This window comes from Nostoc sp. C057 (assembly GCF_013393925.1).
GTDB lineage: Bacteria > Cyanobacteriota > Cyanobacteriia > Cyanobacteriales > Nostocaceae > Nostoc > Nostoc muscorum_A.
The window spans coordinates 307,501-365,171 of sequence record NZ_CP040281.1; the positions used below are offsets into that span (position 1 = coordinate 307,501).

Below are 57,671 nucleotides of genomic sequence, written 5' to 3' on the forward strand. Positions count from 1 at the left end.
CAGCAAAGAAACTGTACTTACCCCCCGGTTTTACACTACAGATTTTGAAACTGCCGCCAACCTGGATTTGTCTGCCCAGGAGACGGAGTTAAAGGCAATGCTGGCAGAAATGCGGACAGACTACAACCGTCATCATTTTGTTCGGGATGAGGTGTTTAACCAATCTTGGGAACACATTGAAGGTGAAGCAAGACAGGCATTTATTGAGTATTTGGAACGCTCTTGCATTTCTGAGTTTTCTGGCTTCTTGCTATTCAAAGAACTATCCCGCAAGCTGAAAAATCGCAGTCCACTGCTAGCGGAAATATTTCAACTGATGGCACGTGATGAAGCTCGCCATGCCGGATTTCTCAACAAAGCAATGGGCGATTTTAAACTCTCCCTGGATTTAGGCAATGTTACTAAAACCCGCACCTATACGTTTTTCCCAATTGAGTGGGTACTTTACACCGTTTACTTATCAGAAAAAATCGGGTACTGGCGTTACATCATTATCTACAGACATCTAGAAAAGCACCCAGAAAACGAGTTTTACCCGATCTTTCAATATTTTGAGAGTTGGTGTCAGGACGAAAACCGTCATGGGGATATATTCAAGGCGCTTTTACGTTCTCAACCGCAACTGTGGAACAACTGGAAAGCTAGGTTGTGGAGTCGCTTTTTCTTGTTATCGGTATTTGCTACCCACACTTTGACAGTTCATGAACGGGCTGGTTTTTACACGTCATTGGGACTTGATGCGACGGAATTTGACCGCGAAGTTGTTCGTAACACTAATGAGACTGCGGGCCGAGCTTTCCCTGTAATGTTGAATACCGAACATCCCAAGTTTTTCCCACGCCTGCAACGCTGTGCGGGTTACAACATGAAAATTGCAGAGATTGAGAGCAGTTCTGTACCCAAAGTTGTGAAGCTAATTCGCAAATTACCTTTGATTGCAGCAATTGTTTGGAATCTACTGTTGGTTTACCTGATTAAACCCGTTGATGCTGAAGCTTTACGGGAAACCGTACGTTAATGGCACTTACTGCTGTAAACTACGCATTCTATGATTCTACAAAATGCGTAGTTTACAGCAGTAGGCATCGCCCTTGAATATTCACCAATATATTTCTATTTTGCCTTTGACTTGATTGGCAAAAACCAGTGGTGAGTGTTTTTATTCATAAGGTTCGATCGCTATTGAGTAAACGCTGTTTACTTCCCCAGCTAAAAGAATCTGGTAAATCTGTAGCGGATAGGCTGAATTTTCTAGACTACCAAAGTTTTTATTGACTCTAGCGATCGCGTTTAGCAGATAAAGCACTTCCATATTGGCTAAACAAGGTGTAATAAGATTTCTCAAATAAATATTTGTAGAATTGATGTAAACAACTCAACTTTATAATCTCTCAAATAACTCAATTATGAACCTTGCCGTCAGGCATAATTGCTCCCTGAAGATCGGCATTTAGAAGAATTGCCCCTGTTAAGTCAGCACCTTGCAGATTTGCTTGTCGCAAAATAGTACTATCTAGATTTGCATAGCTCAAGTCAGCACGTTGTAGACTAGCCCCACTCAAATCCGCCGCTAAGTTCCCCCACAGGATTGATTAAATTGGTTTCTTGTAAACGTGTGTTGACTAGTTTTCCACCGGTTAAATCAGCTTCTCGGAGAACAGCACGATATAAGTCTGCTTCACTCAAATCTATACCCCAAAGGATAGATTCACTCAAGTCTGCTTCCCGTAAGCAAGCTTGGCTAAGATTAGTTTTACCAAGTCGCGTTTGACGTAAATCAGCATAGCTAAAATCTGCGCCTATGAGGTTGACATTTGTTAATTCTGCTTCTTGCAGATTCAGTCCTTGGAAGCTTCTTTCTCCAGCAGCATAAGATTTAAGAAGTTCATTTATATCCATGTTAGAAATTTTAAGTTCAGGAGAGGGTTTCTCATGCGATCGCTGTGTAATTCTTCATACGGGGTTTTGGGATATAAGTTAATGGATTTACTGGTGGAAATGTTAAAGCTGAAAAAATCAGACTTGATTCAGATTTTTTCCAACCGTGCGATCGCATTATAATCAGGAACCCCTTCTAGCGATCGCTTACTTTTATCTAGTAGCACATTTCCTTCTGGCCAATGGACTTGCAAGTTTCCTGACTGAATTGGCGCAATATAAACTTGACAGAACAACTCACCTAACTCATTTTTAAGAATTACCTTATCCCCATCTTTTAAATCCAACAGTGCCGCATCAGCAGCATTTATTAGCACTGCCTCTCGCACCGCCCCAGTAATTGCATCCTTACGTTCCTGTACCATACTATTAAATTGCTTGCCTCGGCGCGTTGCTACTAAGAAATAACCTTCTGGTAATTCCCTTTGGCGTGGCAATAATACGCCAAAGTGCGCCTTCCCGTCGGGCGTAGGGAAGTTCCAACCAAAGCACAAATGTGACCCGCCATACTGAAATTGATCGCCAGCCTGCTGTAAGTGTTGAATCCCGGCATATTGGGGGACAATTTGAGCAATTTCTTGACGGATAGCAGCTGTGTCAGCAAAAGCCAGCTTATCTGCCAAATCTGGTTGCACGCGCCTTGCTAATTCTAGAAAAACTTCCCACTCTGGACGCGCTTCTCCAATGCGCGGCCCTGGAATTTCTGGACTGAAAATTACCCGGCGTTCAGTATTAGTTTCTGTTACTCCCCCTGGTATTTCGTAGCGAGTCGTCGCAGGTAAAAGCACCACAGTATCAGCAGGTTCCACCAACATTTGGCTGGAGAGAACAATATCCGTATGTACCCGCAACGGTATTTTCTTCAGTGCCGCTTCCACATAATCCGGTTCTGGCAGCACTTCTAAAAAATTCCCTCCCACGGAAAACAACACATCTAATTCCCCCTGATATGCGGCGTTAATCATTTCTGGAGCAATTAAACCTTTACTTGCTGGCACTTTAAAGCCCCAATGCTGACTCAATTGAGCAGCATTTTCTGGGGTAATGGGTTTACCACCGGGAAACACTGTGGCGTAACAGCCCATCTCTGCACCACCCTGTACCCCAGAGTGGCCGCGAATTGGCATTAAACCGCAGCCTTCCCGACCGACAAAACCTTTGGTAAGAGCCAAGTTGATAATACTTCGCACATTATCTTCGCCGCATTCATGCTGAGTAATGCCCATACTCCAAATAAATACGGCTTTGTTGGCTTCTTTGATCATTTTGGCAAAGGCGTACATTTGCTCACGGGATGTACCAGAAAGCCGCTCTAATTCTTCCCAAGATTGGCTTTCTAAAGATGTTTTGAGTTCGGCAAAGCCAACTGTGTGTAAATCTATAAATGACTGGTCTACCCAGTTGTTAGCAATTATATATTTAATTGTGCCATTCAAAAATGCTATATCCCCGCCCATGTTGATTAAGAAGAAGTCTTCGGCAAATTTTGTACCGAAAACGGCACTTTCCACAATTGAGGGAACCCAGTAGCGCTCCATTCCTGGTTCGCGGTAAGTGTTAATGACTACAATTTTCGTGCCAGCTTTTTTGGCGTAATGGAGATACTTAACGGTGACTGGCTGATTATTGGCAACGTTGGAACCAATGAAGACTAATAAATCAGTACCAATCCAGTCTTTATAAGAACACGTGGTGGCCCCTGCACCCAAAGCAGCTTTCAGTCCCGCCGTACTGGGAGAATGGCAGATGCGGGCAGCATTATCAATATTATTGCTTCCCATTGCCCGTACAGCTTTTTGGGTAGCATAATAAGTTTCGTTGACAGTTCCGCGACTGGTAATATAAAAACTAAGGCGGTCTGGTGTAGTGGTGCGAATGCGATCGCTAATTACCCCTAAAGCTTCATCCCAGCTAATACGGCGAAAGCCTTTTTCCCCTCGTTGACGCATCATCGGGAAAGGAAGTCTTCCCAAGTCGCGTAATTGGACACTTTTTTGCTTTTGTAACTGCGAGACATCCTCCAATAGCACAGGGTCAAAAGCTGGCATAGTATTCATCCGCAACAGCCGCAACCGGACATTGCAGAGATGAATGCCATCTAAAGTCCAATCCTTCATCCCGGTTGTTCCAAGAGCGCAACCATCACAAACACCTTTGTCAAGAATATTCCACGCATAAGGTAGTTTGTCACGAGACAGCCAGATTGCCCGAAATACTTCCCAATAGTTGTTAGGGTACTGTTCGCCGATACCAAAGGGTTTCCAACTAGCCCAGTGCTGGGGTGTCCAATATTTCTTGGGTTTAGGCAACATAGCCAAAATATAGTGTATTTCTTTAAGGCTACCGTTTTGAGTAGCAAATGAGTAGCAAAGTGGCTAAAAGTCTGATCTTTATAGTTCATACAAAAGAAAACTGCTGTATAGGGGACAGTAGTTTTACTTTTTTACCTTCGTCGATAATCTTTAATGTGGAAAAAGTATTTGCCAAAAAGCTAGGGTTTTTGCCTGATCAAGAAAACCTAGTTTTTAATTTTGGGTAAAGTCGAGCTTAGGTCTATATTCCATCCAATTGATAACACCCTAGCAAGGCAAACTAACGCTGACAATAGTTCCTTTCCCAGGAATGCTATCGATTGTAAATTCACCACCATGTAACTTCACTATATGCTGAACAATAGCTAGACCTAAACCAGAGCCTTGTTGCTCCCATGACTTGCGATTAAACTGCACAAAAGCTCCAATTTTAGCAATCTCTTCAATTGTCATCCCTTTGCCATTATCAATTACATATAAATTAAATTTACTACCTTCTATCTTACTCATAACTTGAATTTCGTTGCCTGGAAAAGAAAATTTTAAAGAATTATCAAGTAATTCTTCAATAATGATACTCAATTTTTCTTTTGGTAATTGTACTGTAACTTCGTGAATATCTAACTTTAAATCTTTTTCTCTGGAATTTTCTGTAATTTTTTTAAGAGCAATTTCATCAATAATTCTCTTAGCAAAACATTTATCTGTTTTCTCTGTAATCTGACTAAGTTTTTCATGATTTTTGGCTAGTAACTCTAGATTACTATATAACAAAAATCTTTTAACTAATGTATTCAGTCGATTAGCAGATGTGTAAATGAATTCCGCAATTTCGGCTTCTTCAGAGCTAGGCATGATGTCACAATTTTCAATTAACAACCGTGACATACCAAGAATGCCATTTAAAGGAGTATTCAGTTCGTGAGGTAATGAGTGAGCAATATTCATTCTCAGTTCGTCTAGTTTAGATTTAGTTTGGCGCTCAACCAAAGCTTGCTTTTCAAGACGAGAAGCGATCGCGCTGAGTAGTTCTTCAGGAGTAAATGGTTTGGTTAAATAATCATCAGCCCCATAATCCATGCCCTGACGAAAATCTGAACGCTCTGCTTTAGCAGTGACAAATATTAAAGGTATATTGATAGTTGCTTCGTTTTGACGCAGAGCAGACAGTACGCTAAAACCATCTAACTCTGGCATCATAATGTCGCAAATAATTAAATCAGGTAATTTGTTTTTGGCAATTTCTAATCCAACTTGACCGTTTGGAGCGATCAAAGTTTCAAAATCAGAAAGCTGTAAAATCTCCTGAATATTTTCCCGAACTTGAGGTTCGTCTTCTATGATTAAAATTGTGTTCATTTAACAAGCATAAACATAACAATATGGTCTTCTTAAGTTTGGACAATGATGTTTAATTTAGATAAAATCATCACACTATCGAAAGCTTAACTTTATTTAACAGTAAAAATCTGAGTATAGCGAAATATGAATCTTGTGATAAATTTCATCTTATTTGCTAGATTTGAGAAAATTAAATTTTTGCATAATTTTGATATTTTATGGTGTTTTGTTATGTCTGTAAATGTAGTTGCTAGAACAGATTCTCCAACTTGACAATTTGGTAAACTATATTAGATTCTCAACGATGTCTCATAGTTATTATTCCCTAAAATTATTTACTAATAACACATCAAAGACTTTCAATTGAGGACATGGCTGATAATTAATGGTAGTTCTACCCTAAATGTCGTACCTACTCCGACCTGACTAGCGAGGGTAATTCTTCCTCGATGAAGGTCTATACATTTCTTAACTATTGCCAAACCTAATCCAGTTCCTGGCGTATTACCAACATTACTAGCTCGGTAGAATGGTTCAAATAATTTCTGCTGTTCCTCTGGGAAAATACCGATACCTTCATCTTGAATTAGAAAAACTGCGCTTTGCTCTTGGAGTAATAAATCAATTTGAATATTACTGCCTTGTAGTGAGTATTTGACAGAATTTGATAGCAAATTGCTCAGTATTTGCCGCAAAATTTTCTTGTCTATACAAGCCATAAAGCTATCATCTGTTGATGAATTACCCAAGTTATGGGGACAGAAAGTTAGGATATGGTTGGGAGAACTTAGTTGAATTTCCTCTACCAAAGAGTGACAAAAATTAATCAATTTAATACAAGTTGGTTCAAATGCTAATTTTCCAGCTTCAGCCTTATTAATTAGCAAAATATCATCTAAAAGTTGAGTTGTATGTTGAACATAAGTTTGAATACATTGGAGATGTTTCTGCTTTTTTTGTTCATCCAGTTTATGACTAAAAGTGTTTAATATTCCAGCAGAAGAAGCAATCACAGCTAAAGGAGTTCTGAACTCGTGGGAAGTCATAGAAATGAAACGAGATTTCAACTCATTTAGTTCTTTTTCCTTCTCTAAAGCTTTAAAAATATTTTCTTCAGCTTGTTTTCGCTCGCGTATATCTTTAACTACCCCGATCACATAAATGGGTTTGCCAATCCCATCTCGAATGAGAGAAACCGTTAGATTTACCCAAATTACATCACCATTTTTATGTAAATAGCGCTTCTCGATGGAAAATGTTTCTACTTTTCCTGCTATTAGTTGTTGTAAACTATTGAGATGGGCTTGTATATCCTCTGGATGTGTAATATCTTTAAAATTTTTCTTCAGGACTTCTTCTTGGCTGTAGCCTAAAATTTCACACAAGTTCTGATTAACTTTCAGAAAATGACCATCTAAAGTCTCTAATTTAATTCCCACTGCTGCTTGATTAAAAATAGCTCTAAGTTCTGCCTCACTTTTTTGTAAATCTAAAGTGCGTTGCTTAACCCTGATCTCTAAATCTTGATTGAGTTGTTGTAGAGCTTCTTGTACTCGTTGCCGTTGCAGTTCAGCAGAGGCTCTGGCTGCAAATACTTTGAGAATTCCTTCAAATTTATGCTGGTCAGGTATGGGCTTTTTATCTACTATACATAGTGAGCCAATCGGTTGACCAAAATCATCACTTAAAATAACTCCCATAAAACTTTCGGCTTGCATCACCACCCATCTTTCAGCAGTGGGGAAAAGTTGCTGAATTCCTGAAGGACAGTAGTAAAATCCTTGGTTGAGCAGAATTTCACAAGGCGTTGATTTTGGATTATAGGAAATATTGGATTGTAACTGCCCATCAGACCAAAATCCTAAAGTGTGAACTTGCCCATCAATTAACTCAGTTACTAAGGTGTGAGGGACATCTAAAGTAGAAGAAATATGCTCAACTAATGCTGGGAAAAAATCACGCCCAGTGGTAGAAGCAGTACTTTCGATTAAACTTTGTAAGGCTATTTCAGCTTGTTTGCGTTTTGTAATATCAATTCCTACTGCAACCGCAGCTGTGTTGTACTGATATTTTTGAGCGACGAGCAAGTAATTGCATATTTTGCCGTTAATTTGGGCATCAATAACGCTAGAATCTGCCACATCTTGGCTAGCTAAAAATTTACGCATAAATTCTGTAAATTGCGGGCTATTTTCCATAAAGCCCAATTCTTGACCGACAAAAGCATTGGTAGTCAAGTTAAAACTTTCAGCTAAATGGCGATTAACCCCTAAATAATATCCATCGGAATTTACCCAAGAAACAAACCCAGGTACTGCATCTAAAACCGTTTGTAATTGCTCTTTTGCTTGTTGTAGATTTTTTTCTGCTCGTTTGTATTCTGTAATATCCTCGGAAATACACAATAAGTATTCGGGTTGTTGGTCTTTGTCATACAAAGGAATTTTAGTCGTGTGTAAAATTTTTCTGCCAAAACTGTAGCTGTCAATAGGTTCTTCAGGAATATCTTGAGGTACACCGATAGCAATAGTTTCTAAGTCTTTTTGGCAGAAAAAGTCTGCTTGTTCTTTCGGGAAGAATTCGTAATCTGTTTTGCCAATAGCCTGCTCTGCTGTAATACCAAAAATGTTTTCACAGGTATGATTCCAGAGCTTGAATCTGCCAAAACTTTCTGGTTTGGCATCTTTAACAAAGACTGCCACAGGCAGATTATTAATCATCGACTGTAAAAAGTTGCGAGTCTGTTGGAGTTCCTCTTGTGCTTTTCGACTCTCAGTTATGTCAATACCTGTACAGACGATATACTCAAGTTGATTATCTTTATTAAGTAAAACCTTATTTGACCACGAAATTAAGCGGCGATCGCTATCTTTAGTAACTAAACAAGTTTCGTAACGTTGAGGAAATTCTCTCTTTGGTAAATTTTTAAAAATACCTTTGATACATTCTGTTATTTCATGTAACAGCAGGATATCCCAAACAAATTTTCCCTTCACTTCATCAAATGTATAACCTGTAGCTTGCTCGCAAGTATGATTAAAACGAACAATTCTCCCCTGAAAATCTACTACAATAACCAGAGCATCCGCTAAATTCAAAATTGCAGAAATAAAATTCCGCTCTAATCGCAATTCTGCCTCAATTCTTTGTCGTTCTGCAAGTTTTACTTGTGCATAATTGTAAAGTCTGGCTTGTTGAATCGAAACTGCTAGCAGACTAGCAGGAGTAACTAATCCAATTAATTCTCCTTGCTCTCCGATAATAGGCAAATGGCAAATCTGATGTTTCCTTAGCAAATTTAACGCAGTAAAAATATCTTTAAAATCTGTTAACTTCAGTGTGATTAACTCTTTTGTCATTACTTCCGCAACACTGATTCCCCCTAAATTTTTGCCTTGTGCTGTTAACTTAATTAAATCTCGCTGCGTAATTATCCCTTGCAACTGGGAGTTTTCTATTACTAAAACACAACTAGTAGCTTGAGATGTGATATTATCTATGTTTTTATTTGAGCTTGTCAAAGAATTGGTATCTTTGATTGGCAAGTCATCACAGTTAACTGGCGCTTCATTGATTAGTGCAATCACATCTGAAAGCAAAATCTCAGAGTTAACAATCAGTGGATGACGAATGATCGTCATTTGTAAATTATCAGAGATGATAGAGTTAATAAGCATTATATATAGATGCCTTAAACCAAAAATATCTTTTGTAAAGATATGATTAATATCTTTACTTATAATTTTTTTAAAAACATCAGTATTTTCTATGATAAGAGCATAAAGTCTGCTTAAATTGACGCTCTCTACCGACTACTGACATTAGATTAAAACTCCTTTAATAACTGAAACAGGGAGCGAATATATTAAATAGACTAAACTAGCTAAAAAGGAATATCTTTTGGAAATTATTCAAGATATTGATGAATCATTTCTGTTCGTACTGGGTTTATTATTCATGGGTTAAATCCAAAAGTCATCAAGGAAAAATAGGAATTTTTTATTGATTAAATTCCGAGGATTTACTTGAATTACTATTTGGGATTCGAGAAGAAATACTGAGTAGCTACTCTGAAGTATCTGTAGGAATCAGAAGATTGTATAGAAGGACGGCAATCTGGCTGATGATAAAAATTACTGTTTAGGCGTAGTGAAATCTAGGTGTTGCGCTAAAAAAAAGATTTTGGTGCTACTAATAATCTGTCAAATTCATTTTGATGGTTAGAGAGATGCGATAAATCGCCGTCTCTACTCTTAATTTATCCATCAATTATTTATAGATAGGCTACTAGTCTGGCTATAAGTAAATGAATTTTACAAGCAGCAAATTTACTGAACGTTTTCGGAAGATAACTAGGTATAATTGCGAATTCTATTCATGCTGAACACGGAGGCAAAAAATTTTCAGGGATTTGGAGAAGACATCGTATTGAAGGGCAACTATAGATATATCTCAATTTCCTATCCAGGTATAACTCAATTGATATCAGGCTATTAACATGATGACAATCAAGGTATAATTTTGTTGAAACGCGATCGCGTTTGTATTTTTAACTTATGAGTCATTGCTCTCCCCTTACAATTCTGCTAATTGATGATTGCCTTAGAGATCGGGAAGCATATTGTCGTTTTTTGAAGCAGGACAGGCTGTATACCTATCGTATTTGGGAGTTTGAGACAGCAGCGCAGTCCATGAAATGGTGTCAACAGGAGATGCCAGATATAATTTTGCTGGATTTTAAATTACCTGATGGGGATGGGCTGAAGTTTATTCAGCAATTTCGGGAATGCCATAGCAATACTCAAGCTGCTGTGATTCTGCTGGCAGCAGGACAAGGGGATGAAATCATCGCTGTCCGTGCTATGAAAAGTGGTGTCCAAGATTATTTGCTTAAAGATAAACTCACAGCTGAAGTTCTTCAAGGCGCAATTCATCATGCCGTTGAACGGATACAGCTAACTCGACAGCTTGAACAAAGCCGGGAACAACAACAACTGATTGCCGCGATCGCCATTCAACAGGAGAGTGCATATCAGCAAGCACAGGCAGACCTGGCAAAATGCCAACGGACAGAAGCAGCCCTCAGAAGCGTTTTGGCGATCTGTTCTGGTCGCCTCATTAATTCAGATAAAGACGGTAATCCCATCCACATAGCTGATATCTACGACGAATTTCTCTACGATACGCTACGTGAACGCTTACAAGCTGAACAGAAACTCACTCACAACATAGATTTGCGAGAAGCAATTTTTAACGAATCTGCTGATGCCATCTTTTTGGTTGATCCACAAACGCTGCTCATCCTGGATTGCAATCGGCGGGCAGTAGAACTATTTGAGGCGGCTGACAAAACTGAATTGATCGAGATTAATGGGCAGAAACTCCAGCGCCATCCATTCACCGCCAGCGAAACAGATGCGATCGTGGCAGATATGCAGTCAAAAGGTGTCTGGAGTCGAGAGATTGAATATGTTACTCTCAAAGGTCATATTTTTTGGGGAAACATAGCAGCTAAACCCATTACTGTAGCCGGACGTACTATGAATCTAGTCCGGGTAACTGATATCAGCGAACAGCAAGCTGCGCTACGCGAACGCAAACAAGCCGAGGCACAACTGCGGCAGACGAATGAGCAACTTGCTAACACCAACGTAGAACTTGCCCGTGTCACTCACCTTAAAGACGAATTTCTTGCAAACATGAGCCATGAACTGCGAACACCTCTTAATGCAATTTTGGGGATGTCAGAAGGGTTACAAGAAGGTGTGTTTGGCTCCATCAATGAAAGACAAGTAAAAGCGATCGCCACTATTGAGCGCAGTGGCAGACATTTACTAGAGCTAATCAACGACATTCTAGACCTGTCTAAAATCGAATCTGGCAAATTAGAACTGCAATGGAGTGATGTTTCTGTCAGAAGCCTCTGTGATGCCAGCCTTGTCTTTGTCAAACAGATGGCTTTGAAAAAAAATATTCGTCTTAATATTCATATTGCTGAGAATATTGACAGCATCCAAGTAGACGATCGCCGCCTGCGTCAAGTACTGATAAACCTGTTGAACAACGCTGTCAAGTTCACACCAGAAGGGGGATCTGTAACCCTAGAAGTCCGGCTAGAAGAAATAGGAGAGCATGGGAGTAAAGGAACAGGGGGAGTAAATTTTCCCTTGTCGCCCTCATTTGCCTCATCTTCCCCAAATCTTTGCTTCTATATTAATGACACCGGCATCGGTATTGCTCCTGAAGAAATCGGCAAGCTGTTTCAGCCCTTCATCCAGCTTGACAGCAGCCTCAACCGCCAGTACAGTGGCACTGGTCTGGGTTTGGCGCTAGTACAGCAGATTATTACCCTACATGGAGGAACAGTCTCAGTTAGCAGTGAAGTTGGCCAGGGAAGTTGCTTCACCATCCGTATTCCCTACCGTACTAATTTGCGAACAATACAAGCAACTAATTCATTGCCTAGTTATTGCTTACTTGCTGAGAATGCTCAAGTTTTGATTATCGAAGATTCTGTTGTGGCAGCTGACCAAATTACTCGCTACTTCAGCGAAATGGGAATGGAAACCATCACCTATTCCAAAGGTGAAGGAGCCGTAGAAGAGGTGCTGCGCGTTCAGCCTGGTTTAATTATCCTGGATCTGCAACTACCGAATCTATCGGGTTGGGAGATACTAAATCAACTCAAGACCAACCCAAAAACCAAAAATATTCCAGCAATTATTATTTCAGTTGTGGATGAGCGTAGCAAAGGATTGGCTCAGGGAGCGTTCGAATATCTAGTCAAACCAATTACCCGCGCTCAACTTCAGGTAACTATAGAGAAACTGCAACATTTTACTGGTTCTGAGTCGCCAAATTTAACTGTATTGCCAAAAGCCGCGAAAAAACCACCTTTGATTTTGCTAGCAGAAGATAATCAAACAAATATTGATACCATATCCGATTATCTTGAAAGTCGAGGGTATCATCTCATTTTGGCAAACAATGGACAACAAGCTATTGACCTAGTTAAAGTTCAACGCCCCGACTTAATTGTGATGGACATTCAAATGCCAGAAATGGATGGGTTAGAAGCAATGCGCCGCATCCGTGACGATCGGCAATTTGTAGATATTCCGATTATTGCACTAACAGCGTTAGCTATGCCTGGCGATCGCGAAACTTGTTTAGCCGCTGGAGCCAACGAATATCTTACCAAACCCGTCAAACTCAAGCAGCTTGCACTCACCATTCAACAAGTTTTAGCAAGGTAGCAGAAATTTTTAATGAATACTCAACCTTCTATTTTAGTGATTGATGATGAACCCGATAATTTCGATGTTGTTGAAACCTTGTTGAATAATGAAAACTACGAGCTACACTATGCTTCTAGTGGTCAACAAGCTCTGAATCGCCTCAACAGTCTTCAGCCCGATCTGATTTTGCTGGATGTGATGATGCCCGGCCTAGATGGGATGGAAATATGTCAACGCATCAAAGCTGATCCACAATGGCAGATAGTGCCGATCATTATGGTGACAGCATTAACTGCTAAAGAAGATTTAGCTCGATGTCTAGCAACAGGTGCAGATGACTTCATTAGTAAACCCATCAACGGCGTGGAATTACGAGCCAGGGTTAATTCCATGTTGCGGATTAAGCAGCAGTACGACAGCCTGCAAGTTTTGCTTCAACTGCGAGAAGATATGGCAAACATGATTGTCCACGATCTCCGAAACTCTCTTACCAGTATTGTCCTCGCGGCTGAAATTCTCCGATTTTGCAACTTGTCACCCGAACAGCAACGAGGCAAGGTTGATCAAATTTTATTTGCAGGACAACAGCTACAATCATTGATTAATAGCTTGCTAATCATGGCAAAGCTAGAATCGGGAAAAATGCTTCTCAACTACACAGAAGTAGACCTTTATTTACTCTGTATGTCAGCATTAGCAGATTTTGAAGCGATGGCTACCCAAAAGAACCTGCTTTTGATAGGTGAATTACCTGAACCTGGTGGCATTGTGAAAGTAGATGCAACAATCTTTCGTCGAGTTCTAGATAATTTGCTCTCTAATGCTATTAAGTTCTCCCCATCTAACTCTCAAGTGACCCTACGGGGAGAGTATTTGGCAGCAGGTGGTGCGAAAGTGCAAGTCGCAGATGCAGGCCCCGGAATCCCTGAAGACGTAAGAAAAATCATATTCGATAAATATGAAGTTGCAAGTCGGATACCAGATGTTTGGCAAATTGGTTTAGGATTGGCTTTCTGCAAAATGGCAGTCGAGGCACATTCCGGTAAGATTACCATCGAAGATAATCATCCAAATGGTAGTATCTTTACTGTATTTACTCAAAAATAAATTATTAACTCCAAAATTGCTGCATCTAGTCAGATTTTCAATAGGTACTCCTTTTAACTATTCATCAAGTATTTTGTCAGATTAATGTGTTTTTTTATACTAAAGCAATCCGGCTTGATTTCTGTTCACACAGCGTGACGTAGCTATATTTACTTGCGTGGGCAGGGAACAGGGAATAGGAAAGAAGAGATAGATCGATACTGAGTCTTGTTCAAAAATCAAAGCGGATTGCTATAGCAATAACTCAACTACGCTATTATAAAATTTAATAACTAATTAGCTATTAAAAAATATTATACCGATTATTAAATCTCCCTATGCCAAAAACTAAGCCACACAAGTCCGATCCAGCTGTTCTCGTGGCAGTTGCTGACTACTTCAAGGTTTTATCAGAGGCTAGTCGGTTACAGATTTTAGCCTGTCTAAAATCAGGGCCAATGAATGTAATGGAAATTGCCGAGGTTACTAACTTAGGTCAGGCAAATCTATCTAAGCATCTGAAAGTGTTAACTCAAGCAGGGATTCTATCTCGTCAGCCCAAAGGCACGAGTGCCTATTACGAGATTGCCGAACCAATGATTTTTGAGCTTTGTGAGTTAGCGTGCGATCGCATTAGTGAACGCGTGCAACAGCAGGCTGAAAGCTTGAAAGTCCTTCGAAGCAAAACAGCAGTTTTTTAAAAAATACCTGATGCCTTAATTGGGTAAAAAAATGCCCTCCTAGCTGCTGGTAGTTAGGGGCACAACGATTATGCCCCTACAAATGATTCATATTCCCTTTAATCTTCGTCAAGGGCTGGGAAAGCTTCTTCAATTTGCCACAACTTATCTTTGTTTTCAACAAACCAAATACGAGTTTTGGGAGTTAATTTACTCCAAATAACTTCAACAGGGATGTGGGGAGATGCATATTGGTACTCCTGACCAAGTGACTTGAGATTGTCTGCCACATCGTGGGGAATTCCGAATTGTTCCCAGTCAACTGTTATATGTCTTCCCGAAACTCCGGCTGTGGGGTCGAAAATCAATTGTGCTGATCTGACTAAATCAGCAAAGTGTTTCGGTTTGAGTTTGGTGATCTCTTGAAGTTGGAGTGATTCGTTATGCTCTTGAGACATTATCGCCGCAGTGGTAAAGATTAGTGGTGTTTGAACTTACTGGCAGAGACTTTGATCCCAATATTTTTACTTTAGCGCAGAGCCGCTAACTTGATCTTGATTTAATCAGACACTAATTTTCAGACCATCTAAAAAGAAACAATGCGATAGCTGTGCCAACGTCAAGGAAGAACATACTCATAGCTGTATAATTTGCAGCATTTTTTCATGTCGGGTGGCAATGCAGTGAAATTACCACTGCTTATGTCTCGTTTTTAGGCACGGTATTTAGGTTATAAAGATGGTTATTTTAAAGCTTTTGAAATTTTTCGCTAATCTGTAGAAGCTAGATTCTTTACTGAAATAGCAACGCCAGAATTATCAAGCTGCACTACGCCAGTAAGTCTGGCTGCGCGAACACAAATTAAAGCGGATTCCTTTAAGATACAAAACTATTGCTATATCTATTGCAGTTTAGCTTAGGTCAATGCCAAAATGTAAATACATTTTTCCCAGTCAAACAATAGGATAAAACAATGAGCATGAACGTAAAATTACTAGAATTATCTGGAATTTTAGATGGTATTAGAGGTAATGAACTGCGTCGTGAAGTTAGCGATATTCTGCTAACTGGAGCCGATATATTGTTACTTGATATGAAAGAAGTAAAGTTTATCGATAGCTCTGGTTTAGGTGCTTTAGTCTCAGCAATGCAAATGGCGCGAAATGCTAATACTAAACTTTTTGTTTGTTCAATCAGCGATCAAGTCAGAATGTTATTTGAATTGACTAAAATGGATAGAATTTTTCAAACCTTTGCTGACCAAGATGAATTCAATCGCCAAGTATTGGCAACACAGTAAGCTCCTAGACGATCCTAAATTTGAATCTGCACACTTGACTATACTAACCAAAATTAACTTTTACCAAAGAGAAGTCATCATCAAGATTATCTTGATAATTTAAGGTAATAATGTTCGCCAATAGTTGATTTAGAACACAGGGGTCTTTTAGACTATATTTAGTTAGTAAGTCAATGAAAGCATCAATACCCCAAATTTTACCATCTGACTGATTAATTTCATAAACACCATCACTAAAAATGTATAAAATACTGTTCTCTTCGATCTGAAAAATAGCATCTTCAAACTGGACATCAGGTAAAAAGCCAATTGGGAGATCCAAAGAACTTAGCTGTTTAACTTGGATACTTGTTGTAGAGGTATTCGATAAGAGTAAAGCTGGTGGATGTCCGGCGTTGGCATAAATAAGTTGACGTTTCAGGCGGTGATAAACTCCATACCAGATTGTGAAGTATTTATCACCGTGCTTTGTCATTTGAAAGGCGTGATTGAGCGCTTTTAGGACTTCACTTGGTTGACAAAAGTTGGTGTTTGGTAAAGATTGCGATCGCAAAACATTCAGCACGGATACAGATAGGAGGGCTGAACCCACGCCATGACCTGATACATCCAACAAATAAATTGCCAAATTATCCTCGTCGATCCAATAATGGTCAAAGCAATCACCTCCTAGCTGTGCTGAGGGAATAAACAGATTTTCTGTAGTTACTGCTCCTACGAGCGGTGAGGGTAAGAGCGATCGCACATAATCAGCAGCCTCAGCTAATTCTGCCTCCAAAATTTGCTTTTGGGTTTGTAAATCTTGATTTAGTGTCTCCAAAACTTCTTTTTGACTTTGTAAATCCTGATTTAACTGGTGTAATCTTAGTCCTGCTCTTACCCGCGCTTTCAATTCATTCATCTCTATTGGTTTAGAGATAAACTCATCTGCTCCAGCGTCAAGTCCTCTAACTCGATCTTCCTCCTCTCCTCGAGCTGCTCCCCTAGCCGTTAATAGAATAAAAAAAGTGGTTGCTAACTCTGGATCTGTTCTAATTCGACGACACACTTCTAGCCCATCTACCTCGGACATCATCCAGTCACAGATAATCAGAGCAGGACGTAGTAATTGTGCTTGTCTAATTCCTTCCTCGCCATTTTTGGCGACACTGGTATCATAACCTTGATTTTGGAGTGTTTTTTTCAGTACTGTTCGCACTATAGGGTCATCATCAATAACCAAAATTTTAAACATAAATTAAAGTTTACTAAGTAGATTGAAGAAGAATTTAGAAGTCAGAATGGGCTACGTGTAGCGTAGCGTCCCGCAGGCTTGACGCTCTGCTATCCGCTCTTTCCGTCAGAATTCATTCTGAATTCTGCTTCGCTTAAAAAGAAGTAATTACTCTAATTCAACTTATATGCAATTTAGTTTTAAATGTATAGTGAAAATACTCAAATTAAATAAATTAAATACGAATAGGATCGTCTCGAAATATTTTATTGGTTAAGAAGTGAAAAATAAAATTTATCTAAAAGTCAACACAGACCTTACAGCATCATCTCAAGTATTATTTTGGTTCGATCAGATGAATCAGCCGCCTATTCTTAACAAAGAAGTTTGGTGGCAATGTCAAACACTTTTGATGGAAGGCTTCACTAACATAGTTGAACATGCACACAAAAACTTACCTATTGAAACTCCTATTGAAATAGAAGCTGTACGGGTAAATAAATATATAGAAATTCGCATTTGGTCTCAAGGTGAACCATTTGACTTAGAGCAGCAATTGCGGCAAATATCTGAATTTGATGAGAATGAGCAAGAGCGCGGGCGGGGTTTAAAAATTATGTCTGCCATTGCCGACAAATTGAGTTATGAGCCAACAGAAGACAATCGTTACTGTTTATTTATTAGTAAATATTATTAATCATCTTATCTGAGATTTGCTAGCTTAATTATTAGCTAGAAGCAAAAAAATCTAAAGTGCTTCATGCAGCGAGACTCAATATTTTACCAACTTTTACAAGCATCCCCACCAATGAATGCAGATAGTTATCAATTCGATTTGGTCGCCGTTAAAAAATTAAATATTCAAATTTACGTGGTATTTTTACCACCAAAAACAAGTAACTTGGCACAATCAAATCAACTATATAAATAAGAACTAGCTAGAGTAAAACCCTTATAGCTATTGCCTATTTTCTTATTCCAACAAGAATTATTTACGGCCGCTTCCTTATCTCGTGATTAAAAACTCTTGGATACATTTAACAAACTCTTCTAACTCTGAGATTAAGTGAGTAGTACCTCGACGTTCTTGATTGTGAGCTAATTGTTCTAATTTTTGTGCTGCTAAATGCATGGTTATAGCTCCAATATTGGCACTAGCACCTTTAATTTGATGAGTTTGGAGCGCTAGTTGCTCATAGTCATTATCTGCGATCGCTATTTTAATGATCTCTAAACGAGGTTGCATATCTTCAACAAATATTTCCAGTAGTTCTAATTCAAATTCTGAGTTGTTTTCCGAGAGCTGATGCAAGCGTTCCCAATCAATTGGGAGGTCAACTGAACCTATATCTGTTGTAGAAACTTTCTGCTCTAAAACATATATTTCTTTTGCCTGGAATATCACACTTCCCCAACGCTGTAGCGCCGCCGCTAATTTCTCTTTGATTACTGGCTTGCTGAGATAATCGTCCATTCCTGCATTTATACACATCTGTTGATCTTCTTTCATCGCATTAGCTGTCATCGCAATTACTACAGGGCGACGACTATTGACAAAGCTGCTTTCTTGCCAACGATGAATTTCTTTTGTAGTTTCTAAACCATCGAGAACAGGCATTTGGCAATCCATCAAAATTAAATCGTAGGGGATTTTTTCTAATAGCTGCAAAACTTCTTTCCCATTACCAGCAACATCTGCGCTATAACCTAGGCTTTGGAGTTGCTTCAAAGCAACTTTCTGATTCACCAAATTATCTTCAGCTAAGAGAATTCTTAATTTGTGGAAGTCACGAGCTAGGAGGCGGGAGCTAGGAGAATGATCGTTGCTGTTGTTTTCGTAATCTTTTAGTTTTAACTCTTGACTTCTGACTTCTGTCTCCTCCTTTATCTGCGTTCCTAAGATAGTCATGATGGTATCGAGGAGTCGGGATGGCTTAACAGGTTTGACCAAATAAGCCGCAAATCCTATTTTTAGCGCTCGTTGGATTTCATAGCGTTGATTAGTAGAGGTAAGCATAATCAAAGGTAGCCCAGCGATCGCTGAATTTGCTTTAATTTGCTCTCCCAAGGTCATGCCATCTATTTCTGGCATCTGCATATCAATCACAGCAATGTCATAAAGATTTTTTTGCTTGGCAGCCTCCTCAATAGCTTTGAGGGCAATAGTAGCCGAAGCAGCCTGATCTACTAACATTCCCCAACGGGTAGCTTGATGATGGATAATTTTGCGATTAGTAGCATTGTCATCCACCACTAACAAGCGCCGATTAGTCAGAAGTTCGCGATCGCTTTCTGAGGAAATCGGGTGAAGTTGCTGGGCAAGAGTTACTTCAAACCAAAATTTAGATCCTTTGCCCAACCGACTTTCTACGCCAATTTCTCCTCCCATCAAGCTTACGAGTTGCTTGCAGATGGCTAATCCCAAACCTGTGCCGCCATACTTGCGGGTGGTGGAGGCATCTACTTGGGTGAATGGGGTAAAGAGTTTGCATTGGTCTTCAGAGGTAATGCCAAGACCGGTATCTGTGATGGCAAAATAAATGGTGGCTGTAGTAGAGGAAAGCCTTCGCAATTCTGCTCTGACTACTACCTCTCCATTGCTGGTGAACTTGATCGCATTGCTGATTAGGTTCATCAGAATTTGCCGCAGGCGGCCAGCATCACCTTGGAGTTGGGTGGGAACGTTGGGATAGATTAACGCTGCAATTTCTAATCCTTTATTATGGGCTGAGGGAGCTAATAATTCCAACACTTCTTCTAGACAGGAAGATAAGTCAAAATCTAGAGTTTCTAGTGCCATTTCCCCAGCCTCAAGTTTGGACAAATCCAAAATTTCGTTGATGAGGCTTAAAAGAGCATCTCCACTAATGCGAATAGTTTCGATAAAATCCTGTTGCTCTGAGTTTAGGGGAGTTTCTAACATTAAGCCTGTCATCCCCAACACAGCATTCATTGGAGTCCGAATTTCATGACTCATGTTTGCTAAAAAGGCACTTTTGGTTTTAGAAGCTAATTCAGCTTGATGACGAGCAACTTCAAGTTCTCTTCGCTGTTGAGTTTCTGCATATAACATTTGGGCTTGGGCTAAGGCAATACCTACTTGATCGGCTATTTGTCGTAAAAGATGAGTTTCAAAGCTAGACCACTGACGGGAACTGCCACACTGATGGACAATTAGCAAACCGCAGAGTTCTTCTTTGACAAGAATGGGTATGACTAAATTGGATTTGACCCCAAATTGTTGCAGTAATTCTATGTGCCTTTTTTGAATTTCCACTATATCTAAGTCAGCAAGCTCTAGATTCCGTTTTTGACGATATTGCTGTAGATAGTACTGTTGTGTATATTCCGCTTGAAAATAAGAATCAGTGAGCTTTTTCTCTTTAATTGTCAGCCAGCCAGAAACTACTGCCTCAACTACAGTGCTTCCAGATCCATCTGTCAAAGGTTGATAAATCAAAACTCGATCGCTATGGAGAATTTTTTGTACCTCCGTAACACTGACTTGGAGAATTTCTTGGATTTTCAAAGACTGACGAATCTTAAGGGTGATTTCAGTAAATAGTTGCGATCGCAAATTTTGGCGTTGGAGTTCTTCTTCTGCCTGCTTGCGCTCAATAAACTGCCCTACTTGCTCACCAATAGAATTCATGACTTTTGCCAAATCTTGGTCAGGTTGCTGGATTTCATGGCTAAAGCAGGTAATGACACCAAGGATGTTTTTACCACTATGGATCGGAAAACCAAAAGCTCCGTGCAGTTCTGCTTGGACAGCGATTCGAGAGCGGATGAAATCTTTGTCTTTAACTACATCAACAATCCAAACAGGTTCAGCACTGTCCCAAACACGACCAGGCAGGCCAATTCCTGATGCAAAGGTGGTCTGCTGACTAAGGATCTCAAATTCTTGCATTCCTGAAGACATTTTATACCATGAATTCAGTAAACTTAGTAGATTCGCTCGCTGATTTACCATCCAAATTTCACTTAGATCCCATTCCAAACTCTCGCAGATTCCTTGCAGGATTTGGGGCATAGCTTCACTGATTGTAGTTGACTCTGCTAAGACGCGCGTTGTAGAGTACTGGGCTTTGAGGTGCTGTTCTGCTCGTTTGCGTAAACGAAGCTCGTCGTAGACATCGCTAATATCAATACCTGTAGCAACAATGTATTCAACGCAACCCTCATCATCTTTCAAAATAGCATTAGCCCATGAAATTAGCCGCAGACTGCCATCCTTTGCTACCCAATAATTTTCATATTCTTTGGGCGCTTCACCAGTTCGCAACTGTTCAAAAACTGCTTTAACTGGTTCTACCTGTTCAGGAATGAGAAATAGGTTCCAGAAATGCCTTCCTCTCACCTCATCGAATGAGTAACCAGTTGTTTGTTCACAAGCTTGATTGAAGCGAACGATCTGCCCTTGTGTATCCAGAACTATTACCAAGGCGCTAGCTGTATCAAGAACTGCTGAAATAAAGTTGCGTTCTTGGTTTAGCGTTTCCTCTGTTAATTTACGTTCTTTTACCTCACGATAAATGAAGTAGTAGACTATAGCCAGAGTGATAAAACTTAGGCAAATAGCGATCGCAAGTGTCAAAACTGTGTTGTTTGCACTGGCTTTTGCCGCTTGTGACTGCTGTTGAAGCAACCTTTTATCCTCATTCTCGATCTCATGGATGACCTTGCGAATATCATCCATAATATATTTCCCCTGATTTGTCTGGATTACCTGCAACGCTGCCTCGAATCCCTGATTTTGACGCAGGTATATAGTCTGCTTGAGTATGGCAAATTTTGCAGCTATCAGAGATTCAAGGGCGGCAAACTGCTTTTGTTGGCTAGGTTGATCTGCGATTAAATCCTTCAGTTCTACAATTTTTTGATCGATGTTTACAACTACTGCTTGATAAGGTTCCAGATAACTTTCTTGTCCAGTCAGGATATAACCGCGTTGTCCAGTCTCAGCATCCTTCATCTCGGACAGTAATTCTTCTAGCTTATTGATTTTATCTTGGGTTTTTTGTACCTGATTACTAGCATCAATCAATATGCGTGTATTTTGATAAGAAATCACGCCAATCAAAACTAAAATTGCCGATGCTAACCCAAACCCTCCGGCTACTGTTTTAAAAAATTGTTTGCGTCTCTTGTGTGCCTGTTTACGTGTATGAGTGACCAATACCAAACTTGCTAAGTTACGCCGCATTTCTAATTGCTTGATTACCTGGCGACCGATAATTCGCAATGCTTCAACTTGTTCTGGGGAGAGGTTTCTTGGTACACGGTCAATGACACAAAGTGTTCCTAGTGCATATCCTTCAGGGTTAGTTAACGGTACACCAGCATAAAATCGAATATCCGGGTCAGAGGTGACTAGCGGGTTTGTCGCAAACCTTTCGTCTTGTGTGGCATCAGGCACAACAAAAACTTCCGGTTGCAGAATAGCATGGGCGCAGAATGCCAAATCTCGCGGTGTTTCTGGGGCTTCCATTCCAACTTTGGATTTGAACCACTGGCGATCGCTATCAATTAAACTTATTAAGGCAATAGGAGTGCCACAAATATATGAGGCTAAATGGGTGAGATCGTCAAAGGCAGCTTCCGAATGAGTATCGAGGATCTTATACTCCAAAAGAGATTCGATTCGCTGTATTTCGTTATCAGGTAATGGTGCTTTCATTCTTCAGCCTTATCAGTGACTACTAAAATTTGACTCGCAACTGTCCTGTCAAGGAATTACCACCGTAAGCACTTCCCCCGGTTTCTTGATTTCGGACATTACTAAAGCTATAGCCAAGGTCTGCCTCTATATTTGGTGAAACCTTTACCGTACAGCGTGTTTGATAGGTATTGGCGTTATCAAATTCTCCTTTAAGTCGCTGCTGTCCTAAGTTGGCAGCGAGGCGACAGCGTAAGAAATTAGCAATATCTCCTTCCCAAGCCACCTCAGCGTTGTAAACTAGAAAATCTGGTGGGGAAAAATAGCCACTTGTGCGTTCTAAATCGCGATCGAAACTCAAATTGAATAAGTTAGCTGCCAGAGAAAACTGTCCAAACTTGCGTTCTAGCCGACTAAATGACTGCACCTCGGAATTACCATCGTTGTAACTACCCAAACGCAATGATGAAAACAAGCTGGTGTTACCGTCAATCTGCCAGTATAAATCAGGCCCAAATCGCCAAGCAGTAATTTGATTGTCTAAAGTTCGGGCATTGGATTTATAAGGGCCTTGTTCTAAATTACCTGATAGTACTACTACCGATAGCAATCGACCTGATGACGAAACTTGCGGTGGCGAAATGGGAGCCTCCACCTTCGCATTGAGATTGATAGCTGTAGGTAAACGATTGAAGACATCGACTCCGGCTGCTGTTTGCAGAGTTACTTGCCCAATTTTTCCTTGCCATCCAACTTGCAAGGGAAAATTCGTAATTGATTCAACACCGCGTTGTTCAAATAAGTTAAAACCTGTTTTCACAAATATTTTATTGCCATTACTCAATCGAAACTGAACCGTTGGTTCAAAAAAGAAATTGGTTTGGCCAAAGTTATCTGTGTCATAGCGATAGTCCGTATGAATACTTTCCAAAACTGCATCCGGCGTTCTTGGTTCGGTGGAAGTTTTTGGTGGACTAGAATTCTGCGGTGGTTCGGGTAGCGCTGGACGTAATTGCAAATCAGGATTGAAGTTTTCGGGTGCCGCCATCAAAATAGGTGTTGGCTCAGGATTTACTTTGCTGACTCCCTCAATCAATTCTGAAGGTGATTTCCAGGTCTGATGTGCTTGGGCAGCTTGTAACTTAGCTTCTGATAATGTCCAAATACCTACGCTACAGATTACTCCCAATTGAATCTGTAGGCATCTCCAAATCAACCCTGTGTACGAACTATGTGGAGAAATAAAGAAATAAAGTATAAAATTATCTGCCATCGGTAAATACTATAGTTGTAAATAAAAAACTTGCTGCCAAAGAAAGAGTTTTCTGGCTGCTAGCTCATGTATTCAGCTTGGAATTATGATGCCCAAAATATATACTTGTTAAGACATGGCAAAGAAAAAAGGTATTAATTTTATATACCTGCCCCTTGACTGTCTAAATTAGTATTTTTTGCAAGAGCGTCTTGCAATTTTTAGTTAATAATTTTTAATTGGAAGCGTACTCTTAGATAGAAGCAAGCTAGCAAGAGGTCTCGTAGAGAAGCGACTTGACCGCTCAATGATCCATCTAGCAGCAACGAGATTGACATCCTCACCGCCGTGTTCGCCCTTGACGTTCCCGTTCGCGCAGCGTCTCCGTCAGGAGAAGGGTACGCACGGTGATTCTGGAGTAATGAGTAATGAGTAATAAGTAATGAGTAAATACCCATTTTTTATCCACTCATTACTCCTTACTCATTACTTTAAAGCCGTGCTGGAAACATGGGGTTTTAAACCCATTTTTCTGATAAACCCAGATTGCCCTCAATACTTGTCGGTTAAGGAGAAAAGGGGAATGGTAAAGGGGAAAGAAAAACCTTTAATCCAAACCTAGTAACCTTTTCCCCAAACCAAATTTCAGTTTAAAATCCAAAACCCGAGCAGTATTGGGTTTGATAACTAGCCATGCAGCATCATTAGGAGTGTGTTCTAGGAAAAGTTTAAGGGTACAAGGGTAAGGGATGAATTTAAACCCTTACCCTTTTCCCTTTAACCGAGAAGTATTTCCTTGAGCCCTATTGGTAATTCAAGATAGCTGGCAGATTTTTGAGATTTGGCGAGATATTCTGGTGAATAGTTACTGTAATTTTGAGCCACTGCCAACTGTTGTTTTTGAGTCTGCTGTTGCCATTTCAGAGTTTTTAGTATTGTCAACCTCAAGAGATCGGAGTAATTCTCGAATTACGTCTGTTGCTGGCCTTCCTGTCAAAGCACAGTAGTGTTCAAGTTTCTTCATTTCCTCAGCAGTGAGATTTACTGTTAGCCGTTTAACAGCCCATTTTTTATTCATGATCCTCTTTTTTCTTTAAAATTTTGCTTTTTGTCGAAATCACCAAGTCATTATGATTGTTCCCGTAGTGCATAGCCTACACCACGGACTGTATGAATCAAACGCTTTTCATTATTCTCTTCCAATTTGAGTCGCAGATAACGAATATATACTTCAATAATATTAGAATCACCCATGAAATCGTAACCCCAAACTTTCTCTAAAATTTGATCTCTAGTAAACACCTGACGGGGATGTGAAAGGAGATATTCTAATAAGTCAAACTCTTTTGCTGTTAACTCAATACTTCGTTTTTCCCGAAAAACTTCACGGGTGCGGCGATTTAAGCTTAAATCTTCAAATTGCAGCAAATCTTCGGCTGTTTCTTGCGTGCGGCGCAGATGGGCGCGAATTCTAGCTAGTAATTCCTCAATGCTGAAGGGCTTAACTACATAATCATCGGCTCCCGCATCTAATCCGGCGACGCGATCGCTCACTTCATCTTTTGCTGTCAATAAAATTACTGGTACTGTACTACCTGTTGCTCGCAAACGCCGACAAATTTCTAAACCTGTTAAACCTGGTAACATCCAATCCAGAATCGCTAAATCTGGCGATGAGTCTCGCGCTAGGGTAAGACCAGCAATCCCATCATGAGCTACACTTACTCGGTATCCTTCGCTACTTAGCTCTAATTCGACAAATCGTGCTAGTTTGACTTCATCTTCCACCAAAAGGATATGTGCTGTCATAAGTTTGCTCCTGCTGCCTCCTCTGTCTTCTTTTCTGTTTTTCAGCACTGAGGGATATTTTGAATAATGGGACAAATTGTATCTTCATACTGGTCGCCGATATTCTTCCAGCCTGAAAGTAATCCCTTTATTTCAGATCGCAAAGTTAACAACTGATCGATTTGGCGATCAATTTGCAAAAGCTTGTCCTGGAGCTTTTCTTTGATTTCACCACAGGGAGCTTGTCCTTGGTCATAGACCTGAAGAATATTTCCAATCTCCTCTAAGCTCAGACCAAGATTTTGTGCCCTTTTAATGAACGCTAGACGAGTCAGCACATCCATTGAAAACTGACGAAAGCCTCCCTCTGTTCGTCTTGATGATTTGATTAAACCTAAACTCTCGTAATAGCGAATTGTCCTGATAGGAATTCCGCTTATATCTGTTACCTGACCAATTAAAAGCAGTTTTGTCTCCTGAGTTAACACGGCAGATTTTCCCAAATATTGTAATTATTATTACATATTTATACTAATTTATTAATTCAGATGAGAGTTTAGCCAAATCTTGGTATCAGTAGTTGAAATTTTTATTTAATTAGAGATATTACTAAGTTTTGATTTTTCCGATATCTATTATGAATAGATGTTGGCTGATACTATCTAATAATTAATTAGTATAATTTTAACATTTTTAATCTAATTTACTCAATATTTTACGCCTAAAATTTTATCTATTTGTTGAGTGACTATTTCTCATAGTACTGAAAGTAACTGTTTTTTTTTAGTTCGCATGTTACTTCTAGATCAACTGCTTCACCTCAAGTGAAACCATAAAAATGAATCTCAACTCGCAGACTTCTAGCTCAACCCGTAAACCTAAAACTTTCAATAATCCAGAACGTTTTATTGAAGGATGGTATTGGGTAATACCCTCTCGAAATCTGCGGGTGGGTGAAGTAAAACCTGTCACGATTTTGGGCAGAGAACTAGTGATTTACCGTGGTAAGGACAGAAGAGTAACTACCTTTGATGCCTACTGTCCCCACATGGGCGCTCATCTTGCTGAAGGCAAAGTTGAGGGTAATGCACTCCGTTGTTTCTTCCATCACTGGAAATTTGATGCTGAAGGGATGTGTATTGATATCCCATGTTTAGATACGCCGCCTTCCCTAAAGTTACAAAGTTGGCCCACTGCTGAAAAGTACGGCATGATTTGGGTTTGGACTGGAGAAATACCACAACAACCTCTACCTTTTATTCCCGAATTAGAACAAAAAGAGTGTGATATCGCTATCCATTCTCACTTTGTGATGAACTGTCACCCCAATGTGGTGATGATTAATGCGATTGATACTCAACATATCAATACAGTTCACAAACTGCCAATAAAAATTATTTTTGAAAGACAGGAACTGAACGAAAATGCAATTATCTTCAGTAACACTACAAACATTAAAGAGAATTCATCTTTCATTAAACTCATCCGTCTTTTCTACAAAAATGCCATAACTTACAGTATTTGCTATTGGTACGGTAGCATTGGCATTGTGACACTTGGTCCCGATTTCTTCCATGTCCACACAATGTTTGCAGTTCGCCTCCATGAAGGTGGAAAAGCTGAAGGTCAAATCCTGTTAATTACTAAGAAACGTAAAGGATTTTTTGGTTGGTTATCCAATCGAATTGTGTTATGGCTGACTAAGATTGCAGGTAAATTTTTTCTTATGGGTGACATCAAGATTGTCCAAACAATTAAGTTTGATTTGAAAACTCCAATCAAAGCAGATCAGTCAATCATGCAGTTTATTAACCATGTTGAAAGGCAGCAATCTCTAATGTGGGGGACTTGGCAAGAAGCGCGATCGCGCGATGTAGAGAGCAAGCCCAAGCGTGAGAGATGGCAAGATACAACGAGTAATGACTAATATCATGTCTACATTGACCAAAATTCTGTTGAAGCTTACAAAGCCATAGCTTGACAGAATAATTATTTTATAGTCAATTAAATGGACATGATATGACAGCTAATAAAAGTTAAAAGTTCAACAAATTACTTTTAACTTTTAATTTATTTTTTACTGGGTTCCTAAATTAATAAAAAGAAGTGGCAAAGCCACTTCCTAATTCCCAGGTAGAACCTAAGTTATGAGTATAACGATTACAAAAATTTGAAATAGTATAAACAAACACCAATTAGCTGAATATCTGTATTTTCCTTGTTTTCTGGGTGAGAAAATCGTAATTTCGATGCGCTAAATAACTGTATATTTACATAAGTCTCATGATTATAATGCAGACTCAAGTGTAAGTTTTTCTACTGGATAGGCAACGCGATCGCGATCAATCAGTATATTTACTATAGCCCTTGCATTTTTGAGCGTGACAGGTAAATCTGCATCTACGCTAATGAGTAAGGCATAACCGTTGGTAAAGATTTGGTTCGTCATACATAGCAAGTAACCCGATGTTTAGCATACCACTACTCACCTGGGTTAAGTACAACGATAATTTCTGTAAGTGTTATTCCCAAAGGTTTCCAATGGCGATCGCTGGAGGAAAAAGTACTATCCCCAGAAACAGCTTGGTAGTCATTAGCAAACTTTTCGTAAGCATTGGGAGCAGCGTCTACTCGTAAAATCAGTTTGCCTTGATAACGGGATAATTTACTACTATCCAACAAAATCGTACCGCCATAATCCCAGGCCAATCCATAAAGTTTAAAATTACCTAATTTCTTGCGTAACTCGCTCAATGGGGTTCCAACACTAATACCTTCGCGGGTTTTCCAAGCTGAACCCAGGTTACGCACATCTAGAGGTTTAGTACGAGTATTATCACTCCAAACTATTAGCAGAGAACGCCCCTGATTTAGATTTACCTGAGTAGCAGCGAAACTCCCTATTCCTTCAGCACCGGAAATGGTTTTATCAACGAGATGGGATGCACCAAACAGCTTCACTAAATCTTGCTTGGTGGTTGTGCGTGTTATTGGCCCCACTCGTTCGCCAGGAACAATCAAGGTGTTTGTTAATAATTGCGATTTAGCAACAGTAATTGGATGATTGATTTTCTGGGGTAGTGCAAAGGCTGGATTTGCTGAATAGTTTAGTAATAAAGCTAAAGTAGCTGTAGCAATGCCTTTGATTGATGAATTCATAGGTTCTATTCTTGGGTAGTAAAATATGAGTCAAATGTACTCATAGTTTAACTACTACAATTTACCAACGATAGATTCCCGATTTTCCAAAAATTTTATTTCATCGCTCTAGTTGCATTTAAAATTGCCAGCAATGCTACTCCAACATCAGCAAAGACAGCTTCCCACATTGTCGCTATACCTAAAATACCCAATCCAATAAACACAGCTTTAATTGCTAAAGCAAAGCCAATATTTTGCCAAACAATTTTGCGAGTTTTTCTGGCGATTTGTATTGCTTCTGCTACCTTTGATGGCGCATCTGTCATGATCACAATATCAGCAGTTTCGATGGCTGCATCTGAACCTAAGCCACCCATTGCCATCCCAACATCGGCTCTAGCAATCACTGGCGCATCATTAATACCATCCCCAACAAAGGCAACTTTACCATGCTTGCCGGCGGTGCTGAGTAATTTTTCAATGGCATTAACTTTTTCTTCTGGTAATAAGTCTGCTTCGTAAGTATCTATGCCTAGCTGTTCGGCAATTCGGGAAGCGATCGCTTGATTATCTCCTGTCAACATTACTGTTCTTTCTACACCCATTTTCTTGAGTGCTTGAATAGCGTGTCTCGCATCTTCTTTTAGTTCATCAGCAATGACAATATACCCAACGTAAATATTATCCACTGCTAAATGAACAACTGTTCCCTCTAGCTGGCAATTATCATGAGCAATATTCTCTCTGTGGAGTAGGCGATCGCTTCCCGCTATCACTACCCTATTTTCAACCTTGGCTCTAATTCCATAGCCTGCAATCTCTTCATAATCTCTCACCTCAAATTCATCAATCTTTCCCCCATAAGCCTTAAGGATAGATTGAGCGATGGGATGATTTGAGTGCGATTCTACTTGGGCAGCTAATTGCAGCAATTCTGTTTCATTGTAGCCATTTAATGCTACTGTCTTTACTACTTTAAATACGCCTTTAGTTAACGTTCCAGTTTTATCAAATACAACTGTATTGACTGCATTTAGAGTATCTAAAAAAGTAGAGCCTTTAACCAAAATCCCCCGTCTAGCTGCACCTCCCACACCTCCAAAGTAACCTAACGGAATACTGATAACGAGTCCACAGGGACAGGAAATAACTAGCAAAATTAAGGCACGATAAATCCATTCTGAAGAACTCGCACCAGAAATGAATAAAGGAGGTAATAAAGCAACTGCTAGAGATATAAAAACTACTATTGGCGTATAATATCGGGCAAATTTAGTAATGAATTTTTCTGTCTCTGCTTTTTTGCTTTTAGCATTTTGCACCAAGTCTAAAATCTTGGCAATAGCAGAGTCATCAAATAGTTTGGTGACTCTAATGCTGAGAACACCCATTTTATTTATCATCCCAGCCAAAACTATTTCACCCAGTCTCACTGTTCGCGGTACAGATTCTCCAGTTAATGCAGATGTATCAACTTGCGAATTTCCATCTATAATCTCACCATCCAAGGGAATCTTTTCCCCCGGTTTGACGACGATAATATCTCCAATATTTACTGTTTCTGGGCTGACTTTTTTTAGTCCCCCCTCTATTTGGATATTTGCATAATCAGGGCGGACTTCTAATAAAGCTTTAATAGAATTACGAGAACGACTAACGGCAAGATCCTGGAACAATTCGCCAATTTTATAAAATAGCATGACTCCGACAGCTTCGGGCAATTTATGAATTGCGATCGCGCCTAGTGTTGCTACTGTCATCAAAAAAGTTTCATCAAATAATCTACCTTTAAGAATATTGCGTCCAGCAGTTTTTAAAACACTCCATCCACTCAATAAATAGGCAGGGATGAAAAGCAGATATTCACCTATTGAGTAGAATGTATTGTGTAATTGATTTTCAAAAATTACACCAGGCACATATAAACTTAAAATTGCTACCAAAGGCAATACCTCATTTTTTAGATTGAATTCTCCACCGTGATCGTGATTATGGTCATGGTTATGATTTTCATCATGATTGTGATTATGATTCTCGTGATGGTCATGTTCACAACTGCAACAACCTGAAGATTCTGAATGTATTTTTTGCTTCATTTTTTGTGTTGAGGCTAGTAAATTACTTGGTATATGAGCCTTTTTCCAAATGTAATAAAAAAAAGAGATTTTTACAAGTTGAACATTTAAGAATGAGAATCTATATCAGATTTTTTACTAAATACTTATGCTATCTTTTGGTTCAAATTAAAATTTATAATTTTGTAAGGATAGCTATAGCAGTTATCAACTTTGTAAAATAATCTAAGATGTAATTTTTGTTCGTAGTGAGCGATTTATCGCTCTGCATAAGATTTTAAAGGTCTTGATCCGCAAACTTCAAGCCTGTTTGACTGGCTTAATTCTGCTATGACAACTACTTTGCGATCAAACTGGGTAGATATGGAACTTTCTTAAATAACAAGTGTCAAGCTAGCTATTCTTAGGGGAACCCACTTGAAGTTTGAAAGTGAATCGAATACCCTAAGCTAGTAGACAATTTTCTCAAGGAAATCTATGAACAAAAAAATTCTTCTGAATTTGCTTTCCACTTCCTCAATCTTTGTGTCCATGATGTCTACGCTGGTAGCATTTCATCCTGCCCATGCTAGTGGTAGTATTACACAGCGATTGATGCACACAGAAGATGGTCGTACCTGTATCACTAACCCACATGGTGGAAAAGATTTTGTGTGCATTCGAGATTCAGAGAGAAAGAAACCGTACACCTCATCTGCACGTTCCTCAACTATTGTCACATCAGTATCAGATCAGAATGTTGCTATGTTGAACTTTACTGATGAAGAAAGTGATGCAGCAATCAGGGTATTTGGATGCGACTGTCCATTATGTATAAATTCTTTGCGTCAGTTGCAGGGTACTGGAAACTTGGTGTACTAAGGTTGAATAGCGCTTATAGCGACTACAACTTCTGTTAAATACGTGTGATTAATTACGTATAGAAGATATACGAAACCAAAAAAGCATTTTTAACTATGTACCACTACTATTAAATTTAAATTCATTCTTGGGGCGGTTTGTCTGACTTTTCACGGCATCTGGAAAACCTCTCTCTAAATCTCTCTCCTAAAAGGAGAGAGACTTTGAATTTTCCCCCTTCTCGTGTCGGGAAGGGGGTTAGGTTTTTGGTTAACTTTTCCACATAACGTGAAAAGTCAGCACAGTTTGTAGGGGCAATTCATGAATTGCCCCTACATATAAAGACGCACAGAACTCTATAGCTAAGAGTGTGCTGTTTATTCCACCACCTCATTTACAGGGAATCTATCAATCAACTGCATCGCTCGATAAGCATTACGCAAGAAAGAGTCTGGTAAATGGGGAACGTGGGGTATTTGGGATAATAAATCCAACGTCCGGCGGAGAATTCTCACCACATCGCCTTCATCCAAGGTGGTGTTTTCGCAGAGTTCTGTCCACTCCATTCCGAGCGCCCATTGTTCTACTATGGCAATTAACTCAAACTCCAACCATATAGGTAGCGCTACATTATACCGCCGTTGTAGTTGGAACATTTGGCGGCGAATTCCCCGCAATTTTGCTAAGGCTTCTGCCACTTCATTACTAAGCTCAAAGTTAACCTTGCTATCTGGACGGGGTGTTTCCATCACTAAACCGGCGGCGGCGGCGGCTAAATGGTGGGGATCTAAGTTGTCCAATTCACCACTAGCGAATACCAAACCCAACCACAATTCATTCTCACCCCGAATGGCGGCAGCAATTCGCCCTAATTGTGTGGGCACTAAATTATCTAAAGCGCCAAAGTGTTGCAGAATTAAGATTAAATTGAGAAATTCTTCCCAATGACGTTGTGACTGTTGCTCTACTTGCCCTTGCAACTGTTCGAGTTCGGCTTCTAGTTCGACATATTTGGCGCGACGCTTGAAAAGCGTGGCAGCATTGCCTGATTGATGTAAGGGATGAGCTTCTAATTGCTCTTGGACGGCAGCAGTGCGACTGAGTTGTTCTGCTACTTCTGGTGCCAGATGCAAAGATTCTATCGGATTGGGAATACGCGCAGCGATCGCAAAGCTTTCTTCGTTACCACGGCGTGACTGTCCTGGCTTCAAAGGCATCTCTGGGGGTGGTAGTAAATCCGGTGACACTTCAATGCGTGGTAATTCGGCATATAAATCGACTACATCCCCGGTGGTTGCCACATACCAGCGATTATCATGCCCTAAGCATACCAAGTAGGGAGCTTGACCAGAACCAGGCGATTTTCCCACTAACACTGCGGTTACGGGTGAAGACACTGTGATGTTTTTGCCTTTGAGACTCAACAGAGTTCCTGACACTGCAAAGTCTAACATCATCCCTAATTCTTCTTTTCTATCTTCCTGTGCTTGCTCTTGCAGGGTTTTTAATATTTGGCGTTCTACTTTCAAACGTTGCCGCAATTTTTCATAAATAGCCAGTTCATTTTCATCAACGGCGGCGATTTGCTCATGTAGTTGAGCTAATTGTTTTTCCAGTTCGGCAATCTCATCGTATTCTGGTCTTAAATGCAATGTCGCCATGTACTGCCCAAAACTGCGCTCTATCAGTTCCCTGGTTTGCTCTAGGGTGTGGGTTTGCAGCAAGTTGAGTACCATGCCATAACTGGGCGTAAACTGGCTTACAAGGGGGTCTGGCTTGGATGTCCCCAAATATGCCGCTTCTTTGGCTCCTTCAAAGGGAGTTTGGACTGTCACCACATGACCTTGTTTATCCATCCCCCGGCGGCCTGCCCGTCCCGCCATTTGCAAGAATTCGGAAGCATTTAACAGGCGGTGTCCGGTGTCAGTCCGCTTGGAAAGGGTAGAAATTACCGTTGTCCGAGCGGGCATATTAATTCCCGCGGCCAGTGTTTCCGTGGCGAATACTACTTTAATCAGCCCTTGCTGAAATAGTTCTTCTACCAGGGCTTTCCAAGCAGGCAAAATTCCGGCGTGGTGGGCAGCAATTCCTCGGTATAGGGGTGCAATTTGTCCAGAACGCCCAGCTTCGGGATTGCGGGCTAAGAAGTCATCAATCTGTTGCCGTAAAATCTGAGATTCTTCATTATTTACCAGCCATAAATCACCCACTTCTGCCACCGCTTTATCACATCCCCGGCGACTGAAGATAAAGTAAATTGCTGGGAGCATATCCCGTTGCTCTAACTGGCTTAAAGTATAAATTATGCCAGGAGCTTCCGGTCTACCACTTCTTCCCCTGTCCCTTTCTCCCCCTCTCCCCTTCTTCTTCTGAAGAAGGCGAGGGTTAATTTTGGTTTTGCTATCATTCAACAGGGGAAATAACCCTTTGGGATTGCAAAAGTGAAATTCTAAGGGAACTGGGCGAAAATCTGAGTAAATCAGGTCTGTTGGGCCGTGAACGCGATTTAACCAATCGGTGAGTTGATCGCTGTTGGCAACCGTTGCTGAGAGGGCTGCCAGTTGCACTTCCCGGGGACAATAGATGATGGATTCTTCCCAAACTGTACCGCGCTGGCGATCGTTCATGTAGTGGCACTCATCAAGTATCACCGCTTCCACGTCTACTAATGAGATGCCGACTTGCCCGATGGGTGTGCCATAGAGCATATTTCGGAAAATTTCTGTGGTCATCACCAAAATCGGTGCATCCCTGTGAATGGAGGCATCTCCAGTTAACAGTCCGACTTGATCAAACCCAAATTTTTCTCGAAAGTCACGTAATTTTTGATTCGACAGCGCCTTTAGGGGAGTAGTATAAAATACACGTTTTCCTCGCGCTAGGGCGCGATAAATGGCGTATTCTCCGACTAATGTTTTGCCCGAACCTGTGGGCGCACACACGACTACGGAGCGTCCAGCATTTAGGGACGCGATCGCTTCTTTTTGAAACTGATCCAGATCAAAGGGAAATATAGACCCTAAGTCAAGTTCTGGAGACGGCGCAGGATAATTCACTCAATCACATTTGCAACCAGATTGTTTACTATACTAACGAGTCTTTTGTCAACTTCGTTAATAGTCATTTGTCATTTGTCATTTGTCATTAGTTTTGCACAAATGACCAATGACTAATGACTCTTTAATTATTTTCCCAGTTCTTGCGATCGCTCTGTGGCAGCTTTCACTGCTTCAATTAAAGCTGAACGAAATCCTGCCTGTTCTAACTTGGCAATTCCCGCAATGGTTGTACCACCGGGACTGGTAACGCGATCTTTAAGTTCTGCTGGGTGCATTTTGGTTTCATATAACAGTTTCGCTGTTCCGAGTACAGTTTGCAATGCTAATTGATTAGCAATTGCTCTAGGTAAACCTGCGGATACTCCGCCATCAGCAAGTGATTCTACTAGCAGCGCCACGTAAGCGGGGCCGCTACCAGATAGCCCTGTAACTGCATCCATCAGCCCTTCTGAGACTTCCACAACTTCGCCCACAGCAGAAAAAACTTGTTGTGCTATTTGGTGATGCTTGGTATTAGTATATGCACCGGAACAAATGGCGGTAATTCCTGCTCCCACAGTGGCTGGAGTGTTGGGCATTGCTCTGATAACTGGCAATTGCACAAATGCAGCTTCTAGCTGACTTAAAGGCACACCCGCCAATATGGAAATTATCAGGGGTGATTGTTCTCTATTAATAATATCAATATCTGCTAATTCTTGCGCGATCGCGCTGAACACCTGCGGTTTTACTGCCAAAAATACAACTTCTTTGGCTTGGGTGAAAACCTCACTATTATCTGTCGTCACAGCAACACCGTATTGCTGTTGCAAAAAATCTAGGCGTGAAGGTAGCGGTTCGCTAACTATGACTTCTGATGATTGATAAATTCCACGCGCGATAAGGCGGGATAAGAGCGCTTCTCCCATTACCCCACCACCAATTAAACCAAATTTTATAGTCATTGATCGTTAGTCATTTGTCATTAGTCCTCTGTCGTTTGTCATTTGTCACTACGATCAAAACCCGAGATAAATGACAAAGGACAAAGGACTAACAACTAATTTAACTCTATTGTGCCATCCGATTAGTTTCGTTGCCCCAGGTTTGATTTGGAGAACCTGTAGGACGAGAAGGACGTGCTGGCGGTTGTGGTACTTCATGAAGAACGCCACCTTGGGTGCTAACTTGGACACAGCTTGGTGTAAACAAGAAGATGCTCTCACCGATGCGCTCTTGATGTCCATCTAGTGCGTAAGTACCACCTGCAACAAAATCTACTGCTCGTTGAGCTTGGTCTGGGTCCATGATTGTCAGATTTAATACCACTGACTTCCGTTCTCGCAACGCTTGAATTGCCTGGGGCATTTCTTCAAAGGTGCGTGGTTCGAGGACTAAAACTTCCGAAATTCCGTTAATTGCTCCTGGCATACCAATCACATTCCCCATTGGCTTTGAACCTGCTGCGATATCATCTCCCATTGTAGGCACTGGTTCCCGCCAGCGTCGATTCTGAGCGGTTGCGCTCTCTTGTGGGGCTGGGGGTTGGGGATTTTCTTGCTGATACAGATTTTGGTAATTATTATTATCTGTTTCTGGTTCTTCTTCGTAATATTCGTATTCCACTTGCTCATTTAGACCTACAAAGTCTCTGAGTTTGGAAAAGATGTTGTTCATTGTCTGTGTACTCTCCTGGTGCGAATAGCCTATATTGACTTGGCTTAGGATTTATTGAGATAGGAGCGATGCCTACGGCCGCAAACTACGCTACATCGGTGGATACTTCAGCAAGTATATTGCTATTTGTAGCCCATACTACGGGTTTTGGCGATGAACCGACACTTATTGGAAAGGTCTGTGCATCGCCTAAACATAATAATGAGTCAAGATTATATCCTAAGGTTTGTCCGAAGGAAAGTTCTTTATACCCCATTTTCCCTTGGCGATTGCTCTTGTCAATACTATATCCTTTGTTTCTAATTGCACCAGTCCCTTACAAAATTCTTGTCATCAAATCCTGATCTCTATTAATACTGACCTGGAAACCTGATGATCAAGGGCTAAGAGCGATCGCCAAACAATATTGTTACTAATCACACCCTCATTGCTCCTGCTTGTACTTGATACTCAAGCGGAAGAGGGATATGTAATATGCTTAAGAGCGATCGCCAAACAATATTGTTCCTAATCGTACCATCGTTGCGCCTGCTTGCACTGCTAGCTCGTAGTCGCCTGACATACCCATAGATAGTTGCTGCATTTTAATGTGCGACCAGTTTTGCTCCTGGATTTTCTTTGCTAGTTCACGATTGAGATTAAACACATTCAAAATTTCCGGATCGCTTAATCCTGAAGGTGGAATTGTCATCAAACCTTGAATTTGTAAATTTTTGTATTGATCGAGTATGGGTAAATCAGCCAAAAGTTCTGGCACACTCCAACCAGACTTGTTGGGATCGGGGAGAATTTTCACTTGCAGGCAAACCTGGGGACTCACTCCTAGCTGTTGGGCTAGTTGATCTAAGCGCTGTGCCAGCTTCAAATTGTCCACGGAGTGAATCCAAGGGAATTGTTCGATGGCTTTTTTGGCTTTATTGCTTTGCAAATGTCCAATAAAGTGCCAGGTAATATCCGGTAAGTCTTGCAACTCGGCTTGTTTGCTGGCGGCTTCTTGGATGCGACTCTCTGCAAAATCACGAATCCCTGCGGAGTATGCAGACCGAATGGCCTGGGCAGAAACTTGTTTGCTAACAGCAATCAATTTGACTGAAGTTGGTAGGGATGAACGAATGGAAACAATACGTTCGGAAATCGAACTGTTCATTGGAAGGTGCGTTGGAAAACACTTTGAAGTTGATCGTACTCCTGAGAATGTCCACTGCGCCGCAGGGTACGTAAGCGATTTTCCAACATCATTCTAGCCTCAGTTCGTCCTATAGGCTGGAATTTGACACCTTTAACGTCATTTGCGACCAAAAAAAACAGGCGCTGGGCATAAAGTGTGGTGAACAAATCCTGGGTCTCATCAACCATACAGATTTTGTAGAGTAAACCCCAAGTTGGATGGTTTATGTAAGTTTCTGCGTTTTCTGGATTCATTTAAGAGTCAAGGTGTAGTCAAGGTGGGAGTATATATATCTTTTCGCAGTGAATTACAAACATTCAGACGATAATACCAACATTCGTCAGAATATTTGCTTAAAATGCAAAACTGCGGTTACGAAGACCTTGATCTAGTTTCTAATTGGCAGATGAAGCTAGTGGTAGTGAAGCGAAATGGTACAACAGAAGCCGCAAAGCGTGGATTCAGAGAGTAGAGGCTGGTTGAGAAACATCACCATCTGCTTTGGTGACTTCAATTTACCAATCTGTCGGAAGAAGGTACAAGATAGTCCTTATCCTCTTGTTAAAAGTTCGACGTAGCAAGGGAAAACACCCTTTGAAGCTCCCAACGGCAACAGCGAACTTTTCAACTTCTTTCCATACTGCCACAACTATTGCTAAATGGCACAAAATAGCTAACTTAAGTGGGGAATGGGGAATGGGGATTGGGGACTAGTGGTCTATCGCATTAATTTGGCTAGGTTTGTAGTGAGCGATTTATCGCTCAAATCAAGGACTAAAGTCCTTACTACGAACTTTTATAACCCTTCAGAATTAATGAGACAGACCACTAGAAAGAAAACTATGGCCTATTGATTATTCAGCATTTTCGGCGCTGCCAGTTGCGTCTGGGTTTTGTGCAGAGATTCATACTATTCTTTCTCAGAATCACTGTCTGCGGACAATTCCCGCACCCACTGGCATTACTGGCGGCTAGCCAAAAATTTGTTGCACGCCGATCTAAAATGGCAAAATAATCTGTTTCATACTAAAAAGCTATGGAAAATGTTAGGGGATCAGTTTTCTGGCGGGGTAATTAGCCTAGTTAAGCTAATCAACTATCGGTGAAAAGGAAAGAGAAAGCAGGCACAGAAAATATTACCTTTTACCATTTTCTCGGTGCAAAATTAGACCTGAGTTCCTATAGCTAGTCGTATTCCCCAGAATACAATTAAAGTTGCAATAGCAAGCCAGTCACGCCCTTTGAATCGTAAGTCGTGCCACTGCACTCGATGCTCGTTGGGACTGGTAAAACCCCGCACCATCATTGCATTCGCCATTTGATCGGCTCGTAAGAGCAGATTTTCTAACAATCTCTCTGCGACTGTCATCCAAACTTTGAAGCCTCCTTTCAATCCCAGCTTTTTCCAATTAATTGCCCTTGTCATCACAGAACGAAATAAGTTTTGCACTTCTTCTAAAACTAGAGGAATAAAGCGCAAGGACAAGGTTAAAGTTAAAGCAATCTCTGTGACAGGCAACTTGAAGCGTCGTAGGGGTTGCATTAAGCTTTCTATGCCAGAGGTGATTTCTTCTGGTGCGGTTGTTAGCAGATAGAGGTTGGTGCTGTAAATTACGGTAAATATAATTGTACTTAGCCGTACTGCCAAATCCAAGGAGCGGCGAGTTACTTTGACTGGGCCTTTCTGAAATAGCACATAGTTGTATTTTTTGTTATTACTTGCTTGCTCTGGAACAATATTCTTGGAGACTGCTTGCGGGGTTAATATTTGTTCATTAGCTGGCAGGCGTGGTTGATAATCTACACCCATTCCATCAGGACTGATGGCTCCGATCGCTAAGACAAAAAACGATAGCATTAATAGCCAGCCCATTTGTTGCTGCCATACTCGCCGGGGAATCCTAGCAATCAAGGTGGCAATAATCAATAGTACTACCAGCAGCACCCGCCAAAAGTTGTTAGCTAAAACATAGCTTGTTAAAAAGCTCATCAACCAGGCGAACTTGACTCGCGGATCGATTTTATGCAGCCAAGTTTGGGGTTGTTCTAAATAAAGTCCAAGTGGCAACGATCGCAATAAATCCATTTTAGAGTTAAGAGTTAAAAGTAAGGAGTTAGGAGTTAGGAGTTAGGAGTTTTGACTTAAACTCATAACTTTCTACCTTCTGCCGCTATCAAACTCTAGTCGATAGGGTTGTATAGTTAGCAAGCAATTCTGACTTTAACTCATAACTCTTATACAGACGCGATGAATCGCGTCTCCTAACTTAATTTGACGCGAGTTGCTCTATTAACATTACCAATTTCGGCATCCCGGACTTTTTTACTGCGCCACAGTAAAATAATTGGCGTGCCTTTAAATCCTAGCTGTTGCCGGAATTGACGTTCAATGTACCGCCGATAGTTGTCATTGAAGCGTTTGGAATCATTGACAAATAGTGCGATCGTTGGTGGTTGGCTACTTACTTGTGTACCATAATAAATCTTGCCCTGACGACCACCACGAGATGCTGGCGGTGAATGCCAGCTAACGGCATCTGTTAAGACTTCGTTAATAACTGATGTGCTGACACGCCGTTTGTGTGATTCAGCCGCCGTTTTCACCAATTCGAGAATTTTTTCTACCCGTTGTCCTGACAACGCACTCACAAAAATTGTTTCTGCCCATTCGGTAAAATGTAACCGTGATTGCAGAGTTTTTTCGTAGTCGTAGATTGTGTAAGAGTCTTTTTCGACAGCATCCCACTTATTAACGACGATGATGCAAGCTCGACCTTCTTCGATAATCCGCCCAGCTAATTTTTGGTCTTGCTCTGTGACTCCATCTACAGCATCTAGTACTAATAAAACCACGTCAGCGCGACGAATTGCTTTGAAAGCACGGTTAATACTAAAGAATTCTGTGCCGTATTCTATGTGTTTCTTTTTGCGAATGCCGGCGGTGTCAATTAAGCGGTAGGTTTGTCCCTCTCGTTCAATGACGGTATCAATAGCATCGCGGGTTGTGCCGGAAATTGGGCTGACAATTGCCCTTTCTTCGCCGACAAAAGAATTGAGTAAGCTCGATTTACCTACATTTGGGCGGCCCACAATTGCTACTTTGATTTCATTAGTTTCTGGGATGTCTTCAACAGCAGGGATGTGATTAACTAACTCATCGAGTAACTCTCCTGTGCCACTACCATGAATCGCGGAGATGGGGTATGGTTCGCCCAAACCCAATTCCCAAAATTCGGCAGCTTGCATTAAGCCTTGGTCAGGAGATTCACATTTATTTACAGTTAGTAGCACAGGTACGCGTTGTTGACGCATCCATTCAGCGATTTCTTGGTCTGCCGATGTGGGGCCTGTTTGACCATCTACGACAAAAATTGCGGCACAGGCTTCTGCTAAGGCTGTCATTGCCTGCTGGCGAATCAGTGGTAGAAATTCGGTATCATCATTAAAGACTAATCCACCAGTGTCTACGACTAAAAATTCGCGACCATTCCAGAAAGCTGGCATGTAAGTGCGATCGCGTGTCACTCCCGGTTCATCATGGACAATCGCCGTTTGTTCCCCGGCGAGTCGATTAACCAGGGTGGATTTGCCCACATTTGGGCGTCCGATAATTGCAACAATTGGCAGTGCCATAAAACCAGGGTAAGTGAGAGACGTAGTATATCATGTACTTACATTTTACTCACTTTAAGTTTTAATTTAGTTTTCCCATAATTCTGAAGCGATGGGAGAGGTTTCTCTAATTCAAGTTAGTTTGAAAAATAAAAAAGGTAGGAAATCCTACCTCTTACCCAAAAAAAGCATTTTGTAACCAAATACCAAATTCAATATCACACAAGCTTTTGACAAATCTATTGCAAAACTATGACGAGGATATGACGTTTAATTTGCAATTGACTTCGCTATTACTCCCAGTTGCAACCCAGGCGGATAGCTACCTTCTTCTTTTATCCGCTTGATTTCTGCGTCTGTGAGCCGTAAATTTAACTTTTGTGCCAATGTTCGCACAATATCTCCCCGGTCAATTACACCAGCTACAGCACCAGCAGGAGAAAGTACGGTAATTCGAGGTAACTGCTCATTTTCCAGCTTGTTAATGACCTCAGCTATGGTTGTTGCTTCAGTAACAGTGGGTATTTCTGTTAGGGGATGCACAATGCTGTGTAAGGTTTGGGTTTCCCATTCACTCCTTTGGGTTAAACGAAAATCGTCAATGGAAACCAAACCCCGGTAACGTCCATCAGAAGCAGCAAAATAAATCTGTGAAGGAGCGGTTTCCAACAAGTATAAATCGGCAAAGGAGCGCAGTGTCTGGTCAGCATCGATAACCCGAAAGTCACGAGTCATCGCATCAGCCGCCACCACTTTAAGTAGGCTTTCCTGCAACGTAGTCATGTTGTCATAAGTGTTAGCGTTGCGGACAGCAAACCAACCTAACAGCGCAATCCACAAACCAAGTGCTAACTCCCTTGTCAAGAAATCTACAACAAATCCTAAAGCGATCGCACCATAACCCAAAATTTGCCCAGCCCTAGCAGCCCAGTGTACGGCTTGAAAACGATTACCTGTTATTTGCCATAGTGCTGCTTTTAACACTTGCCCTCCATCTAGAGGTAAGCCAGGAATCATGTTAAATAGTGCTACCACCAAGTTAATTCTCGCCAAATCTCCAACCATGATACTGAGTGGGCTAGTATCAGGGATGACAAGAACTCCCAGACTGAGCAGGAAAAATAGTATGATACTCACCAATGGCCCAGCGATCGCTACTTGAAAGGCTTTGAAAGGAGTTTTAGATTCTTCTTCAATCGCAGCAATCCCGCCAAACAGAAACAGAGTAATTGAATTAACTTTAATACCTTGCGATCGGGCTACCAAGCTGTGACCCAACTCATGTAGCAACACCGAACCAAATAGCAGTAGTGCCATAACTATTCCAGCACTCCAAGCTATAGCAGTCCCCCATTCTTGGTAAGCTACCCCAAAGTTAAGGGTTGCCAACCCTAAAATCACAAACCATAACGGGTCTAGAAACAGGGGAATTCCAAATAAAGACCCAATTTTCCAATTTGTTTGCATTACATTGTCCTAAAACTAGATATCGCCAGTAGTTCCTATACAGCAATACTTGCGTATATACTTACACGTATATATCTGAGCATCAATTTGGTAGTGCCGAGTTCCAAAATGCTCTTATTTCTAGAATAAACAATTAATGCCTGTTGGACATTGGGCATTGAACATGAAGAAGAGACAAGGGAGACAAGAGAGAGACTTGTTCAATAATTCCCCCTTGTCCTCCTTGTCCCCCTGCCTCCCCTGGCTGATGCTTATGAGTTACCTTGCTGGAGAAAGAACTAAAATCGTTTTGAGGAGTTTTGTATTGATCGTGGCGTTATAAGCAACGCCGCGATCATCGCAAAACTACAGACGACCGATGTTAGTCAGTCCTAAAACGATACCAATGCCAACAATATGACCGAAAGCCATTGCACCAACAAATGTAGGAATGCTGATCGGCAGGATAGGGAACTTGGGGCCAACTAAGGGTTTTTCGATCCTAGTACTTAGTAAAACCATTACTAAGCTACTGATGCTGATGATAATACCTACTGTAGGATTCCACGCAGGTGTGGCGGGAACAGTTGCAGCTGCTGCTAGTAAAATAGAGGAAATCAAGCTTTTGTCTCCTAAACAGAAAGTTAATCGTAGACCTCAAGATTATAAAATTACAAGGCCCAAAAGTTTTTGAGATAGTTTAGACTTTTCAAATGATTATTCTAAATATTTTGTTATATTTTCATGCGCGTTAAAATTTGCGGCATTACTCAACCACAGCAATCTATAGCGATCGCTTCTCTGGGCGCAACAGCACTAGGATTTATTTGTGTACCAAACTCCCCTCGCTACGTGACTACATCCCAAATTCGAGCAGCCGTGGCAGAACTCCCGGCAAATATTGACACAATTGGAGTTTTTGCCAACGCTAGTATCCCTGAAATCAGCCAGATAGTTGTTGATTCTGGGTTGACGGGGGTTCAGTTACACGGGGATGAGTTACCAGATTTTTGCTACCAATTACGTCAAGCTTTACCAAATGTCGAAATTATTAAAGCACTTAGAATTCGTAGTCTTGAGCATCTGGGCACGGCGGCTGATTACACAAAATACGTAGATACTTTACTCCTGGATGCCTACCATCCCGAACAACTTGGTGGTACAGGTAAAACCTTAGATTGGAAAATATTAGAGCAATTTAACCCCAATTGCCCTTGGTTTTTAGCTGGGGGATTAACAGCAGATAATATTGTGGAAGCTTTAAGTCAGGTTAATCCCAGTGGCGTTGATTTATCTAGTGGTGTGGAACGCGCACCTGGAGATAAGGATTTAGATAAAGTAACCAAGTTGTTTGAGAAATTGGGGGGTAGGGAGTAGGAAGCAGGCGGCAAGGAGAAAGGGAGTAGGGGAGGCAAGGGGGACAAGGGGACAACGGGAAAAGAGGTGAGAACTTGAAACAAGTCTTTCCCCTTGTCCCCAATTCTCCTTGTCCCCAAGTCCTCTTCCCAATTCCCAATTCCCCATTCCCCATTCCCTAAAAGAATGCTGGTTGATGGCGAATCAAGTTAAAAAATTCTTCGCGGGTTTTATGCTCTTCTTGGAACACGCCAACCATTGCGCTAGTGACAGTCCAAGAACCTGGTTTTTGTACGCCTCGCATTACCATACACATGTGGCTAGCTTCCATCACAACGGCTACGCCTTGGGGTTCTAGAATGGTCTGAATTGCTTCGGCAATTTGGCGGGTTAACCTCTCCTGGACTTGCAAGCGACGGGAATACATCTCAACAATGCGGGCCAGTTTGCTCAGTCCTACAACTTTTTGGTTGGGGATATAAGCAACGTGCGCTCTACCCATAAATGGCAGCATGTGGTGTTCGCACAGACTAAAAAAATTAATGTCTCGGACTAGTACCATCTCGTTATGCCCTTCATCAAAGATGGCATCGTTAACGAGTTCTTCAAGGGATTGGTTGTAGCCACTGGTAAGAAACCGCATTGCCTCGGCCACTCGCTTTGGTGTTTTGAGGAGTCCTTCGCGTTCAGGATCTTCGCCAACGCCCAATATTATTTTCCGCACTGCATCCTTCATTTCCTCTATATGTTCCTCTTTTGGCGGGAACAAATCAGCTTGTCGCCCGTTATTCGTATTGCGATCGGGTCTAGGAGTTATGGCTTCTGCCAAGTCGGGAATCAGAGGCGATTGAGAGTAATTGGAACCGTTGGAACTAGCGATAGTCATGATTCAGTCTTGGTTATGGTTTGAAAGTTGGTCATTAGTCATTAGTCATTAGTACATTGGTCATTTGCAAAGGACTGATGACAAAGGATAAATTAAAGTGCGCCAGCACTGGGCATCAGGGTCAATTCGTCTATAACTGCCTGTTGTGGTAACAGAACTGTGTAAAGAATTGACTGAGCCACTATTTCCGGGGTTAACATCTTAGAACGGTCTAAGTCGACATGGACTGTTTCTGTGTCCCAAAGTTCGGTATTGACTGCGCCAGGAGAGATAGCTGTGACACGAATGCCGTGGGTACGTTCTTCTTGTGCAAGGGTTTGAGAGAGGGCAATCAAACCAGCTTTACTGACGCTGTATGCTCCCCAACCGGGAAACGGTTGCTTGGCAGCAATTGAAGCGACGTTGATAATTGTGCCTGTGCCCCGATCGCGCATTGAAGGTAAAATTCCTAAAATGCACTGAAACACGCTGGTAAGATTCAAGTCAATTACCTGCTGCCATCCTTCTAGGGGAGTTTCGCTCAAAGTGGCTGTATAGGCAATGCCCGCACTGTTTACCAGAATGTCTATATCACCAAAGTCAAGAGCGATCGCTTGGATTTTTTCTTTTACTTCAAAGATCCGCGCTAAATCTACAGCGTAAGCTTTCGCTTCCACCCCAGTATGCTGTACAGCTTCTGCCACCGCCTCTAACTTATTCAAAGAACGGCTGACTAAGGCGACATCTATTCCGGCTTTGGCAAAGGCTAAAGCCGTTGCTTTCCCAATTCCACTACTGGCCCCAGTAATCAGGGCGCGTCGTTTTTGCTCAACATTCATGATGTCTCCCAATTTTTTGGCAGTTCCCACCTAGTACCACCCAATTATTCACATTGATCGGTTTAGATAGATTAAAGGAATCTAAAAATCTGATGATTTCTATTAAGCAACTGCTATGATGCAGTGCAATAGTGGGCATATTGTGGGTTTTATCAGTGAAGACAACAAATCGTCGCCTGGAAAACCACGCCGTACACTCAAATTAGATTACTCAATAACACAAAAGCTACTCAATTTGATTGAGTAGATTTGCCAAACATACAAATGCCTATGGCCAGATTGTTAAAAATCTTTAAGCACATAGGCAATTATAGCATTGCTGCTTTACTAATCCATCATTAGGTAATGGTTTTAGTGGGCAACTTCTGTAAAAACACCAATTTTACGGAATTTTTCATAACGTAGTTGGCGGCGTTCTGGAGCGGTTAAATGGTTAAGTTCGTCCAAATTTTCTAGCAGCACTTGCTTGAGGGTGGTAGCAGCTTTTAAAGGATCGGAATGAGCGCCACCAGTGGGTTCAGGCAGTATTTGGTCGATAATTCCCAATCTTTTGAGGTCGTGGGAAATAATTTTCAGCGCAACGGCGGCTTGAGGAGCTTTACCAGCATCTTTCCACAAAATGGCGGCACAGGCTTCGGGGGTGGCGACAGTATAAACGGAGTGTTCAAACATGAGCAGGCGATCGCCTACTCCAATACCAAGTGCGCCACCAGAACCACCTTCACCAATAACTGTGCAGATAATTGGCACATCTAAGCAAAACATTTCCCGCAAGTTGTAAGCGATCGCTTCTCCTTGACCTTGATGTTCTGCTTCCACTCCAGACCAAGCCCCTGGTGTGTCGATAAAAGTTAGTATGGGCATACTAAACTTATTAGCGTGTTCCATCAAGCGCATGGCTTTGCGGTAGCCGCCAGGATAAGGCATTCCAAAGTTACGGGCAATATTGTCTTTGGTATCACGACCTTTTTGATGACCCAACATCACCACAGGTTGCCCACTCAGACGACCGACTCCACCAACTAAAGCCGGATCGTCACCACCACAGCGATCGCCATGCAATTCCATCCATTCATCGCTAATAGCCTGAATGTAATCGAGAGTACTGGGACGACGCGGATGACGAGCGACTTGCAATCGCTGGGAAGGCGATAGACTAGTAAAAATTTCCTCACGTAGTTGCATGGCGCGTGCTTCTAGTTGACGAATTTGACCAGAAACATCAACGCCATTTTCTTCTGCAAGTTGCCGAATTTGATCGATTCGGGTTGCAAGTTCTGCTAGGGGCTTTTCAAAATCTAACAGTAGCGGTTTACGCTCGGTAGTTGCCATCGTAGGGTTTATCAATTACGAGTTATGAGTTATCTATCTTTTGTCCTTTGTCCTTTGTCCTTTGTCCTTTGTCCTTTGCAAATAACAAATGACCAATGACTAATGACCAAGGACAAATGACTAATGACTAAACCAACAACGGTCTAAATCCATGTTTTACTGACACCCGGCCAATCTGCTCCATTTTATCTACGGTAATCTGATTCCGTCCCCACGAAAAGTTCGTGTATAACTTCTCAAATTCCAGCAGCATTGATTCGGCAAAACAGGCAAACAGCTGACGGGCTGGCACGTCCATATTGACTATTTTCATAATTTTCCAGTCAATATCCAGGGAATGCTCTACAATCCCACCATTTAACACGTGTACGCCAGGATATTGAATTTTTGTCGCTAAGTTTTTAGGATAGCCACCATCAATCAACAAACAGGGTTGTTTCAAAGTGGTAGGGTCAATTTCCACGCCTCTGGGCATACTAGCAACCCAAACTACAACATCGGCTTGGGGTAGCGCTTCTGTCAAACCCATGATTTTCCCCCGCCCCAGTTCGCCTTGCAACTCTTTGAGACGTTCTTGATCACGGGCGATTAGCAGGAGTTCTTGGACATCTGTTCTCGCATCTAACCAGCGTGTAACGGCACTACCAATATCCCCAGTTGCTCCACATACCGCAACAGTTGCGTTTGATAGATTAATTCCCAGTTGTTTGGATGCTTCTTCCACCTGCTTACAAATAATGTAGGCAGTATGCGTGTTTCCTGTGGTGAAGCGTTCAAACTCTAGTTTGATATTGCGGACTTGGCTAAACTGCTCTAACTTAAAGTTTTCAAAAATAATCGAGGAAAATCCGCCTAAAGCTGTGATGTTAATGCCGTGCTTCTGTGCATGGGCCATGGCGTTGAGGATTTTCCGTGTGGCGGCTTTGATGCGGCGACTAGCTAGCATTTCCGGCAAAAAGCAAGATTCTACATACCGTCCTTCAATTTGTTGCCCAGTAACACTGGTGACAATAATAGTATCGACAATTTGCGGCGGGGCGCTGCACCAAAAGTCTAGCCCTTGATCGGCATATTCTGGGTATCCCAATTCTTGGGCTACCGCTTGAGCGTGTTCTAAACTAGTCAGATGTCCAATTAGACCAAACATGTAGTGATTATTAGGCTTATGCTGTCTTGAGGGGGGGAATTTAGGAGAGTTAGGAGTTGTGGGTTAGGAGTTCTGAGTTCTGAATTTGAACTACTCAGCACTCAGCACTCGTTAGTCAGCACTTTTTTAAGCACCTATGAGTCCGTAGGCTGACAAGCGCATGATATCGCGAGTCGTAAAACCAATGTTACTCAATGCTTCACCATACTGAATCATGAAGTCTTCTACCAAAGCATCTTTTTCCATTGCCATTGTGTGGGCATCACCTTCTACTTGGTTGAGCATTTTCCAGACGATGGGTAGGTTCTGGCGATTTGCAAGTTCAAGTTCAGCTTTGGATTCTGCAAAGTGTTCTTTCAACCAAACTTCTCCAAAATTGAGGTGGCTGTATTCTTCTTTAACTACTCCTTCAGTAATTTTGCGGGCAAAATCGTCGGCAACGGGGATGTAAATGTTATATGCTGCGATCGCAAAACATTCAATAATTAAAGACTGAATCAACAGACAAGTAACCACTTTTCCCGATGCCGCGGCTGTTTGGAAATTTTGGTGTAGGCCGGAGAAAAACTCTTTGGCAAATGGCAAATCTGGGGTAACAGCCAAATTGCGCCCACAAGCTTCAAATCCTTTCTTATGGCGGCTCTCCATCTTGGATAGGCGAAGCAATTCATCATGAGATTCTGGCAGCAGTTGGGCTAGTGTGATGTAATTTTCATGGGCTTCTTGTTCCCCTTCAATCACGATCGCATTAATCCGGCTATAAGCATCTTTGTATGTTTCGCTTTTGAAATCTAATTCTGTAGATTGGTCTGTAAGCTGCTGCATGGTTATGTTTACTCCTGTAAACCTGAATTATTTGACACCAGGATTCAATTTACCCTATGAACTGAGGGTAACAATCTCTGTGGTTTAATTTAACTTAACAAGTAGACTATGTTTATAGATTAATGGTTGCTGGGGGCAATGCTCTAGTACTAGCGAAATAAATGCTTTGCGGCTTCAAGTTATGTCTAAACCAAACCCGAATCTGAAATCTGGTGATTTTTTGAGCCTAGTAATCTTACTACTAGGGGCATTTATCGTTTTACTACCGCTATTTGTGGTTTTTCTCACCTCCTTTGCATCGACAGCCGCCAGCCCAGAAAATTTGTCTAAAAATAACTGGTCTTTAGCTAATTACCGCGTTGCATGGCAACAGGGAAAATTTTTGCTGGCGTTTGCTAATTCTACCTTGGTAGCGATCGCTGTGACGGCGTTTCAGATTGTCACTTCTGCTTTGGCTGGTTACGCCTTAGCACGGCTGAAGTTTCGGGGACGGCAAGCACTGCTATTGGTTGTTTTAGCAACTTTGGTAATTCCTTTTCAGTTATTGGTGATTCCCATCTTTTTGGTTTTGAAGTGGGGACACTTGATAAATACATACTGGGCGCTCATTTTACCCACTGCTGTCAATGGGTTTGGGATTTTCTTATTACGTCAGTATTTCCAGACAATTCCTGTGGAATTAGAGGAAGCCGCAGCCATAGATGGGGCAACCAGATTACAAATATTGTGGCGGGTAATGTTACCTTTAGCCCGTCCAGCATTGGTGACGCTGTTTTTGTTCACCTTCATCGGCGAATGGAATGATTTGTTTAAACCTCTGGTATTTACAACCCGTCCCGAATTAAGAACAGTGCAACTGGCGTTGGCTGAGTTTCAAGAACAATTTACGAATAATTGGCCTTTGATGATGGCGGCGGTGACAATAGCGACAGTTCCAGTGATGGTGTTATTTTTCATCGGTCAGCGTCAGTTTATTCAAGGTATTGCTGCAACGGGAATTAAGAATTAGCAAAGGAAGCTGTCTGAATTTTAGATTTTGGTGAAGCGCGAGATATGTAAATTCAGTAGTAAGATATGAATTTTTATGAAGTTATGCGTAATTGTTCCGGGTCAAGCTGAAGCAGAATTATACACATTCTGTAGGAAATAGAAACAATCATGAATCCTGAGACATTACAACAATTACAAGCCGAGATTGAACAAAAACTCCTTGAAAGCGTTAATAACGCTGGTTTATACAGTGTGCTTGAGAAGTACGGTGTCTTAGATGATAGAGCTTTAATCGTTCAATGGCAGTGTAATCTTGACCCAAATAAAATCAAATCTGATAATGCAGTTAATAACCAGCAAGTAAATGAGTTATTGCCGGTAACTCCAAAACAAGAAATTGTGCTGATGGAAAAATCATGGTGTATTCCTTGCCCTTCAACTGGCAGTCCTCTAGGTTGTAACTGCTAAATAATTTAGTTTTTAGACTGTAAAAAGTTTATTCTAGTGAGTATAAAAATACTGAACTTTGCATTTACTAAGCTGTTACGCAAATAAGATTGCATATCAACTGGTGAGGTTGTCCTTTGTCAATTGTCCTTTGTCCTTGGTAAACACTAATGACTAATGACTAATGACTAATGACTAATGACGGTCTACACGGAAAATATTGCAATATGTAGGCGCGTTAGCTTAGTTAGGTTACAGAGATAATTTCAAGTATCACGATAAGTTAGTGAGCAAGGACAAATAAAATTATCTTACGCAATGTAAGATTAATTAGATTGGCTCGTAGTAAGGGATGAATCCCTTATTACAAACCTTTAATTTTTCACACTCACTTAACTTATTTAACTAGCAAAGAGCAGTATTTTAATATACTCTTATTTTTTGGGTGCAAGTTTGTCATGTCTCGATACCGAAGTAGTTGGTACTGGGAGTTAGGGATAGTGAGTACATTAGCAATTGCTGGAGTACTCACTTTCTTTGAGAGTTTTGTCTTAGCCCAAATACAAAAAGATGGCACACTTGAATCTGAAAGTTCAATCATTACACCAAAGCTAATCGATGGTCAGCTTATAGACCAGATTGATGGTGGGGCAGTTCGTGGTACAAACTTATTCCACAGCTTTGAACAGTTTTCTGTCTCTGCGGAAAGGACAGCCTACTTTAACAATGCAATAGATATTCAGAACATTATCAGTCGGGTGACGGGTAATTCGATTTCTAAGATAGATGGGATTCTGAAAGCTAACGGCACAGCGAACCTGTTTCTGATTAACCCTAACGGCATTATTTTTGGGCCCAATGCTTCTTTAAATATTGGCGGTTCATTTGTGGCAACTACGGCGAGTAGCTTGAACTTTGCTGATGGTACAAAGTTTAGTGCTACATCTCCTCAAGCTAAACCTCTACTGACATTAAGTGTTCCCATTGGCTTACAATTTGGAGCAACTGCGGCTCCCATCCGCAATCAATCTCAAGCAAGTCCAGATGGCGCAGTTAATATCTTTGGACAAGGCGTTGGTTTACAGGTGCAGCGAGGCAAAACCTTGGCACTTATAGGCGGTAATATCACGCTAGAGGGCGGAAATATAACGGCAAGGGGAGGAAGGGTTGAATTAGGAAGCGTTGCTGGCAATAGTCTGGTCAGTTTAAGCCCAACCAACCAAGGTTGGGTTTTGGGATATGAAGGTGTTCAAAATTTCCAGAATATCGAAATCATCCAGTTAAATAAAATTCCATCGATTGTAGATACTCATGGAAATGGTAGCGGCAATATCCACCTGCAAGCGGGACTTGTGCGAGTAGCTGGCAGTTTCCTAATTCTAGTTAATCCCTTGAGAGCGCAATCAGGAGGGAATTTGACAGTAAACGCTTCAGATTCTGTAGTAATTGAAAAAGATTCACAACTGTTTACTCAGAGTTTTTCCAACGCAAACTCTGGAAACATAAATGTAAATACTAAGAAGTTGGTAGTCAGAAGTGGAGCGCAATTGCAGGGGCAATTGACCATAAACGCTTCAGATTCCGTGGAACTAATTGGTGGCACTAACATCCCTCTCTTTCGAGATGGTAGTGATTTAATATCCAGTGGATTATTTAGTGCAACTTACGGCAATAAAAATGCTGGCAACATCATAATTAATACTGGAAGGTTGCGTATCGAAGGAGGAGCAAGAATATCAACAAGTTCTGAGGGTATATACAGGTTTATTCCTAACCAACTTACACCAGCTACAGGCAATGCAGGAAACTTGACAGTGAACGCTTCTGAGTCGGTAGAATTAATTGGAACTTCACCAAATGGTTCTAAGCTCAGTAGCTTGTTTTCTGGGACTCAAGGGCCTGGAGATGGCGGAAACTTGACCCTAACCACAGGGCAATTGATTATCAAAGATGGGGCTGCAATAACTGTGAGCAGCCAAGCTCGAAAAAATGTAATCTATATCGGAGATCCAAATAATCTTGGAAAAGCAGGCTATTTAAATATAACCGCTCGCTCCATACTTCTCGACAACAAAGGAAAACTCATATCTAATAGTGAGTCAGGTAAAGGTGGGAATATTACCCTACAGGTGCAGAACTTATTATTGATGCGCCGCGAAAGTCAAATCACCACTAACGCAGGTACAACAGGACTGGGTGGAGATGGCGGTAATATCATCATCAATGCACCTAATGGCTTCATCGTCGCTACTCCCTTGGGAAATAACGATATCACCGCCAATGCCTTCTCTGACTCTGGTGGTAAAATCACAATCACCGCTAAGAACATTTTTGGATTTGTGCCCCGCACTCGTGCAGACGTAGAAAAACTCGATCGCGAAGAAATCAATCCGAATAACGTGCTAACAAGTGACATCACGGCGTTTTCTCAGCAAAACCCTTCATTAAATGGCACGGTACGAATCAACTCACCAGATGTTGACCCTAGTCAAGGATTAGTAGAATTGCCTATAAATTTGGTTGATGCTTCCCAGCAAATTGTTGCTGGTTGTAATTCTGGTGGAAAAATATCCAGAAGTTCATTTATTACAACTGGGCGTGGAGGAATAGCCCCCAATCCTACGGAGCCATTGATAGCCGATGATGCGGTGCTAGCAGATTGGATCACACTCTCTCCAGAGAGTCAGAATCGTGCTGAGGGTATCCAGAACAGAGTGGTTGTTCACAAGCAGAGAAACACAGAAGAATCACAGAAGGTTAATTCTGGCAATGAACCTACTCAAATTGTGGAAGCTCAAGGATGGGTAGTGGATGCCAATGGGAACGTGGTTTTAGTTGCTCAAGTACCCACTGCGTCGCCTCATAATTCTTCACTCATCGCTACATCTTGCGCTGGTAATTAAAATTTGGGATTCTTGTAAATTTTGTCGGTGCGCCGGCGTAGTCCGTCGTAGACATCGCTTTTTCGCAATGACCCTCATGCAAGCGATCGCTCTCTCTACTCAACTCATCTGTCGGTGCGTTGGTGTAGCTCACCGTTCGCGTAGGGTCTCGTAGAGAAGGTATAGCCTCTTTGTCAGGTTGGTAGCCAGATTCATGAAGGCTTTAAGGAAATCCAGCAGAAATATATGAAGTTTTGTTACACAATGCGTAATTATAACTAGCCAAGCTGAAGTCATAATTATGGGAGTTCGCAAGAGGGTTAGAAACCTAATGCTGTCGTGCCACTCTAGACTCTGTATCCTTAATTTCTTCGTCGCCAAACTGTACTAATCGAAGTCAGGTTAAATTAGTACATCACAAGATAAGTCCACACATTTACCAGTCTGCAAGGAGAGCAAAATTCATGGAATCTCAAGTTTCACAGCAAGCAGTCATTGAGTCTGAAACTTTAGAGCGGTTAGAAGAAAAAATTCAGCAGGAAATTATAGAAATGTTGAAAAACTCTAATTTCCGCACGCTACTCGAAGAAAACGGTATATCAAAAGATAGAGTCCTGAAAATTAAGCTTGAGTGCAATATCGAACTAGCTCCAATTCCATCTACTGATGCTGTTGAGAACAAGCAACCCCAGGGATTTTTGCCAAAGGATTTAGGCCCTGTTGTCATGAAATTGCAATGCTGTGAGGACTGGCGGGGATATTGCGTTAAATGCTAGAAAACCGTAGCGGTATTGTTAACTTAACACCTAATCTCGATTAATTGAGAATAAAGGTAAGGGACTTCCAAATAAAAAATATCTAACTACTTGTTGTAGGGTGTGCCTCTCGCCCGCCCTTAACTATAGGCGGATAAGACTTCGGCGTGAGCGCTCAGTCCTTCGACAAGGCTCAGGAACTATCGAAGGCTGTCCACCCCACAAGATTGGATAATTTGTTTCTTTGTAATTCCTAATAGCGCTGCTCTAAAAAGCTAATTGTTTTTTTAGTAATGTTATAAGACTTCCTTCTTATGCATAATAAGCAAACATTTCAATGCTAGAAAACTGTAGCGGTATATCAACTTAATATCTGTCATTGTAGCTTATTTAGAATAAAAGTAATAGCATTACTATGAGAAACCAAATCAATTTTTAGTAATGTCACAGAATTGTATTTTTATTCTCAATCAGCAAGCTTATTAATAGTTAAGTTAGCAATATTGCTTTTAGCTAAGTAGAATAAAAACTTTTTGTAGAGGCATAACATTGTTGTGCCTTTAATTTTATTAGTTTTAATGAGGAGTCTTATCAGATTTATACAATAGAAAAACGTATATTAACGATTTAAATATTGTAGTCTATTGAGATAGATATAGTTTACTGAATAGAGGTACAGCGTTACTATTATTTAGCAATTGATAGTTTTTTAAAGGAGTTTATTATTCGTTATGAGTATTCTGTGTGGCTGGTTTCAAGGATTAGGAATTGTAATAGGTGGCGCAATAGCTTTCTCTGCCAATTGTGCTTTTGCCCAAATCACCCAGGATAGCACTCTACCTAACAATTCTCAAGTTACAACACAGGGCAATATCACAATTATTGAAGGTGGAACCCAACTAGAAAGTAACTTGTTCCACAGTTTTAAGGAGTTTTCTGTACTCAATGGGACTACGGCTGAGTTTAAAAATACTGAGGGTATTCAGAACATTATTAGTCGGGTAACGGGTAAGTCTATCTCTAATATTGATGGCATCCTTAAAGCTAACGGTACAGCTAACCTGTTTTTGATTAATCCCAACGGGATTATTTTTGGTACTCATGCTTCTTTAAACATCGGTGGTTCATTTATTGCAAGTACAGCGAGTAGTCTAAACTTTGCCGATGGTACAAAGTTTAGTGCTACAAATCCCCAAACCACACCCCTACTAACAGTAAGTGTTCCCATTGGCTTACAATTCGGAGCCACTGCGGCTCCCATTCGCAATCAATCCCAAGCTAGTCCAGGTGGCGCAGTCAATAGTTTGGGTGAACCTGTTGGGTTACAGGTGCAGCCAGGCAAAACCTTGGCACTTGTAGGAGGTGATGTTGTGTTAGAGGGCGGAAATTTAACAGCAGCATCGGGACGAGTTGAGCTAGGAAGTGTCGCTGGCAATAGCCTGGTCAATCTGAAGTCAACTGTTCAAGGTTGGATATTGGGATATGAAGGTGTCCAAAATTTTCAGAACATTCAACTAATCCAGCGAACTATTGACGGTTCTGGAATTCCATCTCAAGTAGATGTTACTGGCGTAGGTGGTGGCAATATTCAGTTGCAGGGCAAAAGTGTGGAACTAATTGGTCTTTTTGTGATCTTGAGAAATCGGAATAATGGCGTTGGGGATGGTGGAGAATTAACGATTAACACCAGGAAATTAATTGTTCGAGATGGCGCACAAGTATCTACTTCTACTAGAGGCAAGGGTGCAGGGGGAAATTTGACCATTAATGCCTCCGAGTCCGTAGAGTTGATTGGTAGCTTTACGACACCAGATAATTTTACTTTTCCTAGTATACTTTCTAGCATAACTACATCTGATGGAAAAGCGGGTGACCTTACAATCAACACTGGGAAATTGCTTATCCAAGGTGGGGCAGAGGTATCAACACAGTCTAGTGGAGCATATCGAACTCCAGTAGAATTTATACCAGCCATAGGTTCAGGAGGAAATTTGACTGTCAACGCCTCAGAGTCTATAGAACTAATTGGAACCACACCAGATGGCTTGCCCGGCGGCTTGTTCGCTGGGACTTTAGGCTCTGGAGAGGCTGGAAAAATTACAATCGTCACAGGACAATTGATTATTTCGGATGGGGCTGCAATAACTGTGAGCAGTGAACTTCCAAAGCTTCAACCGAATACAATCTACAAAGGAGATGTAAATAATTTAGGATCAGCAGGTGAACTCAATATAACTGCTCGCTCCATACTGTTGGACAACCAAGGAAAACTCACATCTAATAGTAAGTTAGGTCGAGGTGGGGATATTTCGCTACAGGTGCGAGATTTGTTACTAATGCGGCGCAATAGTCAAATATCTACTAATGCAGGGGGTGATAAAACTGGTGGTAATATCACCATCAAAGCACCTAATGGCTTCCTCGTCGCCACTCCCTTCGGAAATAACGATATAACTGCCAACGCTTTCTCTGGCTCAGGTGGTAAAATCACAATCACCGCTAAAAACATCTTTGGGTTTGTGCCACGCACCCGTGCAGACGTAGAAAGGCTTGATCCAACAGGCTCAATCAACCCGAATAACCTCCGAACAAGCGACATCACGGCATTTTCTCAGCAAAACCCTTCATTAAGTGGCACTGTGCAAATCAACTCACCAGATGCTGACCCCAGCAAAGGATTAGTGGAACTACCCGTCAATCTGGTTGATGCTTCTGAGCAAATTGCTGCTGGTTGTAATTCTGGTGCAAAAATAGGAAGGAGTTCCTTTATTGCTACTGGGCGTGGAGGACTAGTAGCCGATCCCACGCAGCCATTGATAGCTGATGATGCGGTGCTGGCAGATTGGATCACACTAGAGCCAGAGAGTAAAAATCGTGCTGCTGGTATTCAGAAAAGAGCAGTTCTTCAGGCGCAGCAAAACACAGAAGAAAAATCACAGAAAGTTAATTCTGTCAATGAACCTACTCAAATTGTAGAAGCCCAAGGATGGGTAATGGATGCCAATGGGAATGTGGTTTTGGTTGCTCAAGTACCCACTGCGTCGCCCCATAACTCGTCACTCACCGCTACATCTTGCGCTGCTCATTAGAATTTGAGACAAGTTAAACAATCTTTGAATTAAGGTTCAATTTCCATAACTTGGCAGTAATTACAATCGCAATTACTGCCCACAAGTTTGCCTATTTCCTAACTCGTCTCCTGAATTTGCAAACGAACAGTGTGTTCAGTTGCACCACTAAGTTGCAATTCCATAATTTCACCACCCAGAGGTTCTAAGCAAGTGAGGAGCGATCGCAAGTTGGGTGTACTTGCACCAGTATCTACATATAATCTATCTGCCAAATTGCCGATTCGTTTCCACGTCATGTAGAGTTTAGCGATCGTTTGTTCAATCTGCGATGCTTGATTGACCAAATCAGCAGCAA

Annotated in this window: 44 protein-coding genes and 1 pseudogene (2 of these 45 only partly in view); 15 read left to right on the forward strand and 30 right to left on the reverse strand. The window is 41.3% G+C overall.

Annotated features, from left to right (window positions below; translation table 11 throughout):
- On the forward strand, positions 1-1,018 hold the 3' portion of the coding sequence (gene acsF / locus FD724_RS01290) for a magnesium-protoporphyrin IX monomethyl ester (oxidative) cyclase (RefSeq protein ID WP_179075370.1). Its footprint begins 38 nt before the window's first position; only the last 1,018 of its 1,056 coding nucleotides appear in the window; the start codon falls outside the window, past its left edge; it ends in the stop codon at positions 1,016-1,018.
- 141 nt (positions 1,019-1,159) lie between these two features.
- On the opposite strand, the gene FD724_RS01295 is transcribed toward acsF, so the two are convergent.
- The 5 genes and pseudogenes from FD724_RS01295 to FD724_RS01315 all read right to left on the reverse strand — a co-directional run bounded on the left by FD724_RS01295 (position 1,160) and on the right by FD724_RS01315 (position 9,232).
- Positions 1,160-1,345, reverse strand: coding sequence for a hypothetical protein (locus FD724_RS01295; protein WP_179071312.1), 186 nt, complete (start codon positions 1,343-1,345; stop codon positions 1,160-1,162).
- Between the two features lie 55 nt (positions 1,346-1,400).
- A pseudogene (locus FD724_RS01300) lies at positions 1,401-1,899 on the reverse strand (pentapeptide repeat-containing protein).
- Positions 1,900-2,027: 128 nt separating this feature from the next.
- Positions 2,028-4,250, reverse strand: a complete 2,223-nt coding sequence (locus tag FD724_RS01305; RefSeq protein ID WP_179075371.1) for an FdhF/YdeP family oxidoreductase — start codon at positions 4,248-4,250, stop codon at positions 2,028-2,030.
- Positions 4,251-4,517: 267 nt separating this feature from the next.
- The gene (locus FD724_RS01310) at positions 4,518-5,609 is read right to left on the reverse strand and encodes a response regulator (protein WP_179071313.1); all 1,092 of its coding nucleotides are present in this window, start codon (positions 5,607-5,609) and stop codon (positions 4,518-4,520) included.
- A 341-nt stretch (positions 5,610-5,950) separates the two neighbouring features.
- A complete protein-coding gene (locus tag FD724_RS01315) occupies positions 5,951-9,232 on the reverse strand; it encodes a PAS domain S-box protein (protein ID WP_179071314.1) in 3,282 nt (1,093 codons plus the stop codon).
- 915 nt (positions 9,233-10,147) lie between these two features.
- Between FD724_RS01315 and FD724_RS01320 the strand changes: the two genes are divergently transcribed.
- The 3 genes from FD724_RS01320 to FD724_RS01330 all read left to right on the forward strand — a co-directional run bounded on the left by FD724_RS01320 (position 10,148) and on the right by FD724_RS01330 (position 14,616).
- Positions 10,148-12,847, forward strand: coding sequence for a response regulator (locus tag FD724_RS01320; RefSeq protein WP_179071315.1), 2,700 nt, complete (start codon positions 10,148-10,150; stop codon positions 12,845-12,847).
- Positions 12,848-12,859: 12 nt separating this feature from the next.
- Positions 12,860-13,936, forward strand: a complete 1,077-nt coding sequence (locus FD724_RS01325) for a hybrid sensor histidine kinase/response regulator (RefSeq protein WP_179071316.1) — start codon at positions 12,860-12,862, stop codon at positions 13,934-13,936.
- A 317-nt stretch (positions 13,937-14,253) separates the two neighbouring features.
- Positions 14,254-14,616, forward strand: a complete 363-nt coding sequence (locus FD724_RS01330) for a helix-turn-helix transcriptional regulator (RefSeq protein ID WP_179071317.1) — start codon at positions 14,254-14,256, stop codon at positions 14,614-14,616.
- A 98-nt stretch (positions 14,617-14,714) separates the two neighbouring features.
- Here FD724_RS01330 and FD724_RS01335 read toward each other — a convergent pair whose 3' ends face one another.
- Positions 14,715-15,053 (reverse strand): hypothetical protein, encoded by a 339-nt coding sequence (locus FD724_RS01335; protein WP_114080928.1) that lies wholly within the window; start codon positions 15,051-15,053, stop codon positions 14,715-14,717.
- 515 nt (positions 15,054-15,568) lie between these two features.
- Between FD724_RS01335 and FD724_RS01340 the strand changes: the two genes are divergently transcribed.
- Positions 15,569-15,895, forward strand: coding sequence for an STAS domain-containing protein (locus FD724_RS01340; protein WP_114080927.1), 327 nt, complete (start codon positions 15,569-15,571; stop codon positions 15,893-15,895).
- Positions 15,896-15,938: 43 nt separating this feature from the next.
- Here the strand turns inward: FD724_RS01340 and FD724_RS01345 are convergent, their stop codons facing one another.
- Positions 15,939-17,129: a SpoIIE family protein phosphatase gene (locus FD724_RS01345; RefSeq protein ID WP_179071318.1), complete on the reverse strand. Its 1,191-nt coding sequence runs from the start codon at positions 17,127-17,129 to the stop codon at positions 15,939-15,941.
- 259 nt (positions 17,130-17,388) lie between these two features.
- Here FD724_RS01345 and FD724_RS01350 point away from each other — a divergent pair, with 259 nt between their 5' ends.
- Entirely contained in the window at positions 17,389-17,805 is a 417-nt protein-coding gene (locus tag FD724_RS01350; RefSeq protein ID WP_114080925.1) for an anti-sigma regulatory factor, read from the forward strand.
- 111 nt (positions 17,806-17,916) lie between these two features.
- On the forward strand, positions 17,917-18,039 hold the full coding sequence (locus FD724_RS41860; RefSeq protein WP_372726516.1) for a hypothetical protein: 123 nt from the start codon (positions 17,917-17,919) through the stop codon (positions 18,037-18,039).
- Between the two features lie 75 nt (positions 18,040-18,114).
- Here FD724_RS41860 and FD724_RS01360 read toward each other — a convergent pair whose 3' ends face one another.
- The 5 genes from FD724_RS01360 to FD724_RS01380 form a co-directional block, all read right to left on the reverse strand.
- The gene (locus FD724_RS01360; protein WP_179071320.1) at positions 18,115-22,791 is read right to left on the reverse strand and encodes a response regulator; all 4,677 of its coding nucleotides are present in this window, start codon (positions 22,789-22,791) and stop codon (positions 18,115-18,117) included.
- A 22-nt stretch (positions 22,792-22,813) separates the two neighbouring features.
- A complete protein-coding gene (locus FD724_RS01365) occupies positions 22,814-24,043 on the reverse strand; it encodes a hypothetical protein (protein WP_179071321.1) in 1,230 nt (409 codons plus the stop codon).
- A gap of 844 nt (positions 24,044-24,887) precedes the next feature.
- Complete coding sequence (locus tag FD724_RS01370; protein WP_179071322.1) at positions 24,888-25,100, reverse strand: ribbon-helix-helix protein, CopG family; 213 nt, start codon at positions 25,098-25,100, stop codon at positions 24,888-24,890.
- Positions 25,101-25,150: 50 nt separating this feature from the next.
- Complete coding sequence (locus tag FD724_RS01375; protein WP_179071323.1) at positions 25,151-25,831, reverse strand: response regulator transcription factor; 681 nt, start codon at positions 25,829-25,831, stop codon at positions 25,151-25,153.
- Positions 25,832-25,872: 41 nt separating this feature from the next.
- A complete protein-coding gene (locus FD724_RS01380; RefSeq protein ID WP_114080919.1) occupies positions 25,873-26,298 on the reverse strand; it encodes a heavy metal-responsive transcriptional regulator in 426 nt (141 codons plus the stop codon).
- A 350-nt stretch (positions 26,299-26,648) separates the two neighbouring features.
- Between FD724_RS01380 and FD724_RS01385 the strand changes: the two genes are divergently transcribed.
- Positions 26,649-27,737 carry an aromatic ring-hydroxylating dioxygenase subunit alpha gene (locus tag FD724_RS01385; protein ID WP_179071324.1) on the forward strand — a complete coding sequence of 363 codons (1,089 nt, stop codon included), beginning with the start codon at positions 26,649-26,651 and terminating at the stop codon, positions 27,735-27,737.
- Between the two features lie 360 nt (positions 27,738-28,097).
- Here the strand turns inward: FD724_RS01385 and FD724_RS01390 are convergent, their stop codons facing one another.
- The 3 genes from FD724_RS01390 to FD724_RS01400 all read right to left on the reverse strand — a co-directional run bounded on the left by FD724_RS01390 (position 28,098) and on the right by FD724_RS01400 (position 31,047).
- Positions 28,098-28,259, reverse strand: coding sequence for a hypothetical protein (locus tag FD724_RS01390; RefSeq protein ID WP_179071325.1), 162 nt, complete (start codon positions 28,257-28,259; stop codon positions 28,098-28,100).
- A gap of 32 nt (positions 28,260-28,291) precedes the next feature.
- Positions 28,292-28,969, reverse strand: a complete 678-nt coding sequence (locus FD724_RS01395; RefSeq protein WP_179071326.1) for a hypothetical protein — start codon at positions 28,967-28,969, stop codon at positions 28,292-28,294.
- Positions 28,970-29,064: 95 nt separating this feature from the next.
- Positions 29,065-31,047, reverse strand: coding sequence for a heavy metal translocating P-type ATPase (locus FD724_RS01400; RefSeq protein ID WP_179071327.1), 1,983 nt, complete (start codon positions 31,045-31,047; stop codon positions 29,065-29,067).
- 456 nt (positions 31,048-31,503) lie between these two features.
- On the opposite strand from FD724_RS01400, the gene FD724_RS01405 reads away from it, so the two are divergent.
- Complete coding sequence (locus tag FD724_RS01405; protein ID WP_179071328.1) at positions 31,504-31,887, forward strand: hypothetical protein; 384 nt, start codon at positions 31,504-31,506, stop codon at positions 31,885-31,887.
- Between the two features lie 356 nt (positions 31,888-32,243).
- On the opposite strand, the gene FD724_RS01410 is transcribed toward FD724_RS01405, so the two are convergent.
- The 9 genes from FD724_RS01410 to psaK form a co-directional block, all read right to left on the reverse strand.
- Positions 32,244-34,922, reverse strand: coding sequence for an RNA helicase (locus FD724_RS01410; RefSeq protein ID WP_179071329.1), 2,679 nt, complete (start codon positions 34,920-34,922; stop codon positions 32,244-32,246).
- 128 nt (positions 34,923-35,050) lie between these two features.
- The gene (gene proC / locus FD724_RS01415) at positions 35,051-35,869 is read right to left on the reverse strand and encodes a pyrroline-5-carboxylate reductase (protein ID WP_114080913.1); all 819 of its coding nucleotides are present in this window, start codon (positions 35,867-35,869) and stop codon (positions 35,051-35,053) included.
- A gap of 106 nt (positions 35,870-35,975) precedes the next feature.
- A complete protein-coding gene (locus FD724_RS01420) occupies positions 35,976-36,581 on the reverse strand; it encodes a cell division protein SepF (RefSeq protein WP_114080912.1) in 606 nt (201 codons plus the stop codon).
- A gap of 478 nt (positions 36,582-37,059) precedes the next feature.
- Positions 37,060-37,728: a YggS family pyridoxal phosphate-dependent enzyme gene (locus tag FD724_RS01425; RefSeq protein WP_114080911.1), complete on the reverse strand. Its 669-nt coding sequence runs from the start codon at positions 37,726-37,728 to the stop codon at positions 37,060-37,062.
- Positions 37,725-38,003, reverse strand: a complete 279-nt coding sequence (gene pipX, locus FD724_RS01430) for a transcriptional coactivator PipX (RefSeq protein WP_012408389.1) — start codon at positions 38,001-38,003, stop codon at positions 37,725-37,727. The genes FD724_RS01425 and pipX overlap by 4 nt, the downstream gene beginning before the upstream one ends.
- A gap of 911 nt (positions 38,004-38,914) precedes the next feature.
- Entirely contained in the window at positions 38,915-39,835 is a 921-nt protein-coding gene (locus FD724_RS01435; RefSeq protein WP_114080910.1) for an energy-coupling factor transporter transmembrane protein EcfT, read from the reverse strand.
- Positions 39,836-40,011: 176 nt separating this feature from the next.
- Complete coding sequence (der, locus tag FD724_RS01440) at positions 40,012-41,382, reverse strand: ribosome biogenesis GTPase Der (protein WP_114080909.1); 1,371 nt, start codon at positions 41,380-41,382, stop codon at positions 40,012-40,014.
- 249 nt (positions 41,383-41,631) lie between these two features.
- Positions 41,632-42,828, reverse strand: a complete 1,197-nt coding sequence (locus FD724_RS01445) for a site-2 protease family protein (RefSeq protein WP_179071330.1) — start codon at positions 42,826-42,828, stop codon at positions 41,632-41,634.
- A 345-nt stretch (positions 42,829-43,173) separates the two neighbouring features.
- Positions 43,174-43,428 (reverse strand): photosystem I reaction center subunit PsaK, encoded by a 255-nt coding sequence (gene psaK, locus FD724_RS01450; RefSeq protein WP_179071331.1) that lies wholly within the window; start codon positions 43,426-43,428, stop codon positions 43,174-43,176.
- A gap of 123 nt (positions 43,429-43,551) precedes the next feature.
- Between psaK and FD724_RS01455 the strand changes: the two genes are divergently transcribed.
- On the forward strand, positions 43,552-44,184 hold the full coding sequence (locus FD724_RS01455; RefSeq protein ID WP_179071332.1) for a phosphoribosylanthranilate isomerase: 633 nt from the start codon (positions 43,552-43,554) through the stop codon (positions 44,182-44,184).
- Positions 44,185-44,341: 157 nt separating this feature from the next.
- Here FD724_RS01455 and folE read toward each other — a convergent pair whose 3' ends face one another.
- The 5 genes from folE to FD724_RS01480 form a co-directional block, all read right to left on the reverse strand.
- Positions 44,342-45,049 (reverse strand): GTP cyclohydrolase I FolE, encoded by a 708-nt coding sequence (gene folE / locus FD724_RS01460; protein ID WP_114080905.1) that lies wholly within the window; start codon positions 45,047-45,049, stop codon positions 44,342-44,344.
- A 92-nt stretch (positions 45,050-45,141) separates the two neighbouring features.
- Complete coding sequence (locus FD724_RS01465) at positions 45,142-45,867, reverse strand: SDR family oxidoreductase (RefSeq protein WP_114080904.1); 726 nt, start codon at positions 45,865-45,867, stop codon at positions 45,142-45,144.
- A 351-nt stretch (positions 45,868-46,218) separates the two neighbouring features.
- The gene (locus FD724_RS01470; protein ID WP_114080903.1) at positions 46,219-47,199 is read right to left on the reverse strand and encodes an acetyl-CoA carboxylase carboxyltransferase subunit alpha; all 981 of its coding nucleotides are present in this window, start codon (positions 47,197-47,199) and stop codon (positions 46,219-46,221) included.
- Positions 47,200-47,326: 127 nt separating this feature from the next.
- Positions 47,327-48,346, reverse strand: a complete 1,020-nt coding sequence (locus tag FD724_RS01475; RefSeq protein WP_114080902.1) for a long-chain acyl-[acyl-carrier-protein] reductase — start codon at positions 48,344-48,346, stop codon at positions 47,327-47,329.
- 126 nt (positions 48,347-48,472) lie between these two features.
- Entirely contained in the window at positions 48,473-49,171 is a 699-nt protein-coding gene (locus FD724_RS01480; RefSeq protein WP_179071333.1) for an aldehyde oxygenase (deformylating), read from the reverse strand.
- A 181-nt stretch (positions 49,172-49,352) separates the two neighbouring features.
- On the opposite strand from FD724_RS01480, the gene FD724_RS01485 reads away from it, so the two are divergent.
- From FD724_RS01485 to FD724_RS01505, 5 genes are all read left to right on the forward strand, one after another.
- Positions 49,353-50,180: a carbohydrate ABC transporter permease gene (locus tag FD724_RS01485; RefSeq protein ID WP_179071334.1), complete on the forward strand. Its 828-nt coding sequence runs from the start codon at positions 49,353-49,355 to the stop codon at positions 50,178-50,180.
- A 149-nt stretch (positions 50,181-50,329) separates the two neighbouring features.
- On the forward strand, positions 50,330-50,629 hold the full coding sequence (locus FD724_RS01490; protein ID WP_147262457.1) for a hypothetical protein: 300 nt from the start codon (positions 50,330-50,332) through the stop codon (positions 50,627-50,629).
- Positions 50,630-51,066: 437 nt separating this feature from the next.
- On the forward strand, positions 51,067-53,511 hold the full coding sequence (locus tag FD724_RS01495) for a filamentous hemagglutinin N-terminal domain-containing protein (RefSeq protein ID WP_179071335.1): 2,445 nt from the start codon (positions 51,067-51,069) through the stop codon (positions 53,509-53,511).
- A gap of 443 nt (positions 53,512-53,954) precedes the next feature.
- A complete protein-coding gene (locus FD724_RS01500) occupies positions 53,955-54,266 on the forward strand; it encodes a hypothetical protein (protein WP_114080897.1) in 312 nt (103 codons plus the stop codon).
- 710 nt (positions 54,267-54,976) lie between these two features.
- Positions 54,977-57,334, forward strand: a complete 2,358-nt coding sequence (locus tag FD724_RS01505) for a filamentous hemagglutinin N-terminal domain-containing protein (protein ID WP_179071336.1) — start codon at positions 54,977-54,979, stop codon at positions 57,332-57,334.
- A 98-nt stretch (positions 57,335-57,432) separates the two neighbouring features.
- Here FD724_RS01505 and FD724_RS01510 read toward each other — a convergent pair whose 3' ends face one another.
- Positions 57,433-57,671, reverse strand: the final stretch of a protein-coding gene (locus FD724_RS01510; RefSeq protein ID WP_012408405.1) for a hypothetical protein. It continues 793 nt past the right edge of the window; 239 of the gene's 1,032 nt are visible here — the last part of the coding sequence; the start codon falls outside the window, past its right edge; the stop codon is at positions 57,433-57,435.

Bases quoted from the DNA above. Each gene is read 5' to 3' on its own strand.
- proC (WP_114080913.1), bottom strand. From the start codon at position 35,869: ATGACTATAAAATTTGGTTTAATTGGTGGTGGGGTAATGGGAGAAGCG.
- FD724_RS01485 (WP_179071334.1), top strand. From the start codon at position 49,353: ATGTCTAAACCAAACCCGAATCTGAAATCTGGTGATTTTTTGAGCCTA.
- der (WP_114080909.1), bottom strand. From the start codon at position 41,382: ATGGCACTGCCAATTGTTGCAATTATCGGACGCCCAAATGTGGGCAAA.
- FD724_RS01385 (WP_179071324.1), top strand. From the start codon at position 26,649: ATGAATCTCAACTCGCAGACTTCTAGCTCAACCCGTAAACCTAAAACT.
- FD724_RS01495 (WP_179071335.1), top strand. From the start codon at position 51,067: ATGTCTCGATACCGAAGTAGTTGGTACTGGGAGTTAGGGATAGTGAGT.
- FD724_RS01405 (WP_179071328.1), top strand. From the start codon at position 31,504: ATGAACAAAAAAATTCTTCTGAATTTGCTTTCCACTTCCTCAATCTTT.
- FD724_RS01425 (WP_114080911.1), bottom strand. From the start codon at position 37,728: ATGAACAGTTCGATTTCCGAACGTATTGTTTCCATTCGTTCATCCCTA.
- FD724_RS01445 (WP_179071330.1), bottom strand. From the start codon at position 42,828: ATGCAAACAAATTGGAAAATTGGGTCTTTATTTGGAATTCCCCTGTTT.
- FD724_RS01455 (WP_179071332.1), top strand. From the start codon at position 43,552: ATGCGCGTTAAAATTTGCGGCATTACTCAACCACAGCAATCTATAGCG.
- FD724_RS01475 (WP_114080902.1), bottom strand. From the start codon at position 48,346: ATGTTTGGTCTAATTGGACATCTGACTAGTTTAGAACACGCTCAAGCG.
- FD724_RS01305 (WP_179075371.1), bottom strand. From the start codon at position 4,250: ATGTTGCCTAAACCCAAGAAATATTGGACACCCCAGCACTGGGCTAGT.
- FD724_RS01320 (WP_179071315.1), top strand. From the start codon at position 10,148: ATGAGTCATTGCTCTCCCCTTACAATTCTGCTAATTGATGATTGCCTT.
- FD724_RS01335 (WP_114080928.1), bottom strand. From the start codon at position 15,053: ATGTCTCAAGAGCATAACGAATCACTCCAACTTCAAGAGATCACCAAA.
- FD724_RS01365 (WP_179071321.1), bottom strand. From the start codon at position 24,043: ATGGCAGATAATTTTATACTTTATTTCTTTATTTCTCCACATAGTTCG.
- FD724_RS41860 (WP_372726516.1), top strand. From the start codon at position 17,917: ATGAATGCAGATAGTTATCAATTCGATTTGGTCGCCGTTAAAAAATTA.
- FD724_RS01400 (WP_179071327.1), bottom strand. From the start codon at position 31,047: ATGAAGCAAAAAATACATTCAGAATCTTCAGGTTGTTGCAGTTGTGAA.
- FD724_RS01480 (WP_179071333.1), bottom strand. From the start codon at position 49,171: ATGCAGCAGCTTACAGACCAATCTACAGAATTAGATTTCAAAAGCGAA.
- FD724_RS01420 (WP_114080912.1), bottom strand. From the start codon at position 36,581: ATGAACAACATCTTTTCCAAACTCAGAGACTTTGTAGGTCTAAATGAG.
- FD724_RS01500 (WP_114080897.1), top strand. From the start codon at position 53,955: ATGGAATCTCAAGTTTCACAGCAAGCAGTCATTGAGTCTGAAACTTTA.
- FD724_RS01375 (WP_179071323.1), bottom strand. From the start codon at position 25,831: ATGACAGCACATATCCTTTTGGTGGAAGATGAAGTCAAACTAGCACGA.
- FD724_RS01315 (WP_179071314.1), bottom strand. From the start codon at position 9,232: ATGACGATCATTCGTCATCCACTGATTGTTAACTCTGAGATTTTGCTT.
- FD724_RS01465 (WP_114080904.1), bottom strand. From the start codon at position 45,867: ATGAATGTTGAGCAAAAACGACGCGCCCTGATTACTGGGGCCAGTAGT.
- FD724_RS01435 (WP_114080910.1), bottom strand. From the start codon at position 39,835: ATGGATTTATTGCGATCGTTGCCACTTGGACTTTATTTAGAACAACCC.
- FD724_RS01395 (WP_179071326.1), bottom strand. From the start codon at position 28,969: ATGAATTCATCAATCAAAGGCATTGCTACAGCTACTTTAGCTTTATTA.
- FD724_RS01360 (WP_179071320.1), bottom strand. From the start codon at position 22,791: ATGAAAGCACCATTACCTGATAACGAAATACAGCGAATCGAATCTCTT.
- FD724_RS01505 (WP_179071336.1), top strand. From the start codon at position 54,977: ATGAGTATTCTGTGTGGCTGGTTTCAAGGATTAGGAATTGTAATAGGT.
- FD724_RS01470 (WP_114080903.1), bottom strand. From the start codon at position 47,199: ATGGCAACTACCGAGCGTAAACCGCTACTGTTAGATTTTGAAAAGCCC.
- FD724_RS01390 (WP_179071325.1), bottom strand. From the start codon at position 28,259: ATGACGAACCAAATCTTTACCAACGGTTATGCCTTACTCATTAGCGTA.
- FD724_RS01340 (WP_114080927.1), top strand. From the start codon at position 15,569: ATGAGCATGAACGTAAAATTACTAGAATTATCTGGAATTTTAGATGGT.
- FD724_RS01345 (WP_179071318.1), bottom strand. From the start codon at position 17,129: ATGTTTAAAATTTTGGTTATTGATGATGACCCTATAGTGCGAACAGTA.
- FD724_RS01310 (WP_179071313.1), bottom strand. From the start codon at position 5,609: ATGAACACAATTTTAATCATAGAAGACGAACCTCAAGTTCGGGAAAAT.
- FD724_RS01330 (WP_179071317.1), top strand. From the start codon at position 14,254: ATGCCAAAAACTAAGCCACACAAGTCCGATCCAGCTGTTCTCGTGGCA.
- FD724_RS01490 (WP_147262457.1), top strand. From the start codon at position 50,330: ATGAATCCTGAGACATTACAACAATTACAAGCCGAGATTGAACAAAAA.
- FD724_RS01370 (WP_179071322.1), bottom strand. From the start codon at position 25,100: ATGAATAAAAAATGGGCTGTTAAACGGCTAACAGTAAATCTCACTGCT.
- folE (WP_114080905.1), bottom strand. From the start codon at position 45,049: ATGACTATCGCTAGTTCCAACGGTTCCAATTACTCTCAATCGCCTCTG.
- FD724_RS01325 (WP_179071316.1), top strand. From the start codon at position 12,860: ATGAATACTCAACCTTCTATTTTAGTGATTGATGATGAACCCGATAAT.
- pipX (WP_012408389.1), bottom strand. From the start codon at position 38,003: ATGAATCCAGAAAACGCAGAAACTTACATAAACCATCCAACTTGGGGT.